At 49.3% G+C, this 57,671-nt stretch carries 45 protein-coding genes and 2 pseudogenes (2 of these 47 cut by a window edge); 28 read left to right on the top strand and 19 right to left on the bottom strand.

The window, feature by feature from the left end:
- Window positions 1–165, bottom strand: partial view of a transcriptional regulator FtrA gene (gene ftrA, locus C3D30_RS09730; protein ID WP_123058524.1) — the start only. It extends 807 nt beyond the left edge of the window; only the first 165 of its 972 coding nucleotides appear in the window; it begins with the start codon at window positions 163–165; its stop codon lies beyond the left edge, outside the window.
- Window positions 166–259: 94 nt separating this feature from the next.
- Between ftrA and C3D30_RS09725 the strand changes: the two genes are divergently transcribed.
- Window positions 260–658 carry a rhodanese-like domain-containing protein gene (locus C3D30_RS09725; RefSeq protein WP_105286819.1) on the top strand — a complete coding sequence of 133 codons (399 nt, stop codon included), beginning with the start codon at window positions 260–262 and terminating at the stop codon, window positions 656–658.
- Between the two features lie 35 nt (window positions 659–693).
- Here C3D30_RS09725 and ydeE read toward each other — a convergent pair whose 3' ends face one another.
- A complete protein-coding gene (gene ydeE, locus C3D30_RS09720) occupies window positions 694–1,881 on the bottom strand; it encodes an efflux MFS transporter YdeE (RefSeq protein ID WP_021550770.1) in 1,188 nt (395 codons plus the stop codon).
- Between the two features lie 195 nt (window positions 1,882–2,076).
- On the opposite strand from ydeE, the gene eamA reads away from it, so the two are divergent.
- On the top strand, window positions 2,077–2,976 hold the full coding sequence (gene eamA / locus C3D30_RS09715; RefSeq protein WP_000087209.1) for an O-acetylserine/cysteine exporter: 900 nt from the start codon (window positions 2,077–2,079) through the stop codon (window positions 2,974–2,976).
- 30 nt (window positions 2,977–3,006) lie between these two features.
- Here the strand turns inward: eamA and marB are convergent, their stop codons facing one another.
- From marB to marR, 3 genes are read right to left on the bottom strand one after another with little or no spacing between them, the layout of a single operon-like run.
- Window positions 3,007–3,225 carry a multiple antibiotic resistance protein MarB gene (gene marB / locus C3D30_RS09710; protein ID WP_000803538.1) on the bottom strand — a complete coding sequence of 73 codons (219 nt, stop codon included), beginning with the start codon at window positions 3,223–3,225 and terminating at the stop codon, window positions 3,007–3,009.
- Between the two features lie 30 nt (window positions 3,226–3,255).
- Window positions 3,256–3,639, bottom strand: coding sequence for an MDR efflux pump AcrAB transcriptional activator MarA (gene marA / locus C3D30_RS09705; protein ID WP_000091195.1), 384 nt, complete (start codon window positions 3,637–3,639; stop codon window positions 3,256–3,258).
- 20 nt (window positions 3,640–3,659) lie between these two features.
- Window positions 3,660–4,094, bottom strand: a complete 435-nt coding sequence (gene marR / locus C3D30_RS09700; protein WP_105286818.1) for a multiple antibiotic resistance transcriptional regulator MarR — start codon at window positions 4,092–4,094, stop codon at window positions 3,660–3,662.
- 211 nt (window positions 4,095–4,305) lie between these two features.
- Between marR and marC the strand changes: the two genes are divergently transcribed.
- Window positions 4,306–4,971, top strand: a complete 666-nt coding sequence (gene marC, locus C3D30_RS09695) for an NAAT family transporter MarC (protein ID WP_000885044.1) — start codon at window positions 4,306–4,308, stop codon at window positions 4,969–4,971.
- 150 nt (window positions 4,972–5,121) lie between these two features.
- Here marC and ydeA read toward each other — a convergent pair whose 3' ends face one another.
- Together ydeA and ptrR are read right to left on the bottom strand one after the other, a co-directional pair.
- Entirely contained in the window at window positions 5,122–6,312 is a 1,191-nt protein-coding gene (gene ydeA / locus C3D30_RS09690) for an L-arabinose MFS transporter (protein WP_000210463.1), read from the bottom strand.
- Window positions 6,313–6,454: 142 nt separating this feature from the next.
- Window positions 6,455–7,315, bottom strand: a complete 861-nt coding sequence (gene ptrR / locus C3D30_RS09685) for a putrescine utilization regulator PtrR (RefSeq protein WP_105286817.1) — start codon at window positions 7,313–7,315, stop codon at window positions 6,455–6,457.
- A gap of 100 nt (window positions 7,316–7,415) precedes the next feature.
- On the opposite strand from ptrR, the gene sad reads away from it, so the two are divergent.
- The 6 genes from sad (at window position 7,416) to C3D30_RS09650 (ending at window position 14,625) form a co-directional block, all read left to right on the top strand.
- Window positions 7,416–8,804, top strand: a complete 1,389-nt coding sequence (sad, locus tag C3D30_RS09680) for a succinate-semialdehyde dehydrogenase (protein ID WP_105286816.1) — start codon at window positions 7,416–7,418, stop codon at window positions 8,802–8,804.
- A gap of 63 nt (window positions 8,805–8,867) precedes the next feature.
- Window positions 8,868–9,794, top strand: coding sequence for a glutaminase B (gene glsB / locus C3D30_RS09675; protein ID WP_000257426.1), 927 nt, complete (start codon window positions 8,868–8,870; stop codon window positions 9,792–9,794).
- On the top strand, window positions 9,794–10,153 hold the full coding sequence (locus C3D30_RS09670) for a DUF4186 domain-containing protein (protein WP_001191034.1): 360 nt from the start codon (window positions 9,794–9,796) through the stop codon (window positions 10,151–10,153). The genes glsB and C3D30_RS09670 overlap by 1 nt, the downstream gene beginning before the upstream one ends.
- A 138-nt stretch (window positions 10,154–10,291) precedes the next feature.
- Window positions 10,292–11,710 carry a GGDEF domain-containing protein gene (locus tag C3D30_RS09660; protein ID WP_021550775.1) on the top strand — a complete coding sequence of 473 codons (1,419 nt, stop codon included), beginning with the start codon at window positions 10,292–10,294 and terminating at the stop codon, window positions 11,708–11,710.
- 226 nt (window positions 11,711–11,936) lie between these two features.
- Window positions 11,937–13,388, top strand: a complete 1,452-nt coding sequence (uxaB, locus tag C3D30_RS09655) for a tagaturonate reductase (RefSeq protein WP_105286815.1) — start codon at window positions 11,937–11,939, stop codon at window positions 13,386–13,388.
- A 322-nt stretch (window positions 13,389–13,710) separates the two neighbouring features.
- On the top strand, window positions 13,711–14,625 hold the full coding sequence (locus C3D30_RS09650; protein ID WP_105286814.1) for a bestrophin family protein: 915 nt from the start codon (window positions 13,711–13,713) through the stop codon (window positions 14,623–14,625).
- Between the two features lie 3 nt (window positions 14,626–14,628).
- Here the strand turns inward: C3D30_RS09650 and tam are convergent, their stop codons facing one another.
- Window positions 14,629–15,387, bottom strand: coding sequence for a trans-aconitate 2-methyltransferase (gene tam / locus C3D30_RS09645; protein WP_105286813.1), 759 nt, complete (start codon window positions 15,385–15,387; stop codon window positions 14,629–14,631).
- 379 nt (window positions 15,388–15,766) lie between these two features.
- Between tam and C3D30_RS09640 the strand changes: the two genes are divergently transcribed.
- Complete coding sequence (locus tag C3D30_RS09640) at window positions 15,767–16,720, top strand: hypothetical protein (protein ID WP_000197007.1); 954 nt, start codon at window positions 15,767–15,769, stop codon at window positions 16,718–16,720.
- Window positions 16,721–16,866: 146 nt separating this feature from the next.
- Here the strand turns inward: C3D30_RS09640 and C3D30_RS09635 are convergent, their stop codons facing one another.
- A complete protein-coding gene (locus tag C3D30_RS09635; RefSeq protein ID WP_105282835.1) occupies window positions 16,867–17,307 on the bottom strand; it encodes a GNAT family N-acetyltransferase in 441 nt (146 codons plus the stop codon).
- A 463-nt stretch (window positions 17,308–17,770) separates the two neighbouring features.
- Window positions 17,771–18,655 carry a LysR family transcriptional regulator gene (locus C3D30_RS09630; protein WP_001119030.1) on the bottom strand — a complete coding sequence of 295 codons (885 nt, stop codon included), beginning with the start codon at window positions 18,653–18,655 and terminating at the stop codon, window positions 17,771–17,773.
- 173 nt (window positions 18,656–18,828) lie between these two features.
- On the opposite strand from C3D30_RS09630, the gene C3D30_RS09625 reads away from it, so the two are divergent.
- Both C3D30_RS09625 and C3D30_RS09620 read left to right on the top strand, forming a co-directional pair.
- The gene (locus C3D30_RS09625; protein WP_010350796.1) at window positions 18,829–19,965 is read left to right on the top strand and encodes an alpha/beta hydrolase; all 1,137 of its coding nucleotides are present in this window, start codon (window positions 18,829–18,831) and stop codon (window positions 19,963–19,965) included.
- Between the two features lie 177 nt (window positions 19,966–20,142).
- Complete coding sequence (locus tag C3D30_RS09620; RefSeq protein ID WP_105286812.1) at window positions 20,143–21,336, top strand: MFS transporter; 1,194 nt, start codon at window positions 20,143–20,145, stop codon at window positions 21,334–21,336.
- Window positions 21,337–21,478: 142 nt separating this feature from the next.
- Here the strand turns inward: C3D30_RS09620 and C3D30_RS20830 are convergent.
- The 3 genes and pseudogenes from C3D30_RS20830 to C3D30_RS09600 all read right to left on the bottom strand — a co-directional run.
- A pseudogene (locus C3D30_RS20830) lies at window positions 21,479–21,991 on the bottom strand (ISNCY family transposase); the annotation flags it as partial.
- Window positions 21,913–22,224, bottom strand: a complete 312-nt coding sequence (locus C3D30_RS09610) for a helix-turn-helix domain-containing protein (RefSeq protein WP_353616341.1) — start codon at window positions 22,222–22,224, stop codon at window positions 21,913–21,915. The pseudogene C3D30_RS20830 and the gene C3D30_RS09610, both read right to left, overlap by 79 nt.
- A 464-nt stretch (window positions 22,225–22,688) precedes the next feature.
- A pseudogene (locus C3D30_RS09600) lies at window positions 22,689–23,351 on the bottom strand (ISNCY family transposase); the annotation flags it as partial.
- A 310-nt stretch (window positions 23,352–23,661) separates the two neighbouring features.
- Here C3D30_RS09600 and C3D30_RS09595 point away from each other — a divergent pair.
- The gene (locus C3D30_RS09595) at window positions 23,662–24,519 is read left to right on the top strand and encodes a helix-turn-helix domain-containing protein (protein ID WP_016158263.1); all 858 of its coding nucleotides are present in this window, start codon (window positions 23,662–23,664) and stop codon (window positions 24,517–24,519) included.
- A 141-nt stretch (window positions 24,520–24,660) separates the two neighbouring features.
- Here C3D30_RS09595 and C3D30_RS09590 read toward each other — a convergent pair whose 3' ends face one another.
- The gene (locus C3D30_RS09590) at window positions 24,661–29,544 is read right to left on the bottom strand and encodes an invasin domain 3-containing protein (protein ID WP_105286809.1); all 4,884 of its coding nucleotides are present in this window, start codon (window positions 29,542–29,544) and stop codon (window positions 24,661–24,663) included.
- Between the two features lie 845 nt (window positions 29,545–30,389).
- On the opposite strand from C3D30_RS09590, the gene gad reads away from it, so the two are divergent.
- From gad to dosP, 5 genes are all read left to right on the top strand, one after another.
- Window positions 30,390–31,790 (top strand): glutamate decarboxylase, encoded by a 1,401-nt coding sequence (gad, locus tag C3D30_RS09585; protein WP_105286808.1) that lies wholly within the window; start codon window positions 30,390–30,392, stop codon window positions 31,788–31,790.
- A gap of 157 nt (window positions 31,791–31,947) precedes the next feature.
- Window positions 31,948–33,483: an acid resistance gamma-aminobutyrate antiporter GadC gene (gene gadC / locus C3D30_RS09580; RefSeq protein WP_000246004.1), complete on the top strand. Its 1,536-nt coding sequence runs from the start codon at window positions 31,948–31,950 to the stop codon at window positions 33,481–33,483.
- A gap of 130 nt (window positions 33,484–33,613) precedes the next feature.
- Window positions 33,614–34,933, top strand: coding sequence for a family 10 glycosylhydrolase (locus C3D30_RS09575; RefSeq protein WP_021550797.1), 1,320 nt, complete (start codon window positions 33,614–33,616; stop codon window positions 34,931–34,933).
- A 350-nt stretch (window positions 34,934–35,283) separates the two neighbouring features.
- Complete coding sequence (locus C3D30_RS09570) at window positions 35,284–36,666, top strand: diguanylate cyclase (RefSeq protein ID WP_105286807.1); 1,383 nt, start codon at window positions 35,284–35,286, stop codon at window positions 36,664–36,666.
- Between the two features lie 24 nt (window positions 36,667–36,690).
- Window positions 36,691–39,096, top strand: a complete 2,406-nt coding sequence (gene dosP / locus C3D30_RS09565; RefSeq protein WP_105286806.1) for an oxygen-sensing cyclic-di-GMP phosphodiesterase DosP — start codon at window positions 36,691–36,693, stop codon at window positions 39,094–39,096.
- A gap of 67 nt (window positions 39,097–39,163) precedes the next feature.
- Here the strand turns inward: dosP and C3D30_RS09560 are convergent, their stop codons facing one another.
- Both C3D30_RS09560 and osmC read right to left on the bottom strand, forming a co-directional pair.
- A complete protein-coding gene (locus C3D30_RS09560) occupies window positions 39,164–40,087 on the bottom strand; it encodes an omptin family outer membrane protease (protein ID WP_105285741.1) in 924 nt (307 codons plus the stop codon).
- 310 nt (window positions 40,088–40,397) lie between these two features.
- Window positions 40,398–40,829: a peroxiredoxin OsmC gene (gene osmC, locus C3D30_RS09555; RefSeq protein WP_000152304.1), complete on the bottom strand. Its 432-nt coding sequence runs from the start codon at window positions 40,827–40,829 to the stop codon at window positions 40,398–40,400.
- Window positions 40,830–41,170: 341 nt separating this feature from the next.
- Here osmC and bdm point away from each other — a divergent pair, with 341 nt between their 5' ends.
- The 6 genes from bdm (at window position 41,171) to C3D30_RS09520 (ending at window position 45,369) form a co-directional block, all read left to right on the top strand.
- Entirely contained in the window at window positions 41,171–41,386 is a 216-nt protein-coding gene (bdm, locus tag C3D30_RS09545; RefSeq protein ID WP_105286805.1) for a biofilm-dependent modulation protein, read from the top strand.
- A 101-nt stretch (window positions 41,387–41,487) separates the two neighbouring features.
- Complete coding sequence (sra, locus tag C3D30_RS09540) at window positions 41,488–41,625, top strand: stationary-phase-induced ribosome-associated protein (RefSeq protein WP_000841554.1); 138 nt, start codon at window positions 41,488–41,490, stop codon at window positions 41,623–41,625.
- A 154-nt stretch (window positions 41,626–41,779) separates the two neighbouring features.
- Entirely contained in the window at window positions 41,780–43,477 is a 1,698-nt protein-coding gene (maeA, locus tag C3D30_RS09535; RefSeq protein ID WP_000433478.1) for a malate dehydrogenase, read from the top strand.
- A gap of 133 nt (window positions 43,478–43,610) precedes the next feature.
- A complete protein-coding gene (gene adhP / locus C3D30_RS09530) occupies window positions 43,611–44,621 on the top strand; it encodes an alcohol dehydrogenase AdhP (RefSeq protein ID WP_000642427.1) in 1,011 nt (336 codons plus the stop codon).
- A gap of 185 nt (window positions 44,622–44,806) precedes the next feature.
- Entirely contained in the window at window positions 44,807–45,085 is a 279-nt protein-coding gene (locus C3D30_RS09525; protein WP_000605676.1) for a type II toxin-antitoxin system RelE/ParE family toxin, read from the top strand.
- Window positions 45,085–45,369, top strand: a complete 285-nt coding sequence (locus C3D30_RS09520; protein ID WP_004975840.1) for a HigA family addiction module antitoxin — start codon at window positions 45,085–45,087, stop codon at window positions 45,367–45,369. Before C3D30_RS09525 ends, C3D30_RS09520 begins: the two co-directional genes overlap by 1 nt.
- A gap of 50 nt (window positions 45,370–45,419) precedes the next feature.
- On the opposite strand, the gene fdnI is transcribed toward C3D30_RS09520, so the two are convergent.
- The 3 genes from fdnI to fdnG are packed head-to-tail and all read right to left on the bottom strand — an operon-like array spanning window position 45,420 to window position 50,010.
- Window positions 45,420–46,073 carry a formate dehydrogenase-N subunit gamma gene (gene fdnI, locus C3D30_RS09515; RefSeq protein ID WP_000045638.1) on the bottom strand — a complete coding sequence of 218 codons (654 nt, stop codon included), beginning with the start codon at window positions 46,071–46,073 and terminating at the stop codon, window positions 45,420–45,422.
- Window positions 46,066–46,950, bottom strand: a complete 885-nt coding sequence (gene fdnH, locus C3D30_RS09510) for a formate dehydrogenase N subunit beta (RefSeq protein ID WP_001240582.1) — start codon at window positions 46,948–46,950, stop codon at window positions 46,066–46,068. Before fdnH ends, fdnI begins: the two co-directional genes overlap by 8 nt.
- Window positions 46,951–46,962: 12 nt before the next feature.
- A complete protein-coding gene (fdnG, locus tag C3D30_RS09505; RefSeq protein ID WP_157945285.1) occupies window positions 46,963–50,010 on the bottom strand; it encodes a formate dehydrogenase-N subunit alpha in 3,048 nt (1,015 codons plus the stop codon).
- Window positions 50,011–50,241: 231 nt separating this feature from the next.
- On the opposite strand from fdnG, the gene yddG reads away from it, so the two are divergent.
- The 4 genes from yddG to narH all read left to right on the top strand — a co-directional run.
- Window positions 50,242–51,123, top strand: coding sequence for an aromatic amino acid efflux DMT transporter YddG (gene yddG / locus C3D30_RS09495; protein WP_105286803.1), 882 nt, complete (start codon window positions 50,242–50,244; stop codon window positions 51,121–51,123).
- Between the two features lie 265 nt (window positions 51,124–51,388).
- Window positions 51,389–52,777, top strand: coding sequence for a nitrate/nitrite transporter NarU (gene narU, locus C3D30_RS09490; protein WP_105285738.1), 1,389 nt, complete (start codon window positions 51,389–51,391; stop codon window positions 52,775–52,777).
- A gap of 93 nt (window positions 52,778–52,870) precedes the next feature.
- Window positions 52,871–56,611, top strand: coding sequence for a nitrate reductase Z subunit alpha (narZ, locus tag C3D30_RS09485; protein ID WP_105286802.1), 3,741 nt, complete (start codon window positions 52,871–52,873; stop codon window positions 56,609–56,611).
- Window positions 56,608–57,671: the 5' portion of a nitrate reductase subunit beta gene (gene narH / locus C3D30_RS09480; RefSeq protein WP_105286801.1), read on the top strand. Its footprint extends 481 nt past the window's final position; only the first 1,064 of its 1,545 coding nucleotides appear in the window; its start codon is at window positions 56,608–56,610; its stop codon lies off the right edge, out of view. Before narZ ends, narH begins: the two co-directional genes overlap by 4 nt.

Below are 57,671 nucleotides of genomic sequence, written 5' to 3'. Positions count from 1 at the left end.
AGCTTGCAGCGCGCCGGGTTCTACCGCCGCAACAGCAAACCGATACCAGTTATCGCCGAGTTCCGGGCGTGGCAGACCGAAGATTTCAACGGCTACACCGAATTCAAAAGTACAAAGCCCGTCATAGGCCAGCACAGCGACTAGCGGTCGTTGTACTATTGTCATCATTTTGCTTTTTTCTGGCATATCGGAAGGCGGTCAGTGAAAGGTTGATTGGTTACATTATTGTTAACACAACAACCCAAAAGGAAAAAGCAATATGCGTTATGTCACTGAATTTACCGCAGCGAAACCGGACGTTGCCGAAGCGCATTTTCTCGCGCGTTTGAGTGTCGAAACGGATTGCGCCGATGTTCATGACTCGCTGGCCTACATTGGCGATGATTTCGTTTTGCTGCATGTGGTCGGGCGTGAAGAGGATTTCGCCCGTCGGCATGTCCCCGGCGCGATTCATCTGCCCCATAAGCAAATGACCGAAGAGAGAATGGCTCAATGGTCGGAAGATACTCTGTTTGTGGTGTATTGCGCGGGGCCACATTGTAACGGCGCAGACCGTGCGGCACTCAAACTGGCTCGGTTAGGAAGGCCAGTTAAAATCATGATCGGCGGGGTAACCGGCTGGGAAGATGAAGGCTACGCCTTTGCAACAGGAAAATAATGAGTCAAGCCGTGCCGTTAAGGCACGGCAGTGAGTCAACAAAGAACCGGCTGTCCCCAGGGTCTTGCGTGAATGCCTTTTAACATCAGCACCCATGCAGCAATGATCGCCAACGCTAAGATAACAAACAGCGAGGACGGCGGCAGGCTGGTGAGCACGACGCCACTCACTAATGGGTTAATCGCTGCACCAAGCCAGCCTAAAGACTGGGCGGAAAAATAGCTGGCTTTCATCCCTGATGGTGCAATATGGTCAATCAACATATATTCGCCAGGGGCATAAATGATTTCGCCAAGAGTAAACACGGCGGCTGAAATTCCCCAAAGTAGCAGGCTGTTGCCCGATAAGATAAACCCGACCAGACCGACGACAAAACAGAGAGTGCCGACCGTCATTAGCGCGCGGATGTTGGTCGGATTAATGCGCCGACCCACGGAATATTGCAACGTAACTACCATCGCAGCATTAACCGGAAGAACAACCGCGACCACCTTTTCGGCAAAATCACCATCAGCAATCACCATCACGTATTGTGAAATGCACGAGGCAAACGCTCCGCTCACGAAAGAGGCCAGAAAGGCTGAGCAGGTGAACCACAGCAGAGCTTTATCCTGTAACAAAACCTTTGGAGACCAGACGCTGCCTGTTTCTGTGGCGATGATTTTCTCGCTGCGTTTCACCCAAATTTGAATGAAAAGCACAGGAAACGCAGAACAGATGGCTGCCAGCCAAAAGGGCAGATTGATACTTTGCATTACCAACAGCGTGCCGAGCGGTGGGCCGATGGTCCAGCCAATGTTGAGCATGGTGTAGTTGATCGAGAAGATCTTCGTTTTACTGGCGGAGGAAAGATTATCGGCAAACCAGGCTTTCAACACGGTAGCAAAAACGGAATACGCGCAGTTGATGAGTGCGAAGAACAGCACCACCAGCGTCACGTTGTCCACCAGGGGAATGGCGATAAAACCGCTGGCGAAGGCGGTAATTGCCAGTAACATATAACGTTTCTTGTCGAACTTATCCGCCAGAATGCCAAACCCGAGGCTGAAAACGACGCCGATAGTGAGCGCAATTGTCATCGCATAACCAATCAAATCGACACCCAGACCGTACTGGCGACTCAAATAAATGGTCATAAACGGCAGCGTAGCGCCGCGTCCGATGGTTAATAACAACGACGAGGCAAGAAGGGCGCTGGTAGAGCGTCGCAGAGATAAGTTCATTTGGCTGTCCGGCAGTGCGTTTCGTTATGTTTTGTTTTAGAGATGTAAAGAAATAGCATGGCAAAAATCCGAAGTATAGCGACTTATTTGCGCATTAATGCCGTCGTAAACGGTGACTAACGAATCAACTGTTAAAGAAAAGTAAATTCCGCTAAGTTGATTGCTTACAAAAGATGAAAATTCAGGGGCGGTAGAATGTCGCGAAAAGATGGGGTGTTGGCGCTACTGGTAGTGGTTGTGTGGGGGCTTAATTTTGTGGTCATCAAAGTGGGGCTTCATAATATGCCACCGCTCATGTTGGCCGGTTTGCGCTTTATGCTGGTAGCCTTCCCGGCAATCTTTTTTGTAGCACGACCGAAAGTACCGCTGAATTTGCTGCTGGGGTATGGTTTAACCATCAGTTTTGCGCAGTTTGCCTTTCTGTTCTGCGCCATTAACTTCGGTATGCCTGCAGGTCTTGCTTCGCTGGTTTTACAGGCTCAGGCGTTTTTTACGATTGTCCTCGGCGCGTTTACTTTCGGTGAACGACTACATGGCAAGCAACTGGCGGGGATCGCCTTAGCGATATTTGGCGTGCTGGTGTTGATTGAAGATAGTCTGAACGGTCAACATGTGGCGATGCTCGGTTTTATGCTGACCCTGGCGGCAGCATTTAGCTGGGCGTGTGGCAACATCTTCAATAAAAAGATCATGTCGCACTCATCGCGCCCGGCAGTGATGTCGCTGGTAGTGTGGAGCGCATTGATCCCGATTCTCCCGTTTTTTGTTGCCTCGCTCATTCTCGATGGTTCCGCAACAATGATTCACAGCCTGGTCACTATCGACGTGACCACCATTTTGTCTCTGATGTACCTGGCGTTTGTGGCGACAATTGTCGGCTATGGGATCTGGGGTACGCTGCTTGGGCGTTATGAAACCTGGCGCGTGGCACCGTTATCGTTACTTGTCCCGGTGGTCGGTCTGGCAAGTGCGGCGTTATTGTTAGATGAACGATTAACGGGTCTGCAATTCTTCGGTGCGGTGCTGATAATGGGCGGGCTGTATATCAATGTGTTTGGTTTGCGGTGGCGTAAAGCGGTGAAGGTGAGAAGTTAATAAGCCCCGAGATGTCGGGGCCAGAATTAACTACATGGCGTGTTGATTATAATAGGGCACGCCCAGCGCATCCGACTTATCACTGCCTGTACCCATGTGATTTAAATCGAATGGTGGTTGTTCCTGCGATGGGGGAACAATCACTTCATCACCACAGGGAATAACCGTCGGCTGCGTGGTTTGTTCCGCAAAGCCTTGCGCAGAAAAGACAATAAGCGCGGTTATCATTGCGGATAAAAGTGGTTTCATGATTGCCTCAGTGACGTTGTCACGTTTCAACTAGCTATTGTAATGATTTAATGGATGTAAAAAGCGCGATTCGCCCTGAATATTAGCCATCCGGTATTTATGCGGCGGAACATCAAAGTAGTTTTTGAAGGTTCGGGTCAGCGTTTGCTGGGACTCGAAACCATAACGTTCTGCCAGATAGAGTATCGGCTCGTTGCTTTCTTTCAGCTTTTGCGCGATTTCTGTCATCTTACGGCTGCGGATATATTGGCCTAATGAATGACCGGTTTCTTTTTTAAACATCCGTTGCAGGTGCCATTTGGAGTAACCCGAACGCTCTGACACTTTCTCCAGTGACAGTGGCGATTCCAGGTTGTCCTCGATCCAGTCCAAAATGCTATGAATGGTAATAGCGTCAGTGTTGCGTCTGGACATCGTCATACCTCTTTTTTTGTTTACGGCAGGACTTTCTTAAGCAAATGCTCAAGCGTTGCCACTTCGTCCGCCGTCAGGTTTTTTGTTAATTCTTGATGCAGGTTCTGGCCAACTAATTGATGGCATTGTTCACATATCGCTGCGCCGCTGGTGGTGAGCTTTACCAGCACGCCGCGCTTGTCATTCGGGTTCGGCAACCGTTCTACCCAGCCTTTACAGACCAGGCGATCCAGCATACGGGTCAGTGCTCCAAGGTCGACCGACAACACTTTTTTCAGTTCGACCGGTGTAATGCACGCCGCGCAGCGGATAGAGCAGAGCACCTTAAACTGTGCCGCCGTGATATCCAGCGGAGACAGATAATCGTTAAGCAGACGGTCTTTCTTCTGATTAACCATATAGATTAAGCGACCCAAGGGGATGATTTCATTGAACAGGTCGCTGGTACTTTTCACAATGGTTGCCCTGGCAAGTAATTAGTTGCAGGGGATAATATTGCCCAGGCAAGTATATGTCAAATGAATGAATTGTCTGATGCCACGTTTTGCTAAATCGGTTCAAGTTTTGGTCAGTGCTATGCAAGATTAGTTAAAGAGTGAAACTTTCTCTTTGTTTTCCCTTTATACTTTTCGCTGATTACTCAGACACACAGGACAACAACCACCAATGTTAGATTTGTTTAAAGCAATTAGTCTGGGGCTGGTGGTGTTGCTGCCGTTAGCCAACCCATTAACGACAGTCGCGTTATTTCTTGGCCTGGCGGGCAACATGAACAGCGCCGAACGTAATCGCCAGTCGTTGATGGCCTCGGTATACGTATTTGCCATCATGATGGTGGCGTATTACGCCGGGCAACTGGTGATGGACACGTTCGGAATTTCGATTCCCGGTCTACGTATTGCCGGTGGTTTAATTGTCGCGTTTATCGGTTTCCGTATGCTCTTTCCTCAGCAAAAGGCAACGGATTCACCGGAAGCAAAAAGCAAATCAGAAGAACTGGAAGATGAACCCAGCGCCAATATTGCTTTTGTGCCACTGGCAATGCCAAGTACCGCCGGACCGGGAACCATTGCGATGATCATTAGCTCGGCGTCAACGGTGCGTCAGAGTTCAACCTTCGCGGACTGGGTTCTGATGGTTGCGCCGCCGCTGATCTTTTTCCTGGTGGCGGTCATTTTATGGGGAAGCCTGCGTAGCTCTGGTGCCATTATGCGGCTGGTGGGGAAAGGGGGAATTGAAGCAATCTCCCGCCTGATGGGCTTCTTGCTGGTTTGTATGGGCGTGCAGTTTATTATTAATGGCATCCTGGAAATTATTAAAACTTACCATTAAAAAAGACCCGAATGGGTCTGAGGCAGATGACAAATGCAACATTGCCTGATGCGCTACGTTTATCAGGTCTACGTAATCTCTGCAATGTATTGAGCTTGAGTGCTTTTGTATTTACCGACCCGAACAAAGCGGCCTGTTCGGGTCTTTAAACTACCGTGTTTGTTCTTCGAGTGTCACTGGCCAGCGGCGGAATATGATGATTGACCATATCAACGCGGCGAGTGCCGGAACTGCACCCACATAACCAATCATCGACATCGACCAGTGCAGACTTACCTGATTACCCACCAGTGCTCCGGCGCCAATGCCAATATTAAATATCCCGGAAAAGAGCGCCATCGCAACGTCGGTGGCATCCGGTGCCAGCGCCAGTACTTTAACCTGCATCCCAAGCCCGATGATCATCATCGCAATCCCCCAGAAAATGCTCAGCACGCCGAGGTGTATCTCACTACTTGCCGAAGGTAACAGAAGCGCCAGACACACCAGCAATAGCGCAATCGCCGCGCTGACCAGCACAGATGCGTACTGATTACCCAGCTTACCGAAAATCACGCTACCAATGATGCCTGCACCACCGAGCATCAATAGCAATGCTGTGGCAAAGTTGGCGCTGAACCCCGCAACGTTTTGCACAAAAGGTTCAATATAGCTGTATGCCGTGTAATGGGCGGTGACCACGACTACCGTCAGCAAATAAATGCTCATCAATGCCGGGCGACGAAACAGCAGCGGAAGACTTTTTAACGAACCAGAGTGCTCACTGGGCAGTAATGGAAGTAATTTGATCAGGCACAAAAGGGTGATAAGCGCCCCGATACCAATTGCGAAGAAGGTCATTCGCCAGCCGAAATACTGCCCCACAATGCGCCCGAGAGGTAAACCTAATACCATCGCCAGTGCTGTGCCGGTGGCAATTAAACTCAATGCCTGCGCTCGCTTCCCGGCTGGTGCCATACGGATTGCCAGAGACGCCGTAATCGACCAGAAAATAGCATGGGCGAAAGCCACACCAATACGACTGATCACCAGAACGGTAAAGCTCCACGATAAAAACGACAGTATGTGGCTGGCGATAAACACCACAAACAGACAGATCAGTAATTTGCGGCGTTCAACCTGACTGGTCATTAGCATAAAAGGCAGTGACATTAGCGCCACCACCCACGCATAAATGGTCAACATGATACCGACTTGTGCGGTTTGCATATGAAAGCTTTGCGCAATATCAGAAAGCAAACCTACAGGCACAAATTCGGTGGTATTGAAGATGAAGGCGGCAACTGCCAGCGTAACGACCCGTAGCCACGCCACTTTGCGGGAAACAATATTTGTTGTCATAACCGATTATCGGATGAGTTGCGAAAAGGTAATGAAATGATCTTAAAACGGTTAATGATCTGAATACAACGGTTTTGTGATCTATGTCGCGTTTCGCCGATTCATGCTGTATCAACGGCAGCGTGAGTAGCAGGTACAACATTTAGTCTGGTACATCCAGCAGTTCAATAAACGCCTCAAGCGGACGCGTTTTCGCCCCGCGACGCCAGACCAGCCAGGTCGTTAACCAGCGCCATTTCTCAGCCAACGGCCACGCTTCAACCTGATGATGCCCGGGCATACTTTCCAGCATAGATCGTGGGATAAGCGCAATGCCCGCACCCGCGACCACACAGGCCAACATCCCGTGATACGATTCCATCTCATGAATAGTCCCCGGTGCTGCGCCGTCAGCATGAAACCAGCTCTCAAAATGACGGCGGTAAGAACAATTGGCGCGAAAGGCATAGATGTTGTAACCATTAGCCTGACTGGCGCGGGTTACTGGCGCATGTCCTTGTGGCGTGACGATCATCAGCTCTTCGCGATATACCGGTATCCCGTCGATGGCGGTATGGTTAATCGGCCCATCAATAAATGCCGCATTCAGTTTTCCTTCCAGTACGCCGTCCAGCATCGTGCCAGAAGGGCCGGTGGAAAGTGAAAACTGAATTTTGGGGTAACGGCGGTTAAATTCTGCCAGCGTTACCGGAATACGCACTGCGGCGGTGCTTTCCAGCGATCCGAGAGAAAACAGACCTTGCGGCTCATCGCCAGCCACGACATTTCGCGCTTCATCCACCAGCGCGAGAATTTGTTGGCTGTAGCGTAAAAAGTTATGCCCGGCGGGAGAGAGACGTAAACGCTGATTTTCGCGGATAAACAGCTCAACACCGAGCTCTGTTTCCAGTTGACGTATACGAGTCGTGAGATTCGACGGCACACGATGAACTTTAGCCGCAGCCTGGGTAATGCTGCCAGCCTCGGCAACTGCGTTGAACATCTCCAGTTGAGTCAGATCCATAGTATTCTCGATTTGTGAATAAGTGGCTTAATATTATTCATTTTTAAACAAGAGTAAATCTACGTATCTTCAAACCATAACTCATAAAGGAGATACCCCAATGACCATCACTCCGGCGACCCATGCCATTTCGATAAATCCAGCCAATGGTGAACAACTTTCTTCACTGCCCTGGGCTGGCGCTGACGATATTGAAAACGCTCTTCAGCTTGCAGTGGAAGGTTTTCGCGGCTGGCGCGAGACAAGCGTAGATTACCGGGCGGAAAAACTACGTGATATCGGTAAAGCTCTGCGCACTCGCAGCGAAGAGATGGCGCAAATGATCACCCGTGAAATGGGTAAACCCATCAAGCAGGCACGTGCCGAAGTGGCGAAATCGGCGAATTTGTGTGACTGGTATGCAGAGCATGGCCCGGCAATGCTGAAAGCGGAACCAACGCTGGTTGAGAATCAGCAGGCGGTTATTGAGTATCGACCGATGGGGACGATTCTGGCGGTTATGCCGTGGAACTTTCCTTTATGGCAGGTGATGCGTGGCGCTGTTCCCATCATTCTTGCAGGTAACGGTTACTTACTTAAGCACGCGCCGAATGTGATGGGCTGTGCTCAGCTCATTGCCCAGGTGTTTAAAGATGCGGGTATCCCACAAGGCGTATATGGCTGGCTGAATGCTGACAACGATGGTGTCAGTCAGATGATTAAAGATTCACGTATTGCGGCGGTCACCGTAACCGGAAGTGTCCGTGCAGGGGCGGCTATTGGTGCACAGGCTGGTGCGGCACTGAAAAAATGCGTACTGGAGCTGGGCGGTTCAGATCCGTTTATTGTGCTTAACGATGCCGATCTGGAACTGGCGGTGAAAGCGGCGGTAGCCGGGCGTTACCAGAATACCGGACAGGTTTGCGCGGCGGCAAAACGCTTTATCATCGAAGAGGGGATTGCTTCGGCATTTACCGAACGTTTTGTAGCGGCTGCGGCAGCGTTGAAAATGGGCGATCCCCGTGACGAAGAGAACGATCTTGGTCCGATGGCACGTTTTGACTTGCGTGATGAGTTGCATCATCAGGTGGAAAAAACCCTGGCGCAGGGCGCACGTCTGTTACTGGGTGGGGAAAAGATGGCTGGGGCAGGTAACTACTATCCGCCAACGGTTCTGGCAAATGTCACCCCAGAAATGACCGCGTTTCGGGAAGAAATGTTTGGCCCCGTTGCGGCAATCACCGTAGCGAGAGATGCAGAACATGCGCTGGAACTGGCTAATGACAGTGAGTTCGGCCTTTCTGCGACGATTTTTACTACTGACGAAACACAAGCCAGACAGATGGCGGCACGTCTGGAATGCGGCGGCGTGTTTATCAACGGTTTCTGTGCCAGCGACGCACGGGTTGCTTTTGGCGGTGTGAAGAAGAGCGGTTTTGGGCGTGAACTTTCTCATTTCGGCTTACATGAGTTCTGTAATATCCAGACGGTGTGGAAAGACCGGATCTGACGTCACATATTTAGCTCTGTTATACTCGCAGGTCTTTTCAGACCTGCGAGCAAGGAGCAGAGAGTGGCTGTCGCCATGGATAATGCAATTTTAGAGACCATTTTGCGGCAAGTGCGACCGCTGATCGGTCAGGGTAAAGTCGCTGATTATATTCCGGCACTGGCAACCGTTGATGGTTCCCGTCTGGGGATTGCTATCTGTACCGTTGATGGGCAGCTTTTCCAGGCCGGAGACGCGCAAGAACGTTTTTCCATTCAGTCTATTTCCAAAGTGCTGAGTCTCGTTGTCGCCATGCGTCATTACTCCGAAGAGGAAATCTGGCAACGCGTCGGCAAAGATCCGTCGGGATCTCCGTTCAATTCCTTAGTGCAACTGGAAATGGAGCAGGGCATTCCGCGTAATCCGTTTATTAATGCCGGTGCGCTGGTGGTCTGCGATATGCTGCAAGGGCGATTAAGCGCACCACGGCAACGTATGCTGGAAGTCGTGCGTGGCTTAAGCGGCGTGTCTGATATTGCCTACGATACGGTGGTTGCCCGCTCCGAGTTTGAACATTCCGCAAGAAATGCGGCGATCGCCTGGCTGATGAAGTCGTTTGGCAATTTCCATCATGATGTGACAACCGTTCTGCAAAACTACTTTCATTACTGTGCACTGAAAATGAGCTGCGTTGAGCTGGCGCGGACGTTTGTCTTTCTGGCGAATCAGGGAAAGGCTATTCATATCGATGAGCCCGTAGTGACGCCAATGCAGGCACGGCAAATTAACGCGCTGATGGCAACGAGCGGAATGTACCAGAACGCGGGGGAGTTTGCCTGGCGGGTAGGGCTTCCGGCGAAATCTGGCGTTGGCGGCGGTATTGTTGCGATCGTCCCGCATGAAATGGCTATTGCGGTATGGAGCCCGGAACTGGATGATGCAGGTAACTCGCTTGCCGGTATCGCAGTACTTGAACAATTGACGAAACAATTAGGACGCTCGGTTTATTAATGCAGTCACTTGATCCACTCTTCGCGCGTTTATCCCGCTCAAAATTTCGCTCTCGCTTTCGTCTGGGCGTCAAGGAGCGTCAGTATTGTCTGGAGAAGGGCGCGCCGGTTATTGAACAACATGCGGCAGATTTTGTCGCTAAGCGTCTTGCTCCGGCATTACCGGCGAACGACGGTAAGCAAACCCCCATGCGTGGGCATCCGGTGTTTATCGCTCAGCACGCTACCGCGACCTGTTGCCGTGGCTGTCTGGCTAAGTGGCATAACATTCCGCAGGGTGTTTCGTTAAGTGAGGAACAACAACGTTATATTGTGACGGTTATCTATCACTGGCTGGTTATTCAGATGAATCAGCCATAAGAATGGTGGTAAAAGCCAAAAGATCATCTGATTGATATCTTTCTTTGTCGCCGCTGTCAGCGAACATGCTATCCTTTATGAGAATTTACTTATTGCGTTGAGATAATTGCCACTCGCAATTGTATGGACAGATAATTAATGCATGTACACCCCATATCCACTTTCCGTTTGTTCCAGGAAGGTCATCTACTACGTAATAGCATTGCAATTTTTGCGCTAACGACGCTGTTCTATTTTATAGGTGCAGAGCTACGCCTGGTTCACGAACTTTCTCTTTTCTGGCCACTGAATGGCGTGATGGCAGGGGTATTTGCCCGCTACGTCTGGCTTAATCGTCTGCATTACTATGCCATCTGTTACGTGGCAATGCTGGTTTATGATGCCATGACCACCGAATGGGGGCTGGTTTCACTGGTTATCAATTTATCCAATATGATGTTTATCGTAACTGTCGCCCTACTGGTTATGCGGGATAAGCGTCTGGGGAAAAATAAGTACGAGCCAGTAAGCGCATTACGGTTATTTAATTATTGTCTGATTGCCGCTTTATTATGTGCCATCGTCGGGGCGATTGGTTCGGTCAGTATTGATAGCCTGGATTTCTGGCCTTTGCTTGCTGACTGGTTTAGTGAACAATTCTCAACAGGCGTGTTGATTGTTCCTTGTATGCTGACGCTGGCAATTCCTGGGGTATGGCCGCGCTTTAAAGCAGAGCAGATGATGCCAGTCATTGCGCTTATTGTGTCGGTTATTGCCTCGGTCGCCATTGGCGGAGCGGGGAGTCTGGCGTTCCCGCTGCCCGCATTAATCTGGTGTGCGGTGCGTTATACGCCACAGGTGACGTGTCTGCTGACTTTTATCACCGGAGCAGTGGAGATCGTACTGGTGGCAAATTCGGTAATTGATATCGCCGTCGGTTCGCCTTTCTCTATTCCGCAAATGTTCTCCGCACGTCTCGGCATAGCGACGATGGCGATTTGCCCAATTATGGTTTCCTTTAGCGTGGCAGCGATTAATTCGCTAATGAAGCAAGTTGCGCTGCGAGCCGATTTTGATTTTCTGACTCAGGTTTACTCACGATCCGGTCTTTATGAGGCGCTGAAAAGTCCATCGCTGCAACAGACACAACATCTGACCGTCATGCTGCTTGATATCGACTATTTCAAAAGCATTAACGATAACTATGGTCATGAGTGTGGCGATAAAGTGTTAAGCGTGTTTGCCCAGCATATTCAGAAAATTGTCGGCGATAAGGGGCTGGTGGCAAGAATGGGAGGCGAAGAGTTTGCCGTAGCCGTGCCTTCAATGAATCCCGTTGATGGTCTGCTGATGGCGGAGAAAATTCGTAAAGGCGTGGAACTGCAACCGTTCAACTGGCAACAAAAGACGCTTTATCTGACGGTTAGCATCGGCGTCGGTAGTGGGGATGCTTCATACCGCACACTAACCGATGACTTCAATAAATTGATGGTTGAAGCTGATACGTGTCTCTATCGGTCGAAGAAAGACGGGCGTAACCGCACCAGTACCATGCGTTATGGTGAGGAAGTTGTCTGACAGCTTTGTTATTTTGTCACGGTTTTAGCGTAATGTGTTCTACCACTCTGCCGACTGGAGAAAGAGGAAAATCCTCGATGGAACCATGATCCGCGCCACATTTTTATCTTAAACCTGCTAATTAATCATCACGAGTTGATCAAAACAGGGGTTCAGTGTATTAAAGTTTGCTAACCTGTCGTACCAATTCAAACAGGTTGTATGACTAATCAAAAGGGAACCCATTGTGAAAACACTAAATCGTCGCGATTTTCCCGGTGCACAGTATCCAGAACGAATCATTCAGTTTGGTGAAGGTAACTTTCTGCGCGCCTTTGTTGACTGGCAAATTGATCTCCTGAATGAACACACCGACCTGAATTCTGGCGTGGTCGTTGTTCGTCCGATTGAAACTTCATTCCCGCCGTCACTGAGCACGCAGGATGGTCTGTATACTACCATTATTCGTGGCCTGAATGAGAAGGGAGAAGCGGTCAGCGATGCGCGTCTGATTCGTTCTGTAAACCGTGAAATCAGCGTCTACGGTGACTACGATGAATTCCTGAAACTTGCGCATAATCCGGAAATGCGCTTCGTCTTTTCCAACACCACAGAAGCGGGTATTAGCTATCATGCGGGCGACAAATTTGATGATGCGCCAGCGGTAAGCTATCCGGCCAAACTGACGCGTCTGCTGTTCGAACGTTTCAGCCATTTCAACGGTGCGCTGGATAAAGGTTGGATCATCATTCCGTGCGAGCTGATCGACTACAACGGCGACGCGTTGCGTGAACTGGTGCTGCGCTACGCACAAGAATGGGCACTGCCAGAAGCATTTATTCAATGGCTGGATCAGGCTAACAGTTTCTGTTCTACGCTGGTGGACCGCATCGTTACCGGTTATCCGCGTGATGAAGTGGCTAAACTGGAAGCTGAACTCGGCTATCACGATGGTTTCCTCGACACCGCTGAACACTTTTACCTGTTTGTGATTCAGGGGCCGAAATCCTTAGCGACTGAACTGCGTCTGGATAAATATCCGCTTAACGTGCTGATTGTTGACGATATTAAACCGTATAAAGAGCGCAAAGTAGCAATCCTTAACGGTGCACATACCGCGCTGGTGCCGGTTGCGTTCCAGGCAGGGCTGGATACCGTTGGCGAAGCGATGAACGATGCTGAAATTTGCGCATTCGTTGAAAAAGCGATTTACGAAGAGATTATTCCGGTGCTGGATCTGCCACGTGATGAACTGGAATCTTTCGCCAGTGCCGTCACCGGGCGTTTCCGTAACCCGTACATTAAGCATCAGCTGCTGTCTATCGCGCTCAACGGTATGACCAAGTTCCGCACCCGCATCCTGCCGCAGTTGCTGGCAGGGCAGAAGGAAAACGGCACACTTCCGGCGCGCCTCACTTTCGCATTAGCGGCATTGATTGCGTTCTATCGCGGAGAGCGTAACGGAGAAACGTATCCGGTACAGGACGATGCGCACTGGCTGGAACGTTATCAACAACTCTGGAGCCAGCATCGTGACCGTGTTATCGGCACCCAGGAACTGGTTGCGATTGTGTTGGCAGAAAAAGATCACTGGGAGCAGGATCTGACGCAAGTGCCTGGTCTGGTCGAGCAGGTTGCTAATGACCTGGAAGCGATTCTGGAAAAAGGGATGCGCGAAGCTGTACGTCCGTTGTGCTGATCCTTGCATTATTTTGTATGCTGGATAAGGCCTATACACCGCATCCAGCATGATTTACCAACTAACTATATGGTTTCAGTTAGTTGTAGCCCTGATAAGCGTAGCGCATCAGACAATTAACGGCACAATCACTGAACCCGGTTTCGACCGGGTTTCTTAGCATTCCATATTAGTTACAACATCCTATATGCTTTAATATAAACAGGTGCTAAATGTAGCACCTGTGAATGTTGTAGTCTTGTAGGTAATTTGTAATTAGGGACTTGAGAATGTGATCACAATCACGTTTAATAGAGCGACTTTTCCACGCCTGAAGATAATCATGATTGTTCGCCCACAACAACACTGGCTGCGCCGTATTTTTGTCTGGCACGGTTCAGTATTATCCAAAATATCATCGCGCTTGCTACTAAACTTTCTCTTTTCTATCACGGTTATTTTCATGCTGCCCTGGTATACGCATTTGGGCATCAAATTTACCCTCGCGCCGTTCAGCATTCTCGGGGTTGCTATCGCCATCTTTCTGGGGTTTCGTAATAACGCGGGGTACGCCCGTTATGTTGAAGCGCGCAAACTTTGGGGGCAGTTGATGATTGCCTCACGGTCGTTACTGCGTGAGGTAAAAACGACATTGCCTGATTCGGCAAGTGTAAAGGAGTTTGCCCAGCTACAAATCGCCTTCGCCCACTGTTTACGCATGACATTACGCAAACAGCCACAGGCGGAAGTGCTGGCATATTATCTTAATACTGGAGATCTTCAGCGAGTACTGGCTTCCAACTCTCCAGCTAACCGTATTTTATTGATAATGGGTGAGTGGTTAGCCGTTCAGCGGCGGAACGGGCTACTTTCTGACATTCTGTTTATTAGTCTGAACGAGCGTCTTAATGATATTTCTGCGGTACTGGCAGGGTGCGAGCGTATTGCATATACACCAATTCCCTTTGCTTACACCCTGATTTTGCATCGCACCGTTTATCTTTTTTGCATCATGCTACCATTCGCCCTTGTGGTGGATCTGCATTACATGACGCCTTTTATCTCTGTGCTAATTTCCTACACCTTTATTTCGCTGGATTGTCTGGCGGAAGAGCTGGAAGATCCGTTCGGTACTGAAAACAATGATTTACCGTTGGATGCCATCTGCAACGCTATTGAAATTGACCTGTTACAGATGAACGACGAAACAGAAATTCCGCCGAAGATTCTTCCCGATCGCCATTACCAGCTGACGTAATAATTACTCCTTGCGCCGGGCAACAATAAACAGACGCGGAAATGCCAACAGTATCTGCCCGTTCTCCTGCAGTGGATACTGTTCTTCCAGCATCTGATGGTAGCGCGTAAGAAAATGCTGCTGCTCACTCTCCGTCAGATCCTGCAACCATGGGCGTAATCCGGTGGCTGTCACCCAGTCAATAATCGCCTGGTGCGACGGCATCTGGTGATAGTAGGTGGTTCGCCAGATATCAACCTCACATCCGGCTTCGCTCAGAATATCGTAGTAAGCATGAACGCCTGCCAGCGGTTCGCGTCCACGATCCGGATAATGCTGCTCCCAGGCGACTTCGCGCATTAACACATGCGTCGGCTCCAGCCAGTTGTCCGGCATTTGCACCGCCAACACGCCATGCGGATTGAGTAACGATACCAGATGCGGAAATAGCTCATAGTGTTCGGGCAGCCATTGCAGTGAGGCATTGGCAAAAATCAGATCGAGTGCATGGTTCGGTTGCCAATTGCGGATGTCTGCTTCCACAAACTGACATTCTGGTAAAATTGCGCGCGCTTCGGCAATCATCGCCGGAGACGAATCAATGCCGGTAATTTTAGCCGTTGGCCAACGTTGATGTAGCAGGGCGGTGCTATTGCCTGGGCCACAGCCAAGATCAGCTATTTCCCTGGCGTTTTCCAGAGGGACTCTGGCAAGCAGTTCTACCGTCGGTCGTGACCGTTCGGCGTTGAAGTGCAGATATAAAGAGGGGTTCCAGTCAGCCATTTTTTTACTCCCGTCAGCGCATTATCCCAAGTGTAGATAAAACTGATGGATTCGCCTCACGTCATCAATCCATTGAACACGCGCTTTGTACGTGGCCTACGTGATTAACTCAAATGTAGCCAGGCGTAAATTTTAATTACAACCACTTTAAAACAAATAAAATCCATATATTAAGCTTTTTGTTGATTTTATATGAATCTATTAACATACAGAATATTCAATATCTAATTTTAATACTTGCCAGCTAAATATCCATGAAGGGAATAATTCCACAGTGGCTTTTTTTTGATATCCTTAGGGCAGGAGCCAGATTTGAAGGAGTTTCTGTGTAATCATGGCATTTTGGACACTAACTCTATCGGATATAGAGATATAAAATATGACGAGAAAATTTGCATTCAACATTTTATACATCATTGATGTTTTAGGTGATGAAGATCTTGATTCCCCGAGTGATATCAAAATCAATAATAAACCAGATGATATAACGCTTAAAAGTAATACCGCCTCAAAACTATTTAAATCCATATCAAGTCTGAAAGTGCCAATTCCTATTGTTTTTGTTAAGATACATAATATCCCCATGCTGAATTCTTTCTTTAAAGAACTGGAAAAAGGAGTCATAAAAAAAGGGTTAATTCCTATAGTGCATTTTGAGTGTCATGGTTCACCTGAGGAAGGGATGTTTTTCCCTGGAATTAAAAAGTATATCTCCTGGGGGGAGATGAATGATTTATTTTTAATGATAAACAAACATACCATGAATAACCTACTAGCCATTGTCGCGGGATGTGACAGTTTCAAATCAACAGAAAATATAGAGTTTGCAAAAGGAAGTCCTTATGGCTGCTATATTGGCGCAAACAAAGTTACTGACGCAAGTATAATTAGCAGGTTTAAAGATTTTTACCGTTATATCTTTTTATATAATGATTTCGATGGGGCTTGTGATCTTTTAGGTGCCGATTTTTCTATGGTTTTCTCATATGATATCTGTATGCAAAGCTTTTTACTTCCGTTGGTCTTGAGTTATTTCGGAAAAGATAAAAAAGAGTTTGTTGAGTATACAATCAACCGACTAATAGACAATGGACAACAGGGCTCTATAGGTGAAATAAGAAAATTAGCAAAATACAGGTTAAAACATATTGATAAGTATTATGAACGTTCTGGTGTTCAATTCTTACATGGGCAAAAGCCGCTTGCGTTTACGGAATTAAAGCGAATTGCACAGGAGCTTAAGGACAAACTTATTGACGAGGCTAAATTCAACCTCGAACTGAGGAATGCAATTAAATTGAAAAGAAATACAATTATGGGGAAGGGGGCTTGACCCTGAAGAACTGGATTTACTGCTGTAGAATACCTGGTGTACATCAAGTCAGGTGATATACACCAGGTGGCACAACTTACGAAGTGGTCATAATAATCAGCTTGCGCACGGAATCAGGATCAGACATTGCAAACCTCGCGGGAGAGTTATTTAACAATGGGCATGTCTGCGAGATGCTTAACAAAACGCTTCCTCACTTCCAGGTAACCGTTGCTTTCATAAAACTTGTGTGCTCTGACTCGACGTTCACTGCTTGAAAGTTCAATCTGAGAACATCCCTGATCCAGTGCGATTTTTTCAGAGGCAATGAGAAGCTTTTGTCCGATCCCTGTACCTCGCGACGATTCATCTATGACCAGAGCTGAAATTAATGCCCACAAGCCGTTTTCATGTACAGGGGTGATAAAATTCATCACAATAACCCCACAGAGTTCCTTTTCTGTTTCAGCAACCAAAATGCTAAGACTGGGATGCTTCTGGTTAATATGATTTTCTAAGCGTTCTACATCTGTCTGATAACCCAATTGCAGAAAGAGCTTTTGTAGAGATGGTATATCTTTTAATTCAGGAGTCCTGATTAAGACCATTGCCATAACCTTTGTCAGAAGAGTTAAGTAAAAATATCCAAATCTCTCTAAAGTTGCCAGGGTTGCTTTTCGCTGTGAATTCAACTGATGGACGCACAATGTTGCTGAATGAGCTCACCAGTACAAGCATGTCGATCCTTGGCTGCTGAATTTTGGGGGCGCGAAGCCTGCGTGGAACCAAACACGTCCTGTAAGAGCCTGAGTTGATTAACATCGGTCATTGAGAAAAACTCAGTTCCGAGTGTAGTTATGAGTCTCATCCTTTGAAAGCAGTGGTGAGACTGTAGCGCGGACATGGCTATATTTGCCAGAAATGGACATCTCAATTTAGCCTCTACAATCTATGTCAAAGCTAAGTTCAGATGTCCGGGGCAGGGTAAAGCTGAAATGTCCGCTGTGTGCCAGGAACGGACGTTGTTTTCCAACTATTACCCAGGCCTGCGAATCATCTCATCTTCATCCCTTAAATTCTCAATGTATCGATAACCGCTCGTAGAGCGGGTGACACATTTCTGTGCGGATAATAGATATATGAACCTTCCAGGCGTTGGCTGTAGCATTGCAAAACTCTGATCAGCGCCCCCTGTTCTATATCATCAGACACCAATTCCTCCGGAACATAAGCCAGTCCCAGACCTAGCCTCGCGGCTTTGGCTTCCATATAACTGTCAGCAAAGGCCCATTGTCCCTGAGGCTGATGGGTGATCTTTTTACCGTCCTGATTGAGTTCCCAGGCATACAGGCTGCCGTCGCCGAACTGGTAAGCGATGCAGGGATGACCCACTAAATCGGTGGGGGTTTGCGGAAATCCGTAGCGACGAAAGTGCTCGGGTGTGCCGACAACGGCCATCTCCATATCGGGCGAAATACGCACCGCGACCATACCGCTATCCACTTCCGAGCCCAGACGTATACCGGCATCGAAGCGTTCAGTAATAATATCGACAAACCGGCTTTCACTGATGAGCTCCAGCCGAATATCCGGGTAGCGTTGTTTAAACACCGCCAGCTTCGGCAGCAGTACTTTGTCAATGGCGTGCTGGCTGGCATTAATACGGACCGTACCCGATGGTGTATGGCGATAATGGGCCAGCGTGGCAAGCCCCATATCTAAGGCGTCAAATCCAGATTCGACGTTTTTATAGAGCAACTCGCCAGCATGGGTGAGCGATAGCTTGCGCGTGGTGCGTACCAGAAGCTGCACGCCCAGTCGTTCTTCCAGCTCGCGCACTGCACGGCTAATTCCTGACTGCGCCAGACCAAGCCTCTGTGCGGCGGCGGTAAAACTCCCTTCTCGCACGACCTGCATAAACAGATAGAGATCGTTATAGTTTTCCCTTTTCGCCATCATTCTTCCTCTGCTGCTGCATCACAATTCAGAACAATATGGTATTAATCTTAGCATTATTTACCCTCTAATCAGCACTATTAGTGCTAACTATAATATGCGCGTTGCAACAAAGCACGGCAGCGTTGGCCGTATGAAACCAGTATCTGGCACATTTTATGAAGGGGATTTTGATGACTGCTTTCACCCAAAAATTGACAGCTGCGATACCCGCCATGCTGTTATGCGCATCATTAAGTGGAGTCACAAATATGAGTTACGCTGATACAACCAATCCGAACGCGCCCGTTTCGCTGGTTGAGAAATGGGATAAAACTTTTGCTGAGAGCACGAAAGTTGATCACCGTAAGGTGACCTTTCCGAACCGGTACGGGATCACCTTAGTCGGGGATCTCTACATACCGAAGGATCGTGGAGATCGCAAGCTGGCCGCTATTGCTGTTAGTGGCCCCTTCGGGGCGGTGAAAGAGCAATCCAGCGGCCTGTATGCGCAGACGCTGGCTGAACAGGGATTTGTCACTCTGGCTTTCGACCCTTCATACACGGGTGAAAGCGGCGGCTACCCGCGAAACGTCGCATCTCCGGATATCAACACCGAGGATTTCAGCGCGGCGGTTGATTTCTTAGGCCTGCAAAAAGAGGTGGATCGCAACCGTATCGGGTTGCTCGGTATCTGCGGATGGGGCGGCATGGCTTTAAACGACGCTGCGATGGACACGCGTGTCAAGGCGGTGGCGAGCAGCGTGATGTATGACATGAGCCGTGCAATGGGTCATGGCGTGGGCGATGGCAAAGACCGCTATACCACTGCCGATCGTCGTGCCGTATTGCAGTATCTGAACATGCAGCGCTGGAAGGATGCGGAAAATGGCGCTTTCGCGCCAGGCGGGCATGACATTTACGTTGATGAGAAGGGCAACGTCACCGCTTCCGATCGTATTTTACCGGAAACTCTGCCCACGAATCCTAATCCGGTATTGAAAGAGTTCTTTGATTATTACCGCATGCCGCGTGGTTTCCATGCGCGTTCGGTCAACTCAACCGGTGCCTGGAATGCAACCATGCCGCTGTCATTTATGAATATGCCGCTGCTGAGTTACGCTAATGAAGTTACTATCCCTACACTCATCGTGACCGGCGAAAAAGCCCATTCACGCTATTTTGCTGAAGATGCCTTTAACGCGATCGGCAGCAAAGAGAAAGAGTTAGTGATTGTTCCCGGGGCAAACCATGTTGATCTGTATGACAACGTTGCGGGTAAGATCCCATTTGCCAAATTTGAGCAATTTTTCAAGGCAAACTTAAGATAACCCGAAAGGTTTACCAGGCCACCTGTCGTAAACGGGTGGCTTTTAACTGCCTGATGTGATGCAGAATATGCCACATCGCCCTCTATTCTCACCCAACTATTATGTCGTTATTCCCTGAATAACTTCTGACCCGACTGCGCCTGAATCTGGCTGGTTCGATATTAAGGGATGCTAATAATGTTCACTATAAGTCTAAAACAATCATACGAAAAAACGCATGCATACTGGAGCGGCGTATTTGCCATGACGCTTTGCGTGTTTGTGCTGATCGCTTCTGAGTTTATGCCAGTCAGCCTGCTTACGCTCATTGCCCATGATTTACACGTTACCGAAGGGCTGGCAGGGCAAGGAATTGCTGTGTCTGGCGCGCTGGCGGTGCTTACCAGTCTGACTATCTCCCGTATTGTCGGAGACCTGAATCGAAAATATCTTCTGCTGGGGCTGACGGTCTTAATGGCCATATCGGGAATAGTTATCACCATAGCGCCTAACTATCCGGTTTATATGCTGGGGAGGGCTCTGATTGGCGTCGTCATCGGAGGATTCTGGTCAATGTCGGCTGCAACCGCCATTCGGCTCGTGCCGCAGCACCAGGTCCCCCGCGCACTGGCAATTTTTAACGGCGGCAACGCGCTGGCCACCGTTGTGGCTGCGCCGCTTGGTAGCTATCTGGGGACAACCATCGGTTGGCGTGGCACCTTTTTATGTCTGGTCCCCCTTGCGATGGCTGCGTTCATCTGGCAATGGATCAGCCTGCCTTCGATGGAAAGCGATAAAACACATAAACCACAGGGGTCTGTGCTTCGTCTGTTCAGTGTCGCCATCGTACCAACGGGACTGCTGGCCTGTGGGCTCTTCTTTATGGGACAGTTTGCTTTATTTACCTACGTGCGCCCCTTTCTGGAAAGCGTCACCAGAGTGGGAGCTTCTGATCTTTCTCTGATTTTGCTCGCAATAGGTGTAGCAGGTTTTGTCGGCACAATGCTCGTCTCAACATTCCTGAACACCATATTTTATAAGACATTAATCATGATCCCGTTGCTTATGGCAGCGATTACCGGTGCGTTACTGCTGGTCGGACACCACATCTGGGCTGTTGCCGTTTTACTCAGCCTGTGGGGGCTACTTGCAACGGCTGCGCCAACGGGGTGGTGGACATGGATAGCACGTGCGTTACCCGAAGATGCAGAGACGGGGGGAGGCCTCATGGTTGCGGTGATTCAGCTATCTATTGCACTTGGTTCAACGGCTGGAGGTCTGGTATTCGACAGTCTGGGATGGAGAAGTGCTTTTGGTTTAAGTGGTTTGTTACTTCTGGGTGCGGTGGCGATGACATGGGTCACATCCCGTCAAAGTAGGAATGCGCAGTAGCGCAATCCTTTTATTTCTGGCGTACGCTCTTTAAGGCATACGGCTGAGGGGCTAATGACCGCTCCTCGCTCAAAGCGGACATTAATGTCTCTGGCAATTCAGTTCTGTGAAGGGTGGGATTATGTCTGCCTTCAGAGCTTCGTCATTTCCTTGTACCGAAAATTTCTTCAGAACGGGACTGTAACGTCTTCAACGCATCAAGCATATCGTCACCATTCAGTGAACGTTGCGATTTCTTTTCGCCTGGTTTTCTGGGCCATCACCGGCAGGGAGTGCCTGTGAACGGTTATTATCGCGTTTATCCTGAAACAGTTTGATAAATTCAAGGGTACGTCCGAGTCGTTTGTTGTCCACGATAGCCCCCTGGTCGATTTCCTGGAGCCGATCATAGGTGGAGTAGGGAAGAGCTTCACCGTTAAGGCAGAGTTCTTTACGACCTTCCGGGTAATGCCAGACCTCGATATATTTCCCGATAGCCCTGCGGCTTAACTCATCTCATTATCTTCAATCAGATAAAGTACTGCACCGTTAAAGATTTTGAAACACGTCGCAGTTCCCGCCATGTGAAAGATGCGGCTAGATCATCATCAGTTTCAAGTGGCCGGTGAACATCAAAGTCATGCCGAGGCGATTTCGCAAAGCGCCGGTTGTAATCATCATTTTCCGCACGGTCTCTTTTGAAATCCGGACACCGTATTCTGTGGTCAGAATTCGCCAGATTGCAGACGGATTCATCCCCCGACCACGTGTGCGAATAAACTGCAGGGTCTGGTCTCTGATGGCAGTGTTTAACTGATGGTTGCCGGGCTTTCTCCTGCGCTGGCTGACCAGACCGGCAGGTCCCAGCTCACGGTAACGTTTATTATCAATGTATTGCTGGGTGGCCATCATGTAGTCGAACGCATTTTCTGAATCACAGAATCGCAGGTGCATCAGACGACCGGTGGCGTCATCCATGAAGAGCTGAAGCACATGGAGATGGTGCAAGTTACAGGCAACTTGTAACCAAGATCAATGTTCTTGAATTTGATGTTGAAACTCCCCACACTCCAGTTTACGAAGAAGGGGATGTTTCAGCGATAAGATCTCTCATCAAAGCAGATAATGCTTTTATTCTTGGGTGCGCTGAACTGATCCGAGAAATTTCTGAAACAATTAGCAAGCAATGTCCTGACTCTTTTGTGTAGTTGAATAAAAAAGAGCAGGGGTCAGCGTTTTAGGCTGGCCCTGAATTCCTCGGGATTTGCCAAAACCGGGTTAATTGCCCTGAGTTGCTCCTGAACCCTGGCTTGTGCGCGTCGTTTAGGCATCTTTTTGCTCCGATCACGCTTACCATCGCGTTCGAGTTCATGCGTAACACCGGTCGTGGTGGAACCACCATTATTGACCCTGAAAATGCCGTGCTTATCACTGTAAAACGCCAGGGGTTTGCCGTGTTGCTCAAGATACTCACGAGTGGCCATCATGTAATCAAAGGCTGATTCAGTCTCACCAAAGCGCAGGTGCATCAGGCGGCCAGTAGCGTCATCAACAAAGACGAGCAGGCAGCATTTCGGCGCACGTCCTTCAAACCAGTCATGCGGGGAACCATCAATCTGAACAAGTTCTTCGAGGCAGTCACGCCGGTATCTGGGTTGATGAACACGTGGCTTGCGACGCGAGTATGGGACCCAGAGTCCATCAGCCGTCATCCATTTTCTGAGCGTTTCAACAGACACCGTGATGTTATGGCGTTCGCGCAATTTTTCTGCGGCAAGCGTTGGTCCAAAGTCACTGTAGTTATCGTGAAGTAAAGAAAGTACTCGCAACTTCAGTGACTCAGAAAGTCTGTGATTACCGGGGCGTCCTCGTCGAAGGTTTGCCAGACCTGCAGCACCAGATTCACGAAAGCGGTTCATCAAACGCTGAGTCTGACGTTCGGTCAGAGCAAGTTGGTGTGCAGCATCACGACGGCGCATGCGCTTTTCGACAACCGACTGAATGACATTAATCCTGTTCAGTTCTTTATCTGACATGGTCACTAGCATCCTGATGTCTCCACGGCAATAAGGTTCAATCCTTTATGCCAGAAAAAGTGACATCTCTAAATGATTAGAATATGGGAGCTACAACCTTGGTGCGCATAATGTATATTATGTTAAATACAAGATATCAACATACACCTGACCACCGTACCGACCTCATAGCTTTAATGTACATGCTCCCTCCCCATTACCCGACAGGCACTATCAATCGTTTTGCCTCGGGTATTTCTGTTTTTGATATACTCAAAGCCACTGTCGCCAGGAAAATGTGCAAAGTGACTAAAGATAAATGGAGAATGTTATGATCAGGCAGAAGATTTTACAGCAGCTCCTGGAGTGGATTGAGTGCAATCTCGATCACCCTATCTCAATCGAAGATATTGCACAGAAATCTGGCTACAGCAGACGCAATATTCAACTTCTGTTCAGAAACTACATGCACATGCCCCTGGGCGCATACATCCGCAAACGAAGACTTTGTCGGGCAGCCATTCTTGTCAGACTTACTGCTAAATCAATGCTTGATATTGCGCTCTCTTTGCATTTTGATTCACAGCAGTCATTCAGTCGTGAATTTAAAAAATTGTTTGGATGTTCTCCCAGAGAATATCGGCACCGTGATTTTTGGGATCTAACAAATATTTTACCCCCGTTATTAACGCGTCAACATCAAAAGACAGATTGCACATTAATCCATCTTCCTGAAACACGTATTTTTGGCAATGCATTTAAATATGATATTGAGCTATCTAATACGCCACCAGATGAAGAAGCAAAACTGCGGCGTAATCATTTATCCCGGTGTCTGCAAAATTTGAAGATGGATATCTATTACGTCTCAGCGTATACACCATCAACAAAATCGGTAGATTTGCTCACAGTTGAAACTTTCGCCGGTACTGTATGCAACCATGCGGATACAGACATGCCAAAGGAATGGATAACGGCTGGAGGGCTTTATGCATCTTTCCGCTATGAAGGAGATTGGGAGCACTACGCTAACTGGGTGCGGAACCTCTATCTGATAGAACTGCCAGCGAGGGGGTTAGTCAGAGTCAACGGCAGTGATATTGAGCGATTTTACTACGATAAAACTTTCGTAGAAAAGGATAGCAATTATGTTGTTTGCGAAATTTTTATCCCCGTTCGCCCAGCTTAGTTTGTATCGGTGTCACATTGAGGATTACCCTACCCTGCTACCGTCTAATCAGTATCAGGGTAGGTATTTAGTGGAATAATGGCGTTGAGAATGTCAACGCCATTATTCTTTATTACAGCGAGTTTTTCATTCCGGGGACAATTATTTTACTACCTCCTCACCCTCTTCAGTAGCAGCTTTCACAGCGTTAATAGTCACCGTCACAGGCTGCATTTCGTACCCACCATACGTCAGAGTGTTGAATGTAAATGTATATTCCCCTGGCTTAGTGGTACTGAATTTACGCGTGATTTTCCCGTTCACGAAATGGTCAGCTTTCGACGGCAAGAACTGGTAATCATTCTCCGTCACGCCTTCCGGAGCCTTAATGTCGACCCACATATTTCCCCCAACAGGGTTGCCAGCCGACATTAGAGTAACATCCAGCGTTGCGGTCGCCACTCCGTCTGCTACCAGTTCTTTTACATCAGATGATGCAGCAAGTACTGCATTTTTATCATCCGCAACGAATCTGGATTCGGCAGTTTTCGTCGATACCTGACCGTCGGTCCGATTCACTTTCGCTGTTAGCGTATATATCGCCGCTTTAGTGGTAGAAGCGGTGAATACAGCCTGCCCTTGCTCATTAGTTGTTGCAGTCCCGTTCGGCTCCAGATCTAACGTTGTCGGGCTGGCGGTCAGCGTCACTTCACTACCTTGCACAAGGTTGTTATTGGCATCAGTAACCGTAACTTTATAAGTCTGTTTGGCTTTACCATCTGCCAGTGCGCGGTTGCCAATCACCTCAATACTCGAGATGGTTGCCGTAGCCTTGTCAGCCACAAACGTGATGCTCTGCGCATCCGACATCTGGTCATTTCCTGCCGTTGCGGTGATTGCATACGTTCCCGCAGTCACAGAAACGACTCGCAGCTCGGCTTTACCTTCATCGCTGGTCTTCACCCAGGTACTCTCGTCATTAAGCGGTGTGACGCCCCGAGGCAGATTAAAGGCGACCATAGTTCCGGGAACAGGGTTGCCGTTTTTATCCTCAACAGTTGCCGTCAGCGTAAAGGCATCTTTGCCGTTTGCTGCTTTTTGATCGGCAGTATCAACCTGAAGGCTTGCCTGACCGGTTTTGGCATCCGCTTTGAACTTCACCGTGGCAGTCTTCTGATTTTTATTCACCGAGGCCGTGATTGTGTGTTCCCCGGCAACGGTGGACATCAGCTCAATATCGGCTTTACCTGCCGCATTCGTTGTTACCGTATTCCCCGTCTTGCTGCTCACCCCCTCAGGCAGAGTCAGTGTTACCGTTTGATCCTGCAACGGGTTACCATAGGAATCCGTTACGGTCAGGGTAACCTTGTTGGCGGACTGTCCATCAGCCAGTTGGTTATCAACATTCACTGAAATATCGTGAATGTTAGCCTCAGAAGCGTTACCCACAACGTTCAGCAGTAGCGGTTTCGAAGCAGCATCTTTGCCATTCACTCGGGGCCAGATAACCAGTTGACCGGCTGCAGAGCCTGTGGTTAACGTCGTAACATAGGTGCCATTGCTTTGTTCCGTCCAGGCTCCTGCCGAAGGTTGTTCCGTCCCTGTGCTGGCTACGCCACTAAATTCTGGAGCATCAGGTTTCAGACCACTTACAGGGTTACCGTTCGCATCCTTCGCCGTGAAGGTCAATTGTGTCGTCGTTTTGATCATCGGGGCTTCATTATCTGCAACAAGCGTGGAGTTCACTAACGACATCTCCCCGGCGGCGATGGTGACAGAAACCGCCTGCTTCAGAGCATCAGCGCCATCAACGCGCGGCATGATGGTTAACTCACCAACTCCCGTTGCGCCAGCAGTCAGCATCGCCGTATAGGTTCCATTGCCCTTCTCCGTCCACTGACTGACGGATGGACGCTGCTGGTTGACGTTGTATGCATCACCACCAAATTGCGGTGTTTCCGGTGTAATACCGGTGATTGCGTTGCCGAATTTATCCTTCACAGTCAGCGTCAGCGTGATACTTTCGCCTGCGGTAATCGACGTTTTTGATACGGTCATTTCCGAGTGGTCAACCGCAATAGTCCCCGCTTTAACGTTAACCGGAGTTGCCTGTGCTGTAGCGTTTTTGCCATCGATCTGCGGCATAATGTTCAGCGCGCCTGCCCGCGTTCCCGAACGCAGAACAGCCGTGTATTCGCCGTTGCCTTTATGGCTCCAGCCTGTAACTGAACTACCAGACGCAGCGTCACCGGAAAGCGATGCGCCAAGTTTAGCGGTGTCAATATCGGTAAGCGCGTTTCCAAACTGGTCTCTGGCGGAGAAAGTCAGTTCCGTTGTGCTTTCAATAGCAAGATTGGCATCTTTTACAGTCAGCGTTGAAGTAGAAACTGCCTGATCGCCCGCGACGACAGTCAACTGCGCGGCGTCGGTGGTAGCTGGCTGGCCGTTGAATAACGGCATAATGCGAAGATCACCTGTCTTTCCGCCGGTGGTCAGCGTAGCGACATAGGAACCATCGCCTTGCTCGCTCCAGCTGGAAACGTTCGCCCCTTCAGACGCAGCTCCCGTCAGGCTTGTCGACAGGGAAAGACCGCTGATTGCGTTACCATGCGCATCTTTTGCCACAAACGTCACAGTCGTGCTTTCCCCTGCTTTTACGCGATCCGATGCAACGGATACTTTCGACTGTCCTGAAGATAAAGCATCAGCTACCACGGTCACTTTAGCCGCATTAGCTGCTGCATCCTGGCCGTTGAGCTTCGGCATAACAATTAATTCACCCGCCGTAGTACCCAGAGAAATCTGCGCAGTCCACGTCCCATCGCCATTATCCGTCCAGCCTGAAACTGAAGAACCCGCAGCGGCAGCCCCTGTTAATGACGGTGTATCTGGAGTGAGACCGGTCACCGGGTTGTCATAGGCATCTTTTGCTGCCCAGATAGCTGTAAGCGTGCCACCAACTACCGGTTTATCCGGGTTCAGGGTGATGGTTGAATGCGCTGTATCAAGCGGTCCGGCGACAAACTTCAGCGTTTGTTGTAACGTTCCCAACTGATACTGCTCGCTAAAAGCACGCACAACAATGTTTCCTGCGCGGGTCGAAGAAACCGTGGCGCTGTAAACACCTGGGTTTGTCTCCGAAATGCTGCCAATGGTAACGCCATTGCTGTCCTGTGGAACAAATCGCAGGCGGCTGGCTTCTCCCGTCACAGGGTTGCCATCGGTATCCACGGCAGTAAGCGTCAGCGTGTAGGATTGCTGACCATTGGCAACCTCGTCACCTGACGGCTCATTCACACTCAGAGTCGATTTTGTCACATCCATCATAGTGGCACGCAGTTCAGCAGTGACGGTTTTGCTCATGCCATCAACGCTCACCGTAATGGTTGCTTCACCTGATTGCGTACCGGTGGTGAAGACCGACTGGTACACCCCAGCTTCTGTTTCGGTGATCTCCCCCAGAGTTGGTTGTGCCTGTGATTTAGCAGACTTAATGCCACGCGTTACGATGTTTCCGGCAGGTTTAAACGTCAGTTCAGTTTTGATCTGATCTTTCATACCCGTGATTGGCTGCCCTTCGGCGTCTCGCAGAGACAGAACCAGCGGCTTTTGCGCACTCCCGTTAGCAAGCATTTGGATACGGCTCTGACCGTCAAGCGTTAACGTAGTGCGATCGGCGCTCATACCTGCCCCGGTGATAACCACCTCAGTCTGTACGCGTTTTGAGGCATTGCCTTTGTTATCGTATGCGACCGCAGAAATTGCGTAATAATTGTTTTTGCCTGCCTGATAAGCCGGGAGCGTCACTTGCCACTGGTTACCCTGACCGGTAATTTTACCGCCTGCGGCCAGCAAGGACGGCGCTTCCCATTGCACATTTTTCAGACCGTGAGTTGCTTTGCTGACTACAAGACCAAGCGAAACCGTCTGTCCACCCTTACCTTCAATACGATCAGGCAGAGCAATACGGATCACCTCAGCTTTGCGATACTCAAGAACAATGTTGTTATTACGTTCAACCAGATCATAACGGCTGCCTGCGAGTACCCGACGCTCGCGAATGCTATCCGTATCGAGTTGTTTCTCCAGAGGCTCGCCAAACCGGTAGTTAACTTCCAGACCAAAGCGAGTGTCATTCTGACCGCTCTTGCCCTGCTTGTGCTCTGCACTCAGTGTCAGAAGAGGCACTGGCGTATAGTTCACCTCGGCGGAAATGGCATGTGGGTCTTTCTGGCGCTTATCTTTACCAAACAGCCCTACCTCATCGCCATAATATTGTTCATACATCAGGCTTGCGCCAAGCTGCGGCCAGGCCGGTAAATATCCCTCTGCGCGGATATCCCAACCATTAGCCGGACGCTCTTGATAATCTTCAATATCTGGTGATTTTTTCCAGCCAGAAGCCCGGATATAACCATTGGCACTCAGTTTCAGATAATCACGCCAGTATTCCGCACCAACGCCAATACGGGTATGACTACGGGATAAATCATGATCGATAAATGTGTTCAGCCCCGCCATCCAGTCATTGCCTGAAAAATGACGCCAGCCGAAACCAATATTTGACTGAGTACGATCGTCGGTACGATGTATTGCCCCCTGAGTGAACAGCATATCTGAAGGCGTATCATAAATCGGATAAAGCATTTCCAGCGAAGAGTCTTTCAGCGAGAAATCTTTATCGGCATTCAATTTGACACGCGCCGTACCATATTTTCCAAGCCACTCCTGGATTTCCTGGGTAGCCTTAGCTGTGGCCATTCCGGTAACAAAATTGCGTGTCGCATCGCTATCCGGCTGACTGCTTAAAAATTTACCGGCATTCGCGGCAAACGACGCGATATTTTTTTCTGCATTATTGTCAGTAGCAACCGCAGTATTTTCCGTACTTAGACGAGGCAGAGCCGCTCGCGCCGTCATTGTCGGCGTAAAGGTGACAGCCAGTGGAAAAAGAACCTGAATAGAGATGTTTGCCCACGCCACGCAGTGAGCCAGGGCTGAATAACGAAAGCGTGGTTGTTTATTAGCTTTTTTAAAACGTGACATTGAGATAATTTCCTGATGAACGAATTAACGAACATAAGCAAACGCATATAAAAACGTTTGCTTGTCAGAAAAACCGGATATTTCCCGGTTTCCTTTTCCGCAGAAAAGGAAATACCTTTATGAAAGAAAGCGCATCGCCACCCTGAACATTCAGTGGTTGCAATTACTCGTCTGGTGACAGGGCCGGGATTATATTTTTGTTTGTAAATATGAATTTAGCTTTTTGTGCAAGAGTTAATATAAAGGGGTAAGTTCTATTGGATGCTGACTAAATTACGGTTGCGTAGTTATTATTTAGTAATCGCAACTGGCCTTCCGTAGATGGGGTGCATTACAGCTAAAATAAGTCAATAAGCCTTCGGTGGTATGTCAATCCTCATTTATAGTCATGTGATCTTCGACCAGGAAATATCTTATAGATATTACTTAATTTTCCGCATCGTTATTATCTGCGCACATCTATACTGGACTATGGCTGTAGAAATAAAAATCACTCGTTAACATGGTTGGCTGAGATTCCAGTAATAACCTTTGTTATTTGACAATATTATCCACCGCTTTCATAAATTAATGAGGGCGAATAATGATATTTTACTGGCTGATTTTTATGTGATAATCATGTTGCGTAGGAAAATCACAGAAAAATAACAACATATAACTCAATACCCATTATCGGAAACTGTTGTATCTCATTGTAATTAATTATGAAAAATACACAGTACTTATTCCGAAAATCAAAAATCGGTTAGGATTTTGTTATTTAAAACCAAAGCCATTACGCTTGCTTACTTTATCGATAAATCCTACTTTTTTTAATGCGATCCAATCATTTTAAGGAGTTTGAAATGGATAAGAAGCAAGTAACGGATTTAAGGTCAGAACTACTCGATTCACGTTTTGGTGCGAAATCTATTTCCACTATCGCGGAATCTAAACGTTTTCCGCTGCACGAAATGCGCGATGACATCGCATTCCAGATTATCAATGATGAATTATACCTGGATGGCAATGCCCGACAAAACCTTGCCACATTTTGTCAGACCTGGGACGACGAAAATGTTCATAAGCTGATGGATCTGTCGATCAACAAAAACTGGATCGATAAAGAAGAATATCCGCAGTCCGCAGCTATCGACCTGCGTTGTGTAAACATGGTTGCCGACCTGTGGCACGCGCCTGCGCCGAAAAACGGTCAGGCCGTTGGCACCAACACCATTGGTTCTTCCGAGGCCTGTATGCTCGGCGGGATGGCAATGAAATGGCGTTGGCGCAAACGAATGGAAGCCGCAGGTAAACCGACCGATAAACCCAACCTCGTGTGCGGGCCGGTGCAAATCTGCTGGCATAAATTTGCCCGCTACTGGGATGTGGAACTGCGCGAGATCCCTATGCGCCCGGGTCAGTTGTTCATGGATCCGAAACGCATGATTGAAGCCTGCGACGAAAACACCATCGGCGTGGTGCCGACTTTTGGTGTGACTTACACCGGTAACTATGAGTTCCCGCAACCGCTGCACGATGCGCTGGATAAATTCCAGGCCGACACCGGGATCGATATCGATATGCACATCGACGCCGCCAGCGGTGGCTTCCTGGCACCGTTCGTGGCTCCTGATATTGTCTGGGACTTCCGCCTGCCGCGCGTGAAATCAATCAGTGCTTCAGGTCATAAATTTGGTCTGGCTCCGCTCGGCTGCGGCTGGGTTATCTGGCGTGATGAAGAAGCACTGCCGAAAGAACTGGTGTTCAACGTTGACTATCTCGGCGGTCAAATCGGGACTTTCGCCATCAACTTCTCTCGCCCCGCCGGCCAGGTAATTGCGCAATACTATGAATTCCTGCGCCTTGGTCGCGAAGGCTACACCAAAGTACAGAACGCCTCTTACCAGGTCACCACTTACCTGGCGGATGAAATCGCTAAACTGGGACCGTATGAATTCATCTGCACCGGTCGCCCGGACGAAGGTATCCCGGCGGTTTGTTTCAAACTGAAAGATGGCGAAGATCCGGGATATACCCTGTATGACCTCTCTGAACGTCTGCGCCTGCGCGGCTGGCAGGTTCCGGCCTTCACCCTTGGCGGTGAAGCCACCGACATTGTGGTGATGCGTATTATGTGCCGCCGTGGCTTCGAAATGGACTTCGCTGAACTGTTGCTGGAAGACTACAAAGCCTCCCTGAAATATCTCAGCGATCACCCGAAATTGCAGGGTATTGCTCAGCAGAACAGCTTTAAACATACCTGATAACGTTTAGATGGTAATGGCGTCCCGGAACGATCCCGTTTCGGGACAAATTCCAGAGTCTGTTCACTGGCATTAGCAATGGAAAAATATTGCTCTGAATACGCTTCAGAACAAGACAGGCGCGGTTCCGACAGGAATACCGTTTTAGGGGGAAAATATGGCTACATCAGTACAGACAGGTAAAGCTAAGCAGCTAACATTACTTGGATTCTTCGCTATTACGGCATCGATGGTAATGGCTGTTTATGAATATCCTACCTTTGCAACATCCGGTTTTTCATTAGTTTTCTTCCTGCTATTAGGCGGGATTTTATGGTTTATTCCCGTTGGGCTCTGTGCTGCGGAAATGGCTACCGTGGACGGTTGGGAAGAAGGTGGCGTTTTCGCCTGGGTATCGAATACCCTGGGGTTAAAATGGGGATTTGCAGCGATCTCATTTGGTTATTTGCAAATCGCTATCGGCTTTATTCCGATGCTCTATTTCGTGTTAGGGGCACTCTCCTACATTCTTAAATGGCCAGCACTGAATGAAGATCCGGTAACAAAAACCATTGCGGCACTCATCATTCTTTGGGTTCTGGCATTAACTCAGTTTGGCGGTACTAAATATACAGCGCGAATTGCTAAAGTCGGCTTCTTTGCCGGTATCCTGTTACCCGCATTTATTTTGATTGCATTAGCGGCGATTTACCTGCACTCCGGTGCGCCAGTTGCTATCGAAATGGATGCAAAAACCTTCTTCCCGGATTTCTCTAAAGTTGGCACCCTGGTTGTGTTTGTTGCCTTCATATTGAGTTATATGGGGGTAGAAGCCTCCGCAACCCACGTCAATGAAATGAGCAATCCTGGGCGCGATTATCCGTTGGCAATGTTATTGCTGATGGTGGCGGCAATCTGTTTAAGCTCGGTTGGTGGTTTGTCCATTGCGATGGTCATTCCGGGTAATGAAATCAATCTGTCCGCTGGGGTAATGCAAACCTTTACCGTTCTGATGTCCCACGTGGCACCGGAAATTGAGTGGACGGTTCGCGTGATCTCCGCACTGCTGCTGCTGGGTGTTCTGGCAGAAATCGCCTCCTGGATTGTCGGTCCTTCTCGCGGGATGTATGTTACAGCGCAGAAAAACCTGTTACCTCCAGCGTTCGCCAAAATGAACAAAAATGGCGTGCCGGTCACTTTGGTTATTTCTCAGTTGGTGATCACCTCTATCGCCTTGATTATCCTCACCAATACCGGTGGTGGTAACAACATGTCCTTCCTGATCGCACTGGCTCTGACGGTGGTGATTTATCTGTGTGCTTATTTCATGCTGTTTATTGGCTACATTGTGTTAGTCCTTAAACATCCTGACTTAAAACGCACATTTAATATCCCAGGCGGTAAAGGCGTGAAACTGGTTGTGGCTATTGTCGGCCTGCTGACCTCAATCATGGCATTTATTGTTTCCTTCCTGCCGCCGGATAATATCCAGGGTGACTCTACCGATATGTATGTCGAATTACTGGTCGTTAGCTTCCTGGTGGTACTTGCCCTGCCCTTTATTCTCTATGCCATCCACGATCGTAAAGGCAAAGCGAATACCGGTGTGACACTGGAGCCAATTAACAGCCAGAACGCACCGAAAGGTCACTTCTTCCTGCATCCACGTGCTCGTTCACCGCACTATATTGTGATGAACGATAAGAAACATTAACCATCTCTGAAGGAGATAAGACAAGGGAGCGATAGTTAATCGCTCCCTTTTTCGTACCTGTTATCGTATTGACTTGCCCCAGATAAGTACGAGAATGAGCAACACATCTGTTTACCGGAAACCAGCATATATGGATATCTGCTCCCGAAACGTGAAATTAGCGATCAAAAAGCCAGCCACACTCGTTGCTCTGGCTCTTTTACTGTGTAGTTGTAAGACCACACCGCCAACGCCAATAACTACACCACCAGCAGGTTCAAAACCACCAGCGACCACACATCAATCAGCGCAACCGATGCGCGGTATCTGGCTGGCCACTGTGTCTCGCCTCGACTGGCCACCTGTTTCCTCGGTTAATATCAGTAACCCCACCAGCCGAGCCCGTGTACAACAACAGGCGATGATTGACAAGTTAGATCATCTACAACGTCTCGGCATCAATACGGTTTTTTTCCAGGTAAAGCCCGATGGTACAGCCCTTTGGCCATCGGAAATTTTACCGTGGTCCGATCTTATGACTGGCAAGATTGGTGAAGATCCAGGTTACGATCCGCTGCAATTTATGCTCGACGAAGCCCACAAGCGTGGGATGAAAGTGCACGCTTGGTTTAACCCCTACCGCGTGTCGGTTAACACAAAACCCGGAACTATCAGGGAATTGAATAGCACCCTGTCACAGCAACCAGCCAGTGTCTACGTGCAGCATCGCGACTGGATCAGAACGTCGGGCGACCGTTTTGTTCTCGACCCTGGTATCCCTGAGGTTCAGGATTGGATCACATCAATAGTTGCGGAAGTGGTTTCCCGTTATCCGATAGATGGCGTGCAGTTCGACGATTATTTCTACACTGAATCACCGGGTTCGCTGCTGAACGATAACGAGACGTACCGCAAATATGGGAGAGCTTTTGCATCAAAAGCAGACTGGCGGCGTAACAATACCCAGCAATTAATTGCAAAGGTATCGCACACCATTAAAAGCATTAAGCCAGAGGTTGAATTTGGCGTTAGCCCGGCAGGCGTCTGGCGCAACCGATCACACGATCCGCTCGGTTCCGATACCCGAGGCGCAGCCGCCTATGACGAATCCTATGCAGATACCCGCCGTTGGGTAGAACAAGGTTTACTGGATTATATTGCCCCACAAATTTACTGGCCTTTCTCACGTAGCGCCGCACGTTATGACGTACTGGCAAAATGGTGGGCAGATGTCGTTAAACCGACCAAAACCCGTCTATATATCGGTGTTGCCTTCTATAAAGTGGGTGAACCCTCAAAGATAGAACCTGACTGGATGGTTAACGGCGGCGTGCCAGAACTAAAAAAGCAGCTTGATCTTAACGATGCTGTACCCGAAATTAGCGGCACGATTCTGTTCCGCGAAGATTACCTTAATAAGCCACAGACCCAACAAGCCGTTAGTTATCTGCAAAGTCGTTGGGGAAGTTAAACGCCCTGTTTTACTGTGTCATGCCGGTGATGTAAGCACCGGCTTGTCACCCTGCAAAAATGCCGTAACCTCTTAAATAAAATTATCTCCATATAAGCCGATTGCTATAATCCTCTGATTAATTAGTATCAACATGAAAAACAATACGATATTCGTCACCACCGAAAAATAATCACGATGGGCTATACTCTTCAGAAGAACAGTAGCGTAGATTAAAACTGTCTAATCCGTTTATTTCTTTTCATTATATCCTCATATTTCAGGAGAATATGGTGCGATAAGTCTGTCCAGTATGTTGCGTTTCGTTTTTCGATCCCATCTGCCTTTCCAGTCGTATAAGGGGCTGAATTATGGAGATGTACTTTAAAAGAATGAAAGATGAGTGGACTGGATTAGTGACCCAGGCTTCCCCTCTCATTCGCGCTAAAGCCGCAGAAATTGCTGTTGCACATGCCCATTACCTGAGCAATGAGTTTTATCGTATTGTACGCACTGACCCACATGCCGAAGAGTTTTTGAGTAACGAACAGGTTGAAAGGCAACTTAAAAGTGCTCTGGAGACATGGATTATCGATGTGCTCTCTGCGCAAGCGGACGATGTTGATAGGCTTATACAAATCCAACATACCGTGGCCGAAGTACATGCCCGTATTGGCATTCCCGTAGAAATCGTTGAGATGGGTTTTCGTGTATTGAAGAAAATCCTCTATCCAGCAATATTTTCCTCTGATTATTCGCCTGCGGATAAACTTCAGGTTTATCATTTTTCGATTAACAGTATCGATATAGCCATGGAAGTTATGACCCGTGCGTTTACCTTTAGTGACAGTCGTGCGGCTAAAGAAGACGAAAACTATCGTATCTTCTCACTACTGGAAAATGCCGAAGAAGAAAAAGAACGGCAAATAGCCTCATTACTTTCATGGGAATTAGATGTTATTTATAAAGTCCTGTTGGATTCTGATTTAGGCAGCAGCTTACCGTTAAGCCAGGCGGATTTTGGCTTATGGTTTAACCATAAAGGTCGTCATTATTTTAGCGGTATTGCCGAAGTAGGTCATATCTCCCGCCTTATTCAGGATTTCGACGGGGTTTTTAATCAGACAATACTCCATGCCAAAAATCTGAGTAACAAAAGTCTGCGAGTGAAGTTTTTATTGCAGATACGAAATACCGTATCGCAAATTACCACCTTACTACGAGAACTGTTTGAAGAAGTTTCTCGCCATGAAGTAGGAATGGATGTGTTGACTAAGCTACTTAACCGTCGTTTCCTGCCGACTATCTTCAAACGTGAAATTGCCCATGCCAATCGGGCTGGCACGCCGTTGTCTGTTCTAATCATTGATGTTGATAAATTCAAAGAGATCAATGATACATGGGGACATAACACCGGCGACGAAATTCTGCGTAAAGTCTCGCAGGCGTTTTACGACAACGTTCGTAGTAGTGATTATGTTTTCCGCTACGGTGGTGATGAATTTATCATTGTTCTGACAGAAGCCTCAGAAACTGACACTTTACGTACCGCAGAACGTATCCGCAGTCGGGTAGAAAAAACCAAACTGAAAGCTGCAAACGGCGAAGATATTTACCTCTCTCTGTCCATTGGCGCCGCCATGTTTAATGGACATCCGGATTATGAACGTTTAATTCAAATAGCCGACGAAGCTCTGTATATCGCCAAAAGACGAGGTAGAAACCGTGTTGAACTCTGGAAAGCCAGTCTTTAGATTCGCCCGGATGCAGAGGTAATCATGAAGCTAACCGATGCAGAGAATGCCGCTGACGGCATTTTTTTCCCCGCGCTTGAGCAAAATATGATGGGCGCGGTGTTAATTAACGAAAATGATGAAGTGATGTTTTTCAACCCCGCAGCAGAAAAGCTTTGGGGATATAAACGCGAAGAGGTCATTGGCAATAACATCGATATGCTGATTCCCCATAATTTGCGCCCTGCACACCCTGAATACATCCGGCATAACCGCGAAGGAGGTAAAGCGCGTGTCGAAGGAATGAGCCGGGAATTGCAGCTTGAGAAAAAAGATGGCAGTAAAATATGGACACGATTTGCCCTGTCAAAAGTGACTGCCGAGGGGAAAATTTATTACCTGGCGCTGGTGCGAGATGCCAGCGTTGAAATGGCGCAGAAAGAACAGACCCGGCAGTTGCTCATTGCCGTGGATCATCTCGACCGCCCTGTGATTGTGCTTGATCCTGAGCGCCATATCGTTCAGTGCAATCGCGCGTTTACAGAAATGTTCGGCTATTGCATCAGCGAAGCCAGCGGTATGCAGCCCGATGCGCTGCTTAACATTCCTGAATACCCGACAGATAACCGCATCCGTTTACAGCAGCTTTTGTGGAAAACCTCCCGCGATCAAGATGAATTTTTGCTATTAACGCGCACGGGTGAAAATATCTGGATTAAAGCGTCTATCAGTCCGGTCTATGACGTGCTTGCTCATCTACAAAACCTGGTAATGACCTTCTCAGATATCACCGAAGAACGGCAAATCCGCCAGCTGGAAGGCAACATCCTCGCCGCCATGTGCAGCAGCCCGCCGTTTCACGAAATGGGCGAAATCATTTGCCGTAATATTGAATCCATTCTTCATGAATCGCATGTTTCGCTGTATGCATTGCGTAATGGGATGCCAGTGCATTGGGCGTCGTCCTCTCATGGGACAGAAGTAAAGAATGCACAAAGCTGGGCTGTTACCATTCGCCAGCGCGATGGCGCACCAGCGGGAGTTCTGCAAATCAAGACGGCTGCTGGGACAGAAACCAGTGCATTTGTCGAACGCGTGGCAGACATCAGCCAGCATATGGCCGCACTGGCGCTGGAACAGGAGAAAAGCCGCCAGCACATCGAACAGCTAATCCAGTTTGATCCGATGACCGGTTTGCCAAATCGCAATAATCTGCACAATTACCTCGATGACCTTGTTGATAGAGCCGTCTCTCCGGTGGTTTATCTTATTGGCGTCGACCATATTCAGGATGTGATCGACAGCCTCGGCTATGCGTGGGCCGATCAGGCATTGTTAGAAGTCGTTAATCGCTTTCGTGAAAAACTCAAACCCGATCAGTATCTCTGCCGCGTTGAAGGTGCACAGTTTGTCCTCATTAGTCTGGAGGATGAAGTCAGCAACATTACCCAAATCGCTGATGAGCTACGCAACGTCGTTAGCAAACCGGTCATCATTGACGATCAGCCTTTTCCTTTAACCTTAAGCATTGGTATCAGTTACGACGTTGGTAAAAACCGTGACTACCTGCTTTCTACCGCCCACAATGCAATGGATTTCATTCGCAAAAACGGCGGTAACGGCTGGCAGTTCTTTAGCCCGACAATGAACGAGATGGTTAAAGAGCGGTTGATATTAGGCGCGGCGCTGAAAGAAGCAATCAGCAACAACCAGTTGAAGCTGGTTTACCAGCCGCAGATCTTCGCCGAAACGGGCGAACTGTATGGTATTGAAGCTCTTGCTCGCTGGTATGACCCGCAGCATGGACATGTTCCCCCTTCCCGGTTTATTCCCCTCGCAGAAGAGATTGGTGAAATTGAAAATATTGGTCGTTGGGTAATTGCTGAAGCCTGTCGCCAGTTAGCAGAATGGCGAAGCCAGAATATTCATATCCCGGCGTTATCCGTAAACTTATCTGCGCTGCATTTTCGCAGTAATCAGCTACCCAATCAGGTTTGCGATGCGATGGAAGCCTGGCAGATTGACGGCCACCAGCTGACGGTGGAAATCACTGAAAGCATGATGATGGAACACGATACGGAGATCTTTAAACGCATCCAGATCCTGCGGGATATGGGCGTAGGTTTATCTGTCGACGATTTCGGCACCGGCTTTTCCGGCTTATCTCGCTTAGTCAGCCTGCCGGTAACGGAAATTAAAATCGATAAAAGTTTCGTCGATCGTTGCCTGAGCGAAAAACGCATCCGTGCCTTATTAGAAGCCATTACCAGCATTGGGCAAAGCCTGAACTTAACCGTAGTGGCGGAAGGTGTGGAAACGAAAGAACAGTTTGAGATGTTACGCAAGATCCACTGCCCCGTGATTCAGGGCTATTTCTTCTCACGTCCTTTGCCCGCTGAGGAGATCCCTGGCTGGATGTCTACTACGCTACCGCTTCAAATCGACGCTTAGTACATCTTGCCCGCGCAGGCGGGCAAGATTTCACGTATTCATATTCCGCCATTCGCCCGTCGCTATATTAAAATTTGTACTGAATGCCCGCGCCAATAATGTAATTATAGTTTTGCATCCCTGGCGAATCTTTCTCTTTTACGCTTTCACCCTTTTCTTTATAAGAAATTACTGTGTTACCAATATCATTAGAGAATCTACTCCATGACATTTCTGTGAAAATACGTGCCTGTGAATTAATGTTATACCCCACATTAATAAGACCTGAATAATATTTTTGGTTGGATACTTTATCTTTAAATGTAATGTTGCGCAAATAATGCTGATCTGTTCCTTTCCCTTCTCCCCAGGCGCTATATTTAAATTGAGCAATAATATCAAAATCATGATAGATATATTTACCAGAAAGACCTAAATAAGGCGCACTGAATTTTTGTTGGTAGCCAATAACTCTTTGGTTATGAGGAATATCTCCAGTGTCGGCACCATTATCATAACTATAGTAACCTCCTTTCGCCGTCCAACTGAAACGTGTCTCCTGATAGCCTAACATGGCGCCGAGTTGGTAGTTTTGATCCTTTAAAAACCAACCTGTCATATTGAGATCAAACTGATTTGCAAAATTCAACCGCGTTGCCGGATGATGTGACCAATCGCTCCAGTGGTGCTGCCCCGGCTCGAGCCAGTCATAATCATCCATCAGCGTGCCGGCAGACGCAATCGTCGTCCAGCCTTTAGCATTAAGCGTCAGCCATGAGATTGCATCCCAGGTTAGCCCCATTTTAATAATGGGGGTATTTTGAATTTTCCAGTCCAGTTGGCTAAGTTTGCCGCCATCGCTATAAACAAACTCACCTGACTCACCATTCAGAAATGAAAGAGAAGCATCACCAAAGACATTGTCAGATAAGAAATTAAATTCTGAAGATGCGCTTGCATACTGACTTAGAGATATTAAAGCAATAGCAAAAGAGACCTTTTTCATCAACATAGTTTCATCCTTATTAAACAATGTTAATTAGCTCATTAATTAAATTTAATTAATTCAAATTAATTAAATCAACTGAATCTTACAATGCCATAAATGTTTCTCACCATCAAACAGAGAACATAAATAAACAGAGTTTTACTGTTATTCTGAACGAAATAGGAGTTTACAACCTGATGCAATAATGATTGTTCGAGAACAGGCGGGAATAACGAAAAGAATGACGATGCAGTTTAAATGCGAGATTTCATTGAGATAAGCAGAAAATATTGGTGTAAATGCTTGCCGGATGACAATATCATCCGGCGAGTACTTATGCTTTCAACTGGTAATCCAGCGTAATTTCCGCTTTCAGTACCTGAGAAACCGGGCATCCGGCTTTTGCTTTCTGAATAATGCCGTCAAAGGTTGAGGCATCAATACCCGGTACGGCAACTTCGCTCTTCAGTGCGATTTTGGTAATCGCGAAACCAGCATCGACTTTATCCAGCGATACATCGGCGGTGGTATCAATCGATGTTGGCGTGAATCCCGCTTCCCCCAGCATTAATGAAAGCGCCATCGAGAAACAAGCGGCATGTGCTGCGCCAATCAATTCTTCAGGGTTGGTTCCTTTTTCGCCTTCAAAACGTGTGTTAAATCCATACGGCTGTTGGTTCAGCACGCCGCTCTCGGTGGATACTGTTCCCTTCCCGCGTTTGATATCGCCTTCCCAGTGTGCCTGACCTTTCTTATGGATTGTCATTGTTGCTCTCCTGTGGGCTTAAAAAGGAAATTATAGACTACGTGAGAAATAGCACGAAGATAAGCAGGATATTCCGAATAAAATCCGTCGAAAATATTACCTCTGCACTTAAATAAAATTACCACAACAGACGACTGGAAATATATGTATTGAGAAATATCGCAGCAATATCAATCCACAACCGCCAATAATGCCCATGAATATCATGTAGTTAAAATATAAAATTCATCAACCAGGACTAATCTTAACAACGAAGCGGCAAATATTTGCCATGCTGAATGTGCTTTATAAATCTGCGATCCGTAGCAGACACCATAAATACACAGACACGGAGAATCACTATGTTTACTTATTATCAGGCAGAAAATTCAACAGCAGAACCCGCTCTGGTTAATGCCATTGAGCAAGGCCTTCGGGCAGAGCTCGGTGTTGTCACTGAAGATGACATTCTCATGGAGCTGACCAAATGGGTGGAAGCTTCTGATAACGACATCCTCAGTGATATCTACCAGCAAACCATCAATTATGTGGTCAGTGGCCAGCACCCTACGTTTTAAGCTGCTATGCTTGATCGGCAACCTAATTTAGGGGTTTAGCACGTGTTTCTTCGCTACGGCGATGTTGTCCTTAAAACTAGCAACAGGATTGAGGAGTTAAAATGAAATCGAACCGTCAGGCACGTCATATTCTTGGACTGGATCATAAAATTTCTAACCAGCGCAAAATAGTTACCGAAGGTGACAAATCCAGCGTGGTAAATAACCCAACCGGCAGAAAACGCCCCGCTGAAAAGTAATTCATAACCATCAGTCCTCAATGACGATTAAACACCATTGCCTGCGCAATGGTGTTTTTGTTTTTATCTGCTTTATACTTGGGGCCGACGCCCTGGCGGTAAAGCAAAGACGATAAAAACCCCAGGGATGGATATTCAAAAAAGAGTGAGTGACATGGAACCAAAAACAAAAAAACAGCGTTCGCTTTATATTCCTTACGCTGGCCCTGTACTGCTGGAATTTCCGTTGTTGAATAAAGGCAGCGCCTTCAGCATGGAAGAACGCCGTAACTTCAACCTGCTGGGGTTACTGCCGGAAGTGGTCGAAACCATCGAAGAACAAGCGGAACGAGCATGGATCCAGTATCAGGGATTCAAAACCGAAATCGACAAGCACATCTACCTGCGTAACATCCAGGATACTAACGAAACCCTCTTCTACCGACTGGTAAACAATCATCTTGATGAGATGATGCCCGTTATTTACACCCCGACCGTTGGCGCAGCCTGTGAGCGTTTTTCTGAGATCTACCGCCGTTCGCGCGGCGTGTTTATCTCTTACCAGAACCGCCACAATATGGACGACATTCTGCAAAACGTGCCGAATCACAACATTAAAGTGATTGTGGTGACGGATGGCGAACGCATCCTGGGTCTTGGTGACCAGGGCATCGGCGGGATGGGTATTCCAATCGGTAAACTGTCGCTCTATACCGCCTGTGGTGGCATCAGCCCGGCGTATACTCTTCCGGTGGTGCTGGATGTCGGCACCAATAACCAGCAACTGCTTAACGACCCGTTGTATATGGGCTGGCGTAATCCGCGTATCACTGACGACGAATACTATGAATTCGTTGACGAATTTATCCAGGCAGTGAAGCAACGCTGGCCGAACGTGTTGCTACAGTTTGAAGACTTTGCACAAAAAAATGCGATGCCGTTGCTTAACCGCTATCGCCATGAAATTTGTTCTTTTAACGATGACATTCAGGGCACTGCGGCGGTAACGGTAGGAACGCTGATCGCAGCCAGCCGCGCAGCAGGTGGTCAGCTAAGCGAGAAAAAGATTGTCTTCCTCGGCGCAGGTTCAGCGGGATGCGGCATTGCCGAAATGATCATCGCTCAGACCCAGCGCGAAGGATTAAGCGAAGAAGCGGCGCGACAGAAAGTGTTTATGGTCGATCGCTTTGGTCTGCTCACCGACAAGATGCCGAACCTGCTGCCTTTCCAGACCAAACTGGTGCAGAAACGCGAAAACCTCAGTGACTGGGATACCGACAGCGATGTGCTGTCACTGCTGGATGTGGTGCGCAATGTAAAACCAGATATTCTGATTGGCGTCTCAGGACAGACCGGGCTGTTTACGGAAGAGATCATCCGTGAGATGCATAAACACTGTCCGCGTCCGATCGTGATGCCGCTGTCTAACCCGACTTCACGCGTGGAAGCCACTCCGCAGGACATTATCGCCTGGACCGAAGGTAACGCGCTGGTTGCCACCGGTAGCCCGTTTAATCCAGTGGTATGGAAAGATAAAATCTATCCTATCGCCCAGTGCAACAACGCCTTTATTTTCCCAGGCATCGGGCTGGGTGTTATTGCTTCCGGCGCGTCACGTATCACCGATGAGATGCTGATGTCGGCAAGTGAAACGCTTGCCCAGTATTCGCCGCTGGTCCTGAACGGCGAAGGTCTGGTACTACCGGAACTAAAAGATATTCAGAAAGTCTCCCGCGCAATTGCGTTTGCGGTTGGCAAAATGGCGCAGCAGCAAGGCGTGGCGGTGAAAACGTCTGCCGAAGCTTTGCAACAAGCCATTGACGATAATTTCTGGCAAGCCGAATACCGCGACTACCGCCGTACCTCCATCTAAGTCTCCGCCCGGTAGTGAATGTTACCGGGCAATTATCCTCTCCCTTTTTCAGATCTCATCCATACTGGGTAGTGGCAAATAAATCTCATTTGCCTCACCTGCTATGCAGAACATCATCCGAAAAGGAGGAACTATGAAGGCTGCGGTTGTTACGAAGGATCATCATGTTGACGTTACGGATAAAACGCTGCGCTCACTGAAACATGGCGAAGCCCTGCTGAAAATGGAGTGTTGTGGCGTATGTCATACCGATCTTCATGTTAAGAATGGCGATTTTGGTGATAAAACCGGCGTGATTCTGGGACACGAAGGCATTGGTGTTGTGTCAGAAGTTGGCCCAGGTGTCACCTCATTAAAACCAGGCGATCGCGCAAGCGTGGCATGGTTTTACGAAGGATGCGGTCATTGCGAATACTGTAACAGTGGTAACGAAACGCTCTGCCGTTCAGTTAAAAACGCCGGATACAGCGTTGATGGCGGCATGGCGGAAGAGTGCATCGTAGTGGCTGATTACGCAGTAAAAGTGCCAGATGGCCTGGACTCGGCTGCTGCCAGCAGCATTACCTGTGCGGGCGTCACCACCTATAAAGCGGTGAAGCTGTCAAAAATTCGTCCCGGTCAGTGGATTGCTATCTATGGTCTTGGTGGCTTGGGTAATCTCGCCCTGCAATACGCGAAGAATGTCTTTAACGCCAAAGTGATTGCCATTGATGTCAATGATGAGCAGTTAAAACTGGCGACTGAAATGGGCGCTGATTTAGCGATTAACTCACGCACCGAAGACGCCGCCAAAATTGTGCAGGAGAAAGCGGGCGGTGCACACGCTGCGGTTGTTACAGCAGTAGCCAAAGCCGCATTTAACTCGGCGGTTGATGCCGTTCGTGCAGGCGGGCGTGTTGTGGCAGTCGGTCTGCCGCCGGAGTCCATGAGCCTGGACATCCCACGGCTGGTGCTGGATGGTATTGAAGTGGTCGGTTCACTGGTCGGCACGCGCCAGGATCTCACCGAAGCCTTCCAGTTTGCCGCCGAAGGTAAAGTGGTGCCCAAAGTCGCCCTGCGTCCGTTAGCGGACATCAACACCATCTTTACCGAGATGGAAGAAGGCAAAATCCGTGGTCGTATGGTGATTGATTTCCGCCGCTAAGAGACCATTGCTGCGACTGCCATGTTCGAGTCGCAGCCTGTTTTGCGAGACGCTTTCCGCTATTTAACTCTTCTTCTTTTCCTCCCTCATCTTTCCCCTCACAATTCGCGAAAACGTAGCGAAATTTGTTGCGCTGCACGGAACAATAGTGATAGTGTTCCTTTCGAAGGAACAAGGATGAAGAGATGATAATGAATTTCAGACACAAGGGATTGCGTGACTTGTTTCTTCTTGGCAAAACCTCCGGCGTTATACCGACGCAAGTCAAAAGATTACGCCACCGACTCGCTGTAATTGATGCAGCAAGCTGTCTTGCTGATATCGATATGCCAGGTTACCGACTACACCCGTTAAGCGGCGATCGCGATGGAATTTGGGCAATCTCTGTCTCGGGCAACTGGCGGATAACGTTTGAGTTCGTCAATGGCGATGCATACATACTGGATTACGAGGACTATCACTGATGAAAATGGCCAATCATCCCCGTCCAGGGGACATCATTCAGGAATCACTGGACGAACTGAACGTCAGCCTGCGCGAGTTTGCCAGAGCAATGGAAATTGCGCCCTCAACGGCAAGCCGATTGCTGACCGGAAAAGCGGCTTTGACGCCGGAAATGGCGATTAAACTTTCCGTGGTGATCGGCAGTTCGCCGCAAATGTGGTTGAATCTGCAAAACGCGTGGAGTCTGGCAGAGGCTGAAAAAACGGTGGATGTGTCGCGACTACGCCGTCTGGCTGCGCAATAAAAAAATGGCGCCTTTTACAGCGCCATTTTCTGTCTAAAGTTCAAAAGAGATTATATCCCTTCTTCACTCTCTTTTTTCGCTTCTGCCTTCTCGATTTCACGATACCAGCGCGGATGGTGTTTCTTCGCCCAGCGACGGCTCACCTTCCCTTCGATCATCCCTTTAATCGACCCTTTCACCCAGAATGCCATATACATATGGATAAGGATGGCGTGGATCAGGATGATACCCGCTGCCGCGTGGATCAGCAGGCTGTAGCGGACAACCTGCATCGGGAAGTACTGCGCAAAGTACGGACGCCAGATGATCACCCCGGTCACCAGCAGCACGAAAATCATGCTCATGATTGACCAGAACATCATCTTCTGTCCGGCGTTGTACTTACCAACATCCGCCACTTTGTGCTCATTGCCTTTCAATACTTCGACAATGTTCAACAGCCACGGAATATCTTTCTTATCCGGGATGTTGTGATGCACAAAGCGGAAGAACATAAACATCAGCGCGACGAAAATCGCAATGCCGAAGAACGGGTGCAAAATGCGCCCCATCTGCGGCGTACCGAAGGTTTGCGTCAGCCATTGCAGCGTCGGGAAGAAGAACGAAATCCCGGACAGCGCCACCAGGAAGAAGCAAATCACCACGGTCCAGTGACAGGCGCGATCAATAAACTTTGTGCGCACAATCATTTTCGACTTACTCATGATGATCCTCCTCGTCATCGTCCACTTCCTTATTCGGGCCAATACCGATGTAGTGGAAAATCAACCCGGCAAAAGTGGCGATAAAGCCAGCCGCTGCCAGCGGTTTCAACGCGCCTTTCCACAAGCTCACCGAGGTATCGATCTTCGGATCTTTCGGCAGACCGTGATACAGCTCCGGCTGATCGGCGTGATGCAGCACGTACATGACGTGCGTACCACCGACACCTTCCGGGTTGTAGACGCCAGCATGTTCGTAACCACGCGCTTTCAGTTTCGCCACGCGCTGTTCCGCCAGCTCCAGCATCTCCTTCTTGGTGCCGAAGTGGATAGCCCCGGTCGGGCAAGTTTTTACACAAGCCGGTTCCTGGCCGACGCTGACGCGATCGACGCAGAGCGTGCATTTATATACCCGGTTATCCTCTTTGTTGAGGCGCGGAATATTAAACGGACACCCGGCAATGCAGTAACCACAGCCGATACAGTTTTCCGACTGGAAATCGACAATCCCGTTAGCGTACTGAATGATCGCACCGGCAGACGGACATGCTTTCAGGCAGCCCGGATCTTCACAGTGCATACAGCCGTCTTTACGGATCAGCCACTCCAGCTTGCCGTTCTGTTCGGTTTCGCTAAAGCGCATCACCGTCCAGGACTTGGCGCTCAGATCGGCGGGGTTATCGTAAACCCCGACGCAGTGCCCCACTTCATCACGGATGTCGTTCCACTCCGAACACGCCACCTGGCAGGCTTTACAGCCGATACAGGTGGAAACGTCGATAAGTTTCGCGACTTCTGCTTTGTAATCACGCACCTGAGAAGGCGGCGTGATGGAGTTAGTTGCGGACCTTTTGATAATGTCCTGCGTTTCCATAGCCATCTGTTCGCCCCCTTACGCCTTCTCGATGTTTACTAAGAACGCTTTATATTCCGGCGTTTGCGAGTTTGCATCACCGACATTCGGCGTCAGAGTGTTAGCGATATAACCTTTACGCGCGACACCCTCAAAGCCCCAGTGGATTGGAATACCCACCGTTTCAACCTGCTGACCGTTTACATTCAGCGGTTTCAGACGGCGCGTTACCACAGCCACCGCGCGGATAAAGCCACGCTTGCTGGAGACAGTGACACGGTCACCATTGGCGATGCCTTTCGCTGCCGCCAGCGTTTCGCTGATTTCCACAAACTGTTCCGGCTGGGCGATTGCGTTGAGCAACGCGTGCTTGGTCCAGGTGTGGAAGTGCTCGGTCAGACGATAAGTTGTACCCACATACGGGAACTGCTCTTTTTTACCCATCCGCAGCGCGTCTTGTTCATACAGACGAACGACCGGGTTAGAAACCACGTTCGGATGCAGTGGGTTAGTTCCCAGCGGCGTCTCAATCGGCTCGTAGTGTTCCGGGAACGGACCTTCCGCCATTTTGTTAATGGCAAACAGGCGTCCCATCCCTTCCGGCTGCATGATAAACGGCCCGGTTGGCGTACCCGGCGCGGCATTGCCGAAGTCAGGAATATCGTTACCCGTCCACTTGCTGCCGTTCCACTGGATCAGCATTCGTTTCGGATCCCACGGTTTACCGTTGATATCCGCCGAAGCACGGTTGTAGAGTACGCGACGGTTGAGCGGCCACGCCCAGGCCCATCCCAGCGTATTCCCCAGACCAGACGGGTCGGAGTTATCGCGGTTAGCCATCTGGTTGCCCTGCTCTGTCCAGCTACCGGTATAGATCCAGCAAGAAGATGCGGTCGTACCGTCATCACGCAGATGCGCAAAGCTACTCAGCAACTGACCTTTCTTCGCAATCAGCACGCCATTAGCGTCATAGAGATCTTCCAGCGCGTAGCCGTTGTTCTCTTTAGCCACTTCGTCAGATTGCGGTTCGTGCGGCTGCTTGTAGTTCCAGCTCATCTTCATCAGCGGTTCTACGCCTTTACCACCTTCGGCCTGGTACAGCTCGCGCAGATGATGGTAGATACCCGCCAGAATTTCGCCGTCGTTACGCGCTTCGCCCGGCGCGTCCTGACCTTTCCAGTGCCACTGCAACCAGCGACCGGAGTTAGCGATAGAACCATCTTCTTCAGCAAAGCAGGTCGAAGGCAGACGGAATACTTCAGTCTGAATAGATGCCGGATCGACATCGTTCGACTCGCCGTGGTTCTGCCAGAAGGTAGAGGTTTCAGTCACCAGCGGATCGATAACCACCATGTACTTCAGCTTGCTCAGGCAGCTAACCACTTTGTTTTTGTCCGGGAAGGACGCAACCGGGTTAAAGCCCTGGCAGAAATAACCGGTGACTTTGCCTTCGTCCATCATGTTGAAATACTTGATGACGTCGTAGGTCTGGTCCCACTTCGGCAGCCAGTCGTAGCCCCAGTTGTTCTCTTTCTGCGCGGCATCGCCGTAGAAAGATTTCATCAGGCTAACGAAGAACTTCGGATAGTTGCTCCAGTAGTTCACCTGATCCGCCAGCGTCGCTTTCGGCGTGTTCGCTTCCAGATAAGACTGCAGATCAACCTGCTTTTCTGACGGCAGCATCAGATAACCCGGCAGGCTGGTAGAGAGCAGGCCTAAGTCGGTCAGACCCTGAATGTTGGAGTGACCACGCAGTGCGTTCACGCCGCCACCAGCCATACCCATGTTGCCGAGCAGCAACTGGATCATCGCCATAGTACGAATGTTCTGCGCACCGACGGTGTGCTGCGTCCAGCCCAGCGCGTACAGGAAGGTGGTTGTGCGATCCGGCGCGCTGGTGGAGGCCAGCACTTCACACACTTTCAGGAAGTCGGCTTTTGGCGTACCGCAGATGTTTTCCACGACGTCCGGCGTGTAGCGGGAAACGTGCTCTTTCAGCAGGTTCCACACGCAGCGCGGATGAGTCAGCGTATCATCGCGTTTCGCATAGCCGTTTTCATCGAACTGATAGTTCCAGGACGACTTATCGTACTGGCGTTTTTCAGCGTCATAACCGCTGAACAGACCGTCTTCGAAAGCAAAATCATCACGCACCAGCAGGCTGGCGTTGGTGTAATGCTTAACGTATTCAGCGTTGATTTTGTTGTTTTCGATCAGGTAGCGCAAAACGCCAGACAGGAACGTAATGTCCGTACCGGAACGAATAGGTGCGTAAATATCCGCCACAGAAGCGGTACGCGTAAAACGGGGATCGACAACGATCAGGGTTGCATCGTTGTTGTTTTTCGCTTCCATCGCCCAGCGGAAACCGACGGGATGCGCTTCAGCAGCGTTACCGCCCATTACCATTACGACGTTAGCGTTTTTGATATCCACCCAGTGGTTGGTCATCGCACCGCGACCAAATGTTGGAGCAAGACTTGCTACCGTTGGTCCGTGTCAGACGCGCGCCTGGTTGTCTACCGCCAGCATCCCGAGGGAGCGGGCAAATTTTTGGGTCAGCATCCCGGTTTCGTTGCTGGCGCCGGAAGCACACAGCATACCGGTAGAAAGCCAACGGTTTACCGTTACGCCCTGCTCATTCTTTTCAATAAAGTTGGCGTCACGGTCAGCTTTCATCAGCTTCGCAATACGGGAGAATGCTTCTTCCCAGCTAATGCGCTGCCATTTATCAGAGCCTGGCGCACGATATTCCGGGTAACGCAGACGGTTTTCGCTGTTCACGTAATCCAGCAAACCGGCGCCTTTCGGGCACAGTGCGCCGCGACTTACCGGATGATCCGGGTCACCTTCAATGTGATAAATCGCTTCTCTGGCGTTTTTCGCGCCATCACCCAGGCTATACATCAATAGCCCGCAACCTACGGAACAGTATGTGCAGGTGTTACGGATCTCTTTAGCGCGTAATAATTTGTAGTTTCGCGCCTGAGCCAGTGCTTGCTTCGGGGCAAAGCCCAATGCCGCTACCGTTGTTCCAGCCATACCGCCCGCGCAGATTTTAAAAAATTGTCTGCGACTGACGTCCATTGCTTTCCTCTTTTTTCAGGGGTATTACTGCGCGAGGAAACTAACAGTAAAATTCTGAATCTTTTTGCGCGAAATCAAAAAGAACACGTGTTTGCCACAAAATAATCCGCCTGCGCAAATTGACCTACCTCAATGGCGGTAGAAAAACGCACCACTGCCTGACAGGCCGGTTAAAAAAATGCTATAAATTTCAGCTTAATTTTTAACGGCAAGAGAGACTAAACAGCGAGCATGACACGACAAAAAGCAACGCTCATAGGGCTAATCGCGATCGTCCTGTGGAGCACCATGGTGGGGTTAATTCGCGGCGTCAGTGAGGGGCTTGGTCCGGTCGGTGGTGCGGCGGCGATCTATTCATTAAGCGGACTGCTATTAATATTCACCGTTGGATTCCCGCGTATCCGGCAGATCCCGAAAGGCTATTTACTTGCCGGGAGTCTTTTATTCGTGAGTTATGAAATCTGCCTCGCGCTTTCCTTAGGTTATGCTGCTACCCGCCATCAGGCGATAGAAGTAGGCATGGTGAACTATTTATGGCCCAGCCTGACGATACTTTTCGCCATTCTTTTTAATGGTCAGAAAACAAACTGGCTGATTATTCCCGGATTGCTTTTAGCCTTGATGGGTGTCTGTTGGGTATTAGGCGGCGACAATGGGCTACAATATGATGAAATCATCAATAATATTACCACCAGTCCATTAAGTTATTTTTTGGCGTTTATTGGTGCGTTTATCTGGGCAGCTTATTGCACAGTCACTAATAAATATGCCCGTGGATTTAACGGCATTACCGTTTTCGTTCTTCTGACGGGAGCAAGTCTATGGATTTACTATTTTATAACTCCACAACCAGAGATGGTTTTTAGCACCCCCGTCATCGTTAAACTCATATCTGCGGCATTTACTTTAGGATTTGCTTACGCCGCCTGGAATGTCGGTATTTTACATGGCAATGTAACGATTATGGCAGTGGGTTCTTATTTTACGCCTGTACTTTCTTCTGCTTTGGCTGCCGTGCTACTCAACGCACCGCTATCGTTCTCATTCTGGCAAGGCGCACTCATGGTCTGTGCCGGTTCTCTGCTCTGTTGGCTGGCGACACGTCACCGATAAAGAAAGATGACAACGCTTCATGCTGCAACAAAGTTCGTTCAGGGTATGCGGATTGAAATATTAGTGAAGGCAATGATATATCTTTGTTACATTCAGTAACACATAACCCTTCAGATAATCCGCATTCTCGCCGCGCGGCTGCGCTTTCTTATCTATTCTTTCAGTCAGTATCTCACCTGATTCTCTTAATTCTAAAAGTGGGTCATCGCGCCCAACGTCCTGTCTTTCTTTTTTTCATTACCAACGTGTGCATGTGAGGAAGAATATGGCACTGCAAAATGAGAAAAGTAATCGTTATCTTTTGCGCGACTGGAAGCCAGAAAATCCGGCCTTCTGGGAAAATAAAGGAAAACATATAGCACGAAGAAATCTCTGGATATCAGTCAGTTGTTTACTTCTTGCATTCTGTGTCTGGATGTTATTTAGCGCAGTCACCGTTAATCTCAATAAAATTGGCTTTAATTTTACGACCGATCAGCTTTTTTTATTAACCGCATTACCCTCCGTTTCGGGCGCATTATTACGTGTCCCCTACTCCTTTATGGTGCCTATATTTGGTGGGCGTCGCTGGACTGTTTTTAGTACCGCGATCTTGATTATTCCCTGCGTCTGGCTCGGTATTGCCGTACAAAACACCCATACTCCTTTTGGAATATTTATTGTTATTGCCTTGCTGTGTGGTTTCGCTGGCGCGAACTTCGCTTCCAGTATGGGTAATATCAGTTTTTTCTTCCCGAAAGCAAAACAAGGTAGCGCATTAGGGATTAATGGCGGATTAGGCAATTTAGGCGTCAGCGTGATGCAACTGGTTGCGCCACTGGTGATTTTTGTTCCGGTATTTGCCTTTCTCGGTGTTAATGGCGTACCGCAGGCCGATGGCTCGGTGATGTCACTGACGAACGCCGCATGGATTTGGGTGCCACTGCTGGCGATTGCCACTATCGCCGCCTGGTTTGGGATGAACGATATCGCCAGTTCACGCGCATCAATTGCCGATCAGTTGCCTGTGTTACAACGCCTGCATCTCTGGTTGTTGAGTTTGCTCTATCTTGCCACCTTCGGTTCGTTTATCGGTTTTTCCGCTGGTTTTGCCATGCTGGCGAAAACTCAGTTCCCGGATGTGAATATTCTGCAACTGGCGTTCTTTGGGCCGTTTATCGGCGCGATTGCCCGGTCAGTTGGCGGTGCTATCTCCGATAAATTTGGTGGCGTGCGGGTGACGCTTATCAACTTTATTTTTATGGCGGTTTTCAGTGCCCTGTTGTTCCTCACTCTGCCTGGTACAGGTTCCGGCAATTTCATCGCATTTTTCGCCGTGTTTATGGGGTTGTTCCTGACAGCGGGTCTGGGTAGTGGCTCCACCTTCCAGATGATTGCCGTCATCTTCCGCCAGATAACCATTTATCGCGTCAAGATGAAAGGCGGCAGCGATGATGAAGCGCAGCGAGAAGCGATCACCGAAACGGCGGCAGCTCTGGGCTTTATCTCAGCCATTGGCGCAGTGGGCGGCTTTTTTATTCCGCAGGCGTTTGGCATGTCGCTGAATATGACCGGCTCTCCGGTGGGCGCGATGAAAGTGTTTTTAATCTTTTACATCATCTGTGTACTGCTGACCTGGCTGGTCTATGGTCGGCGAAAGTTTAGCCAAAAATAAGAGGGCGATGCCTGACGCGTCGAGTCGCACCCGTAGGCCGGATAAGGCGTTTGGCATCAGATCCCAAATCATTCCTGGAGCAGGAGTCATGTCATGAGTAAACTTTTGGATCGCTTTCGCTACTTCAAACAAAAAGGCGAAACCTTTGCCGATGGTCACGGACAGGTGATGCATAGCAACCGCGACTGGGAGGACAGCTATCGCCAGCGTTGGCAATTCGACAAAATCGTGCGTTCCACCCACGGCGTTAACTGTACCGGCTCCTGTAGCTGGAAAATCTACGTTAAAAACGGCCTGGTGACCTGGGAAATTCAGCAGACCGACTACCCGCGCACTCGCCCTGACCTGCCCAATCATGAACCACGCGGCTGCCCGCGTGGCGCAAGTTACTCCTGGTATCTCTACAGCGCCAACCGCCTGAAATACCCGCTAATTCGTAAACGGCTGATTGAACTGTGGCGCGAAGAACTTAAACAACACAGCGATCCGGTACTGGCGTGGGCATCGATTATGAATGACCCGCAAAAGTGCTTGAGCTACAAGCAGATACGCGGGCGCGGTGGCTTTATCCGCTCCAACTGGCAGGAACTGAATCAACTGATTGCCGCCGCTAACGTCTGGACCATCAAAACCTACGGCCCGGATCGCGTTGCCGGTTTCTCGCCGATCCCGGCGATGTCGATGGTCTCTTACGCCGCCGGAACGCGTTATTTATCACTACTTGGCGGCACCTGCTTAAGTTTCTATGACTGGTATTGTGACCTGCCGCCCGCCTCGCCGATGACCTGGGGCGAGCAAACCGACGTGCCGGAATCCGCCGACTGGTATAACTCCAGCTACATCATTGCCTGGGGTTCTAACGTACCGCAGACGCGCACGCCAGACGCCCACTTCTTTACCGAAGTACGTTACAAAGGCACCAAAACTATCGCCATTACCCCAGACTACTCGGAAGTAGCAAAACTGTGCGACCAGTGGCTGGCGCCAAAGCAAGGCACCGATAGCGCACTGGCAATGGCGATGGGACATGTGATTTTAAGAGAGTTTCATCTCGACAACCCCAGCGACTACTTTATCAACTACTGCCGCCGCTACAGCGATATGCCGATGCTGGTGATGCTGGAACCGCGCGACGATGGCAGCTACGTGCCTGGACGCATGATCCGCGCGTCTGACCTGGTGGATGGTCTGGGTGAAAGCAACAATCCGCAGTGGAAAACCGTGGCAGTTAATACCGCTGGGGAACTGGTGGTGCCGAACGGTTCGATTGGTTTTCGCTGGGGAGAAAAAGGCAAATGGAATCTGGAATCCATTGCCGCAGGTTCAGGAACAGAGTTGTCGTTAACCCTGCTCGGTCAACACGACGACGTTGCAGGCGTGGCTTTCCCCTACTTTGGCGGCATTGAAAACCCGCATTTTCGCAGCGTAAAACACGATCCGATTCTGGTACGCCAGCTTCCGGTGAAAAATCTGACGCTCGCCGATGGCAGTACCTGTCCGGTGGTCAGCGTTTATGATCTGGTGCTGGCGAATTACGGTCTCGATCGCGGGCTGGAAGATGAAAACAGCGCGAAAGATTACGCTGAAATCAAAGCCTACACGCCGGCCTGGGGCGAGCAAATTACCGGCGTGCCGCGTCAGTATATTGAAACCATCGCCCGTGAATTTGCCGATACTGCCCATAAAACCCACGGACGTTCGATGATTATCCTCGGTGCTGGTGTTAACCACTGGTATCACATGGATATGAACTACCGTGGGATGATCAATATGCTGATCTTCTGCGGTTGTGTCGGGCAAAGCGGTGGCGGCTGGGCGCACTATGTCGGTCAGGAAAAACTGCGTCCGCAAACCGGTTGGTTACCACTGGCCTTTGCGCTTGACTGGAACCGCCCACCGCGCCAGATGAACAGCACCTCATTTTTTTACAATCACTCAAGCCAGTGGCGCTATGAAAAAGTCACCGCTCAGGAATTGCTCTCACCGCTTGCCGATGCCAGTAAATACAGCGGTCATCTGATTGATTTCAACGTTCGCGCCGAACGCATGGGCTGGCTACCTTCTGCGCCGCAGTTGGGGCGTAATCCGCTCACGTTGAAAGCCGAAGCCGACAAGGCCGGATTGTCACCCGCCGAATTTACCGCTCAGGCGCTGAAATCGGGAGATTTACGTATGGCCTGCGAGCAGCCAGATAACGGCAGCAATCATCCACGTAACCTGTTTGTCTGGCGTTCTAACCTGCTTGGCTCCTCCGGCAAAGGCCATGAGTATATGCAGAAATATCTGCTGGGTACGGAAAGCGGTATTCAGGGGGAAGAACTTGGGCCGACGGAGGGAATTCAACCGGAAGAAGTTGAGTGGCAAACCGCCGCGATAGAGGGCAAGCTCGACCTGCTGGTGACGCTTGACTTCCGCATGTCCAGCACCTGTTTATTCTCCGATATCGTCCTGCCCACCGCGACCTGGTACGAAAAAGACGATATGAATACCTCGGATATGCATCCGTTTATTCATCCGCTTTCAGCGGCGGTCGATCCGGCGTGGGAGTCTCGCAGCGACTGGGAAATCTACAAAGGTATCGCCAAAGCATTCTCGCAAGTCTGCGTGGGGCATCTTGGCAAGGAAACGGATATTGTACTGCAACCGTTGTTACACGACTCTCCGGCAGAACTCTCCCAGCCGTGTGAAGTGCTCGACTGGCGCAAAGGCGAATGCGACCTGATCCCAGGTAAAACCGCGCCGAATATTGTGGCAGTGGAGCGCGACTACCCTGCCACCTATGAACGTTTTACCTCGCTGGGGCCGTTGATGGACAAACTTGGCAACGGCGGTAAAGGGATTTCGTGGAATACTCAGGATGAAATCGATTTCCTCGGCAAACTCAATTACACCAAACGTGATGGCCCGGCTCAGGGGCGTCCGCTGATTGACACCGCCATTGACGCTTCAGAAGTGATTCTGGCACTGGCACCGGAAACCAACGGTCATGTTGCAGTCAAAGCGTGGCAGGCGCTGGGCGAGATCACCGGGCGCGAACATACTCATCTGGCGCTGCACAAAGAGGACGAGAAGATTCGCTTTCGCGATATTCAGGCGCAGCCGCGTAAAATCATCTCCAGCCCCACCTGGTCCGGTCTGGAAAGCGATCACGTCTCCTATAACGCGGGATACACCAACGTTCACGAGTTAATTCCGTGGCGCACGCTGTCGGGACGCCAGCAGCTCTATCAGGATCATCCGTGGATGCGAGCCTTTGGTGAAAGCCTGGTGGCTTATCGTCCACCTATCGACACCCGTAGCGTCAGTGAAATGCGCCAGATCCCGCCAAACGGCTTCCCGGAAAAAGCACTTAACTTCCTGACGCCGCACCAGAAATGGGGCATTCATTCTACCTACAGTGAAAACCTGCTAATGCTGACGCTCTCGCGCGGCGGACCGATTGTCTGGATCAGCGAAACCGATGCCCGCGAACTGACCATTGTTGATAACGACTGGGTGGAAGTGTTTAACGCCAACGGTGCGTTGACGGCTCGAGCGGTGGTCAGCCAGCGCGTGCCGCCGGGCATGACCATGATGTATCACGCTCAGGAACGCATTATGAATATCCCCGGATCGGAAGTGACCGGAATGCGCGGCGGTATTCATAACTCAGTCACCCGCGTTTGCCCGAAGCCGACGCATATGATTGGCGGTTATGCGCAGCTGGCCTGGGGCTTTAACTACTACGGCACCGTCGGCTCGAACCGCGATGAATTCATCATGATCCGCAAGATGAAAAACGTTAACTGGCTGGACGATGAAGGTCGCGATCAGGTACAGGAGGCGAAAAAATGAAAATACGTTCGCAAGTCGGCATGGTGCTTAACCTCGATAAATGTATCGGCTGCCACACCTGTTCGGTGACCTGTAAAAACGTCTGGACCGGGCGCGAAGGCATGGAGTACGCATGGTTTAACAACGTCGAAACCAAACCTGGCATTGGTTATCCGAAAAACTGGGAAGATCAGGAAGAGTGGCAAGGCGGCTGGGTCCGCGATGTGAATGGCAAGATACGCCCGCGTCTGGGCAGCAAGATGGGCGTAATAACCAAAATCTTCGCCAACCCGGTGATACCGCAGATTGACGACTACTACGAACCTTTCACCTTCGACTACGAACATTTGCATAGCGCGCCGGAAGGTAAACACATTCCCACCGCCCGCCCACGTTCGCTGATTGACGGCAAACGGATGGACAAAGTGATCTGGGGGCCAAACTGGGAAGAACTGCTGGGCGGCGAGTTTGAAAAACGCGCCCGCGACCGCAACTTCGAAGCCATGCAAAAGGAGATGTACGGTCAGTTTGAAAACACCTTCATGATGTACCTGCCGCGCCTGTGCGAACACTGTCTTAACCCTAGCTGCGTGGCGACCTGCCCCAGCGGCGCTATCTACAAACGCGAAGAAGACGGCATTGTGCTGATCGATCAGGATAAATGTCGTGGCTGGCGCTTGTGCATTAGCGGTTGTCCATACAAAAAAATCTACTTCAACTGGAAAAGCGGCAAGTCAGAAAAATGCATCTTCTGTTATCCGCGAATTGAGTCCGGTCAGCCAACGGTCTGCTCCGAAACCTGCGTGGGTCGCATTCGTTATCTTGGTGTACTGCTCTACGACGCCGACCGCATCGAGGAAGCGGCGAGCACCGAGCGCGAAGTTGATCTCTATGAACGCCAGTGCGAAGTGTTCCTCGATCCGCACGATCCATCAGTGATCGAGGAAGCCCTGAAACAAGGTATCCCGCAAAACGTGATTGAGGCAGCCCAGCGTTCGCCTGTTTACAAAATGGCGATGGACTGGAAACTGGCGCTACCACTGCACCCGGAATATCGCACCCTGCCGATGGTCTGGTACGT

Source organism: Escherichia sp. MOD1-EC5433, from assembly GCF_002966005.1.
Taxonomy (GTDB): domain Bacteria; phylum Pseudomonadota; class Gammaproteobacteria; order Enterobacterales; family Enterobacteriaceae; genus Escherichia; species Escherichia ruysiae.
The sequence above is the reverse complement of the archived record's forward strand: the minus strand, read 5'-3'. Positions and strand labels throughout refer to the sequence as shown.

Excerpts from the sequence above, each read along its gene's own strand:
- C3D30_RS09635 (WP_105282835.1), bottom strand. The coding sequence starts at position 17,307 with ATGGTCTTAATCAGGACTCCTGAATTAAAAGATATACCATCTCTACAA.
- C3D30_RS09625 (WP_010350796.1), top strand. The coding sequence starts at position 18,829 with ATGACTGCTTTCACCCAAAAATTGACAGCTGCGATACCCGCCATGCTG.
- C3D30_RS09650 (WP_105286814.1), top strand. The coding sequence starts at position 13,711 with ATGATTGTTCGCCCACAACAACACTGGCTGCGCCGTATTTTTGTCTGG.
- marB (WP_000803538.1), bottom strand. The coding sequence starts at position 3,225 with ATGAAACCACTTTTATCCGCAATGATAACCGCGCTTATTGTCTTTTCT.
- C3D30_RS09610 (WP_353616341.1), bottom strand. The coding sequence starts at position 22,224 with ATGGCCACCCAGCAATACATTGATAATAAACGTTACCGTGAGCTGGGA.
- narZ (WP_105286802.1), top strand. The coding sequence starts at position 52,871 with ATGAGTAAACTTTTGGATCGCTTTCGCTACTTCAAACAAAAAGGCGAA.
- osmC (WP_000152304.1), bottom strand. The coding sequence starts at position 40,829 with ATGACAATCCATAAGAAAGGTCAGGCACACTGGGAAGGCGATATCAAA.
- sra (WP_000841554.1), top strand. The coding sequence starts at position 41,488 with ATGAAATCGAACCGTCAGGCACGTCATATTCTTGGACTGGATCATAAA.
- C3D30_RS09620 (WP_105286812.1), top strand. The coding sequence starts at position 20,143 with ATGTTCACTATAAGTCTAAAACAATCATACGAAAAAACGCATGCATAC.
- ydeE (WP_021550770.1), bottom strand. The coding sequence starts at position 1,881 with ATGAACTTATCTCTGCGACGCTCTACCAGCGCCCTTCTTGCCTCGTCG.
- marA (WP_000091195.1), bottom strand. The coding sequence starts at position 3,639 with ATGTCCAGACGCAACACTGACGCTATTACCATTCATAGCATTTTGGAC.
- gadC (WP_000246004.1), top strand. The coding sequence starts at position 31,948 with ATGGCTACATCAGTACAGACAGGTAAAGCTAAGCAGCTAACATTACTT.
- marC (WP_000885044.1), top strand. The coding sequence starts at position 4,306 with ATGTTAGATTTGTTTAAAGCAATTAGTCTGGGGCTGGTGGTGTTGCTG.
- C3D30_RS09595 (WP_016158263.1), top strand. The coding sequence starts at position 23,662 with ATGATCAGGCAGAAGATTTTACAGCAGCTCCTGGAGTGGATTGAGTGC.
- C3D30_RS09570 (WP_105286807.1), top strand. The coding sequence starts at position 35,284 with ATGGAGATGTACTTTAAAAGAATGAAAGATGAGTGGACTGGATTAGTG.
- sad (WP_105286816.1), top strand. The coding sequence starts at position 7,416 with ATGACCATCACTCCGGCGACCCATGCCATTTCGATAAATCCAGCCAAT.
- C3D30_RS09590 (WP_105286809.1), bottom strand. The coding sequence starts at position 29,544 with ATGTCACGTTTTAAAAAAGCTAATAAACAACCACGCTTTCGTTATTCA.
- fdnH (WP_001240582.1), bottom strand. The coding sequence starts at position 46,950 with ATGGCTATGGAAACGCAGGACATTATCAAAAGGTCCGCAACTAACTCC.
- C3D30_RS09520 (WP_004975840.1), top strand. The coding sequence starts at position 45,085 with ATGAAAATGGCCAATCATCCCCGTCCAGGGGACATCATTCAGGAATCA.
- C3D30_RS09575 (WP_021550797.1), top strand. The coding sequence starts at position 33,614 with ATGGATATCTGCTCCCGAAACGTGAAATTAGCGATCAAAAAGCCAGCC.
- C3D30_RS09725 (WP_105286819.1), top strand. The coding sequence starts at position 260 with ATGCGTTATGTCACTGAATTTACCGCAGCGAAACCGGACGTTGCCGAA.
- C3D30_RS09660 (WP_021550775.1), top strand. The coding sequence starts at position 10,292 with ATGCATGTACACCCCATATCCACTTTCCGTTTGTTCCAGGAAGGTCAT.
- gad (WP_105286808.1), top strand. The coding sequence starts at position 30,390 with ATGGATAAGAAGCAAGTAACGGATTTAAGGTCAGAACTACTCGATTCA.
- tam (WP_105286813.1), bottom strand. The coding sequence starts at position 15,387 with ATGGCTGACTGGAACCCCTCTTTATATCTGCACTTCAACGCCGAACGG.
- fdnI (WP_000045638.1), bottom strand. The coding sequence starts at position 46,073 with ATGAGTAAGTCGAAAATGATTGTGCGCACAAAGTTTATTGATCGCGCC.
- C3D30_RS09560 (WP_105285741.1), bottom strand. The coding sequence starts at position 40,087 with ATGTTGATGAAAAAGGTCTCTTTTGCTATTGCTTTAATATCTCTAAGT.
- C3D30_RS09640 (WP_000197007.1), top strand. The coding sequence starts at position 15,767 with ATGACGAGAAAATTTGCATTCAACATTTTATACATCATTGATGTTTTA.
- eamA (WP_000087209.1), top strand. The coding sequence starts at position 2,077 with ATGTCGCGAAAAGATGGGGTGTTGGCGCTACTGGTAGTGGTTGTGTGG.
- bdm (WP_105286805.1), top strand. The coding sequence starts at position 41,171 with ATGTTTACTTATTATCAGGCAGAAAATTCAACAGCAGAACCCGCTCTG.
- dosP (WP_105286806.1), top strand. The coding sequence starts at position 36,691 with ATGAAGCTAACCGATGCAGAGAATGCCGCTGACGGCATTTTTTTCCCC.
- C3D30_RS09630 (WP_001119030.1), bottom strand. The coding sequence starts at position 18,655 with ATGGCGAAAAGGGAAAACTATAACGATCTCTATCTGTTTATGCAGGTC.
- adhP (WP_000642427.1), top strand. The coding sequence starts at position 43,611 with ATGAAGGCTGCGGTTGTTACGAAGGATCATCATGTTGACGTTACGGAT.
- C3D30_RS09670 (WP_001191034.1), top strand. The coding sequence starts at position 9,794 with ATGCAGTCACTTGATCCACTCTTCGCGCGTTTATCCCGCTCAAAATTT.
- yddG (WP_105286803.1), top strand. The coding sequence starts at position 50,242 with ATGACACGACAAAAAGCAACGCTCATAGGGCTAATCGCGATCGTCCTG.
- ydeA (WP_000210463.1), bottom strand. The coding sequence starts at position 6,312 with ATGACAACAAATATTGTTTCCCGCAAAGTGGCGTGGCTACGGGTCGTT.
- maeA (WP_000433478.1), top strand. The coding sequence starts at position 41,780 with ATGGAACCAAAAACAAAAAAACAGCGTTCGCTTTATATTCCTTACGCT.
- narU (WP_105285738.1), top strand. The coding sequence starts at position 51,389 with ATGGCACTGCAAAATGAGAAAAGTAATCGTTATCTTTTGCGCGACTGG.
- ptrR (WP_105286817.1), bottom strand. The coding sequence starts at position 7,315 with ATGGATCTGACTCAACTGGAGATGTTCAACGCAGTTGCCGAGGCTGGC.
- C3D30_RS09525 (WP_000605676.1), top strand. The coding sequence starts at position 44,807 with ATGATAATGAATTTCAGACACAAGGGATTGCGTGACTTGTTTCTTCTT.